At 73.9% G+C, this 57,376-nt stretch carries 49 protein-coding genes (1 of these 49 cut by a window edge); 20 read left to right on the top strand and 29 right to left on the bottom strand.

Annotated elements, in window-relative coordinates:
- The 7 genes from ahcY to ABD363_RS25060 all read right to left on the bottom strand — a co-directional run.
- Positions 1-272, bottom strand: the 5' portion of a protein-coding gene (ahcY, locus tag ABD363_RS25090) for an adenosylhomocysteinase (protein WP_344607395.1). Its footprint begins 1,186 nt before the window's first position; 272 of the gene's 1,458 nt are visible here — the first part of the coding sequence; it begins with the start codon at positions 270-272; its stop codon lies off the left edge, out of view.
- A 417-nt stretch (positions 273-689) separates the two neighbouring features.
- Entirely contained in the window at positions 690-1,670 is a 981-nt protein-coding gene (locus ABD363_RS25085; protein ID WP_344607393.1) for a cation diffusion facilitator family transporter, read from the bottom strand.
- A gap of 122 nt (positions 1,671-1,792) precedes the next feature.
- Entirely contained in the window at positions 1,793-2,944 is a 1,152-nt protein-coding gene (gene manA / locus ABD363_RS25080; RefSeq protein WP_344607391.1) for a mannose-6-phosphate isomerase, class I, read from the bottom strand.
- Positions 2,945-3,107: 163 nt separating this feature from the next.
- A complete protein-coding gene (locus tag ABD363_RS25075) occupies positions 3,108-4,241 on the bottom strand; it encodes an SIS domain-containing protein (protein ID WP_344607389.1) in 1,134 nt (377 codons plus the stop codon).
- A gap of 159 nt (positions 4,242-4,400) precedes the next feature.
- Complete coding sequence (locus ABD363_RS25070) at positions 4,401-4,571, bottom strand: Trm112 family protein (RefSeq protein WP_344607387.1); 171 nt, start codon at positions 4,569-4,571, stop codon at positions 4,401-4,403.
- Positions 4,572-4,741: 170 nt separating this feature from the next.
- Complete coding sequence (locus ABD363_RS25065) at positions 4,742-6,106, bottom strand: phosphomannomutase/phosphoglucomutase (protein ID WP_344607385.1); 1,365 nt, start codon at positions 6,104-6,106, stop codon at positions 4,742-4,744.
- Positions 6,107-6,443: 337 nt separating this feature from the next.
- Positions 6,444-6,866, bottom strand: a complete 423-nt coding sequence (locus tag ABD363_RS25060) for a DUF3499 domain-containing protein (protein ID WP_344607383.1) — start codon at positions 6,864-6,866, stop codon at positions 6,444-6,446.
- A 281-nt stretch (positions 6,867-7,147) separates the two neighbouring features.
- On the opposite strand from ABD363_RS25060, the gene ABD363_RS25055 reads away from it, so the two are divergent.
- On the top strand, positions 7,148-7,597 hold the full coding sequence (locus ABD363_RS25055; RefSeq protein ID WP_344607381.1) for a metallopeptidase family protein: 450 nt from the start codon (positions 7,148-7,150) through the stop codon (positions 7,595-7,597).
- A 77-nt stretch (positions 7,598-7,674) separates the two neighbouring features.
- On the opposite strand, the gene ABD363_RS25050 is transcribed toward ABD363_RS25055, so the two are convergent.
- The 3 genes from ABD363_RS25050 to ABD363_RS25040 form a co-directional block, all read right to left on the bottom strand.
- Positions 7,675-9,159, bottom strand: a complete 1,485-nt coding sequence (locus ABD363_RS25050) for a DUF5719 family protein (protein ID WP_344607379.1) — start codon at positions 9,157-9,159, stop codon at positions 7,675-7,677.
- Positions 9,156-12,905, bottom strand: coding sequence for a glycosyltransferase (locus ABD363_RS25045; RefSeq protein ID WP_344607378.1), 3,750 nt, complete (start codon positions 12,903-12,905; stop codon positions 9,156-9,158). The genes ABD363_RS25050 and ABD363_RS25045 overlap by 4 nt, the downstream gene beginning before the upstream one ends.
- Before the next feature lie 291 nt (positions 12,906-13,196).
- The gene (locus ABD363_RS25040; protein ID WP_006134669.1) at positions 13,197-13,460 is read right to left on the bottom strand and encodes a WhiB family transcriptional regulator; all 264 of its coding nucleotides are present in this window, start codon (positions 13,458-13,460) and stop codon (positions 13,197-13,199) included.
- Between the two features lie 752 nt (positions 13,461-14,212).
- Between ABD363_RS25040 and ABD363_RS25035 the strand changes: the two genes are divergently transcribed.
- The 4 genes from ABD363_RS25035 to ABD363_RS25020 all read left to right on the top strand — a co-directional run bounded on the left by ABD363_RS25035 (position 14,213) and on the right by ABD363_RS25020 (position 18,143).
- Positions 14,213-14,758: a cysteine dioxygenase gene (locus ABD363_RS25035; RefSeq protein ID WP_344607374.1), complete on the top strand. Its 546-nt coding sequence runs from the start codon at positions 14,213-14,215 to the stop codon at positions 14,756-14,758.
- A 91-nt stretch (positions 14,759-14,849) separates the two neighbouring features.
- Entirely contained in the window at positions 14,850-15,809 is a 960-nt protein-coding gene (cofD, locus tag ABD363_RS25030; RefSeq protein ID WP_344607372.1) for a 2-phospho-L-lactate transferase, read from the top strand.
- Complete coding sequence (locus tag ABD363_RS25025) at positions 15,806-17,116, top strand: coenzyme F420-0:L-glutamate ligase (RefSeq protein WP_344607370.1); 1,311 nt, start codon at positions 15,806-15,808, stop codon at positions 17,114-17,116. The genes cofD and ABD363_RS25025 overlap by 4 nt, the downstream gene beginning before the upstream one ends.
- A gap of 43 nt (positions 17,117-17,159) precedes the next feature.
- Complete coding sequence (locus tag ABD363_RS25020; RefSeq protein WP_344607368.1) at positions 17,160-18,143, top strand: DNA-3-methyladenine glycosylase family protein; 984 nt, start codon at positions 17,160-17,162, stop codon at positions 18,141-18,143.
- 136 nt (positions 18,144-18,279) lie between these two features.
- Here the strand turns inward: ABD363_RS25020 and manB are convergent, their stop codons facing one another.
- Positions 18,280-19,362 carry a mannose-1-phosphate guanylyltransferase gene (gene manB, locus ABD363_RS25015; RefSeq protein WP_344607366.1) on the bottom strand — a complete coding sequence of 361 codons (1,083 nt, stop codon included), beginning with the start codon at positions 19,360-19,362 and terminating at the stop codon, positions 18,280-18,282.
- 204 nt (positions 19,363-19,566) lie between these two features.
- Positions 19,567-21,048 (bottom strand): peptidoglycan recognition protein family protein, encoded by a 1,482-nt coding sequence (locus ABD363_RS25010; RefSeq protein ID WP_344607364.1) that lies wholly within the window; start codon positions 21,046-21,048, stop codon positions 19,567-19,569.
- 160 nt (positions 21,049-21,208) lie between these two features.
- Here ABD363_RS25010 and ABD363_RS25005 point away from each other — a divergent pair, with 160 nt between their 5' ends.
- The 5 genes from ABD363_RS25005 (at position 21,209) to ABD363_RS24985 (ending at position 29,082) form a co-directional block, all read left to right on the top strand.
- A complete protein-coding gene (locus tag ABD363_RS25005; RefSeq protein WP_344607362.1) occupies positions 21,209-21,964 on the top strand; it encodes a TIGR03089 family protein in 756 nt (251 codons plus the stop codon).
- 116 nt (positions 21,965-22,080) lie between these two features.
- Positions 22,081-23,421, top strand: a complete 1,341-nt coding sequence (locus tag ABD363_RS25000) for an LCP family protein (RefSeq protein ID WP_344607360.1) — start codon at positions 22,081-22,083, stop codon at positions 23,419-23,421.
- Positions 23,422-23,663: 242 nt separating this feature from the next.
- Positions 23,664-25,418 (top strand): LCP family protein, encoded by a 1,755-nt coding sequence (locus ABD363_RS24995; protein ID WP_344607358.1) that lies wholly within the window; start codon positions 23,664-23,666, stop codon positions 25,416-25,418.
- 210 nt (positions 25,419-25,628) lie between these two features.
- Entirely contained in the window at positions 25,629-27,356 is a 1,728-nt protein-coding gene (locus ABD363_RS24990; RefSeq protein ID WP_344607356.1) for an LCP family protein, read from the top strand.
- A gap of 106 nt (positions 27,357-27,462) precedes the next feature.
- A complete protein-coding gene (locus ABD363_RS24985; RefSeq protein ID WP_425578024.1) occupies positions 27,463-29,082 on the top strand; it encodes an LCP family protein in 1,620 nt (539 codons plus the stop codon).
- Positions 29,083-29,085: 3 nt separating this feature from the next.
- Here ABD363_RS24985 and ABD363_RS24980 read toward each other — a convergent pair whose 3' ends face one another.
- Positions 29,086-30,123: a glycosyltransferase family 2 protein gene (locus ABD363_RS24980; RefSeq protein ID WP_344607354.1), complete on the bottom strand. Its 1,038-nt coding sequence runs from the start codon at positions 30,121-30,123 to the stop codon at positions 29,086-29,088.
- A gap of 126 nt (positions 30,124-30,249) precedes the next feature.
- Between ABD363_RS24980 and ABD363_RS24975 the strand changes: the two genes are divergently transcribed.
- Together ABD363_RS24975 and ABD363_RS24970 are read left to right on the top strand one after the other, a co-directional pair.
- Positions 30,250-31,722: an LCP family protein gene (locus ABD363_RS24975; RefSeq protein WP_486388797.1), complete on the top strand. Its 1,473-nt coding sequence runs from the start codon at positions 30,250-30,252 to the stop codon at positions 31,720-31,722.
- Between the two features lie 130 nt (positions 31,723-31,852).
- Complete coding sequence (locus tag ABD363_RS24970; protein ID WP_344607352.1) at positions 31,853-32,215, top strand: four-helix bundle copper-binding protein; 363 nt, start codon at positions 31,853-31,855, stop codon at positions 32,213-32,215.
- Positions 32,216-32,274: 59 nt separating this feature from the next.
- Here ABD363_RS24970 and ABD363_RS24965 read toward each other — a convergent pair whose 3' ends face one another.
- Positions 32,275-33,570 (bottom strand): LCP family protein, encoded by a 1,296-nt coding sequence (locus ABD363_RS24965; protein WP_344607350.1) that lies wholly within the window; start codon positions 33,568-33,570, stop codon positions 32,275-32,277.
- Positions 33,571-33,688: 118 nt separating this feature from the next.
- On the opposite strand from ABD363_RS24965, the gene ABD363_RS24960 reads away from it, so the two are divergent.
- Entirely contained in the window at positions 33,689-34,255 is a 567-nt protein-coding gene (locus ABD363_RS24960) for an acyl-CoA thioesterase (protein ID WP_344607348.1), read from the top strand.
- 73 nt (positions 34,256-34,328) lie between these two features.
- Here ABD363_RS24960 and ABD363_RS24955 read toward each other — a convergent pair whose 3' ends face one another.
- Entirely contained in the window at positions 34,329-35,486 is a 1,158-nt protein-coding gene (locus ABD363_RS24955) for an acyl-CoA dehydrogenase (protein WP_344607346.1), read from the bottom strand.
- A gap of 190 nt (positions 35,487-35,676) precedes the next feature.
- Here ABD363_RS24955 and ABD363_RS24950 point away from each other — a divergent pair, with 190 nt between their 5' ends.
- The gene (locus ABD363_RS24950; RefSeq protein ID WP_344607344.1) at positions 35,677-37,020 is read left to right on the top strand and encodes a UDP-glucose dehydrogenase family protein; all 1,344 of its coding nucleotides are present in this window, start codon (positions 35,677-35,679) and stop codon (positions 37,018-37,020) included.
- A gap of 221 nt (positions 37,021-37,241) precedes the next feature.
- Here ABD363_RS24950 and ABD363_RS24945 read toward each other — a convergent pair whose 3' ends face one another.
- Complete coding sequence (locus ABD363_RS24945) at positions 37,242-37,757, bottom strand: CGNR zinc finger domain-containing protein (RefSeq protein ID WP_344607342.1); 516 nt, start codon at positions 37,755-37,757, stop codon at positions 37,242-37,244.
- 114 nt (positions 37,758-37,871) lie between these two features.
- Between ABD363_RS24945 and ABD363_RS24940 the strand changes: the two genes are divergently transcribed.
- Positions 37,872-38,231: a VOC family protein gene (locus ABD363_RS24940; RefSeq protein WP_344607340.1), complete on the top strand. Its 360-nt coding sequence runs from the start codon at positions 37,872-37,874 to the stop codon at positions 38,229-38,231.
- 14 nt (positions 38,232-38,245) lie between these two features.
- Positions 38,246-38,638 (top strand): VOC family protein, encoded by a 393-nt coding sequence (locus tag ABD363_RS24935; protein WP_344607338.1) that lies wholly within the window; start codon positions 38,246-38,248, stop codon positions 38,636-38,638.
- A 27-nt stretch (positions 38,639-38,665) separates the two neighbouring features.
- Here ABD363_RS24935 and ABD363_RS24930 read toward each other — a convergent pair whose 3' ends face one another.
- Positions 38,666-39,805 carry a dipeptidase gene (locus tag ABD363_RS24930; protein ID WP_344607336.1) on the bottom strand — a complete coding sequence of 380 codons (1,140 nt, stop codon included), beginning with the start codon at positions 39,803-39,805 and terminating at the stop codon, positions 38,666-38,668.
- A gap of 93 nt (positions 39,806-39,898) precedes the next feature.
- The gene (locus ABD363_RS24925; protein ID WP_344607334.1) at positions 39,899-40,258 is read right to left on the bottom strand and encodes a MerR family transcriptional regulator; all 360 of its coding nucleotides are present in this window, start codon (positions 40,256-40,258) and stop codon (positions 39,899-39,901) included.
- A gap of 53 nt (positions 40,259-40,311) precedes the next feature.
- Here ABD363_RS24925 and ABD363_RS24920 point away from each other — a divergent pair, with 53 nt between their 5' ends.
- On the top strand, positions 40,312-41,454 hold the full coding sequence (locus ABD363_RS24920; protein WP_344607332.1) for an oxidoreductase: 1,143 nt from the start codon (positions 40,312-40,314) through the stop codon (positions 41,452-41,454).
- On the opposite strand, the gene ABD363_RS24915 is transcribed toward ABD363_RS24920, so the two are convergent.
- From ABD363_RS24915 to ABD363_RS24905, 3 genes are all read right to left on the bottom strand, one after another.
- Positions 41,403-42,581 (bottom strand): dipeptidase, encoded by a 1,179-nt coding sequence (locus ABD363_RS24915; RefSeq protein WP_344607330.1) that lies wholly within the window; start codon positions 42,579-42,581, stop codon positions 41,403-41,405. The two genes, ABD363_RS24920 and ABD363_RS24915, sit on opposite strands and share 52 nt — an antisense overlap.
- A 5-nt stretch (positions 42,582-42,586) precedes the next feature.
- A complete protein-coding gene (gene purE, locus ABD363_RS24910; RefSeq protein WP_344607403.1) occupies positions 42,587-43,087 on the bottom strand; it encodes a 5-(carboxyamino)imidazole ribonucleotide mutase in 501 nt (166 codons plus the stop codon).
- Positions 43,088-43,164: 77 nt separating this feature from the next.
- Complete coding sequence (locus ABD363_RS24905; RefSeq protein WP_344607328.1) at positions 43,165-44,304, bottom strand: 5-(carboxyamino)imidazole ribonucleotide synthase; 1,140 nt, start codon at positions 44,302-44,304, stop codon at positions 43,165-43,167.
- Between the two features lie 142 nt (positions 44,305-44,446).
- Between ABD363_RS24905 and ABD363_RS24900 the strand changes: the two genes are divergently transcribed.
- Positions 44,447-44,947, top strand: coding sequence for a GtrA family protein (locus ABD363_RS24900; RefSeq protein ID WP_344607326.1), 501 nt, complete (start codon positions 44,447-44,449; stop codon positions 44,945-44,947).
- Between the two features lie 15 nt (positions 44,948-44,962).
- Here ABD363_RS24900 and ABD363_RS24895 read toward each other — a convergent pair whose 3' ends face one another.
- A complete protein-coding gene (locus ABD363_RS24895; protein ID WP_344607324.1) occupies positions 44,963-46,234 on the bottom strand; it encodes an ATP-binding protein in 1,272 nt (423 codons plus the stop codon).
- 31 nt (positions 46,235-46,265) lie between these two features.
- A complete protein-coding gene (locus tag ABD363_RS24890; RefSeq protein WP_344607322.1) occupies positions 46,266-46,943 on the bottom strand; it encodes a response regulator transcription factor in 678 nt (225 codons plus the stop codon).
- A 501-nt stretch (positions 46,944-47,444) separates the two neighbouring features.
- Here ABD363_RS24890 and ABD363_RS24885 point away from each other — a divergent pair.
- On the top strand, positions 47,445-48,941 hold the full coding sequence (locus ABD363_RS24885; RefSeq protein WP_344607320.1) for an oligopeptide:H+ symporter: 1,497 nt from the start codon (positions 47,445-47,447) through the stop codon (positions 48,939-48,941).
- A 213-nt stretch (positions 48,942-49,154) separates the two neighbouring features.
- On the opposite strand, the gene ABD363_RS24880 is transcribed toward ABD363_RS24885, so the two are convergent.
- A complete protein-coding gene (locus tag ABD363_RS24880) occupies positions 49,155-49,730 on the bottom strand; it encodes an ATP-binding protein (protein ID WP_344607318.1) in 576 nt (191 codons plus the stop codon).
- 244 nt (positions 49,731-49,974) lie between these two features.
- The gene (locus tag ABD363_RS24875; protein ID WP_344607316.1) at positions 49,975-50,352 is read right to left on the bottom strand and encodes an STAS domain-containing protein; all 378 of its coding nucleotides are present in this window, start codon (positions 50,350-50,352) and stop codon (positions 49,975-49,977) included.
- A gap of 239 nt (positions 50,353-50,591) precedes the next feature.
- On the opposite strand from ABD363_RS24875, the gene ABD363_RS24870 reads away from it, so the two are divergent.
- A complete protein-coding gene (locus ABD363_RS24870; protein WP_344607314.1) occupies positions 50,592-51,542 on the top strand; it encodes an RNA polymerase sigma factor SigF in 951 nt (316 codons plus the stop codon).
- A 40-nt stretch (positions 51,543-51,582) separates the two neighbouring features.
- Here ABD363_RS24870 and hutI read toward each other — a convergent pair whose 3' ends face one another.
- Genes hutI through hutU form a run of 4 tightly spaced genes read right to left on the bottom strand, consistent with a single transcriptional unit; the run spans position 51,583 to position 57,177 of the window.
- Positions 51,583-52,908, bottom strand: coding sequence for an imidazolonepropionase (hutI, locus tag ABD363_RS24865; protein WP_344607312.1), 1,326 nt, complete (start codon positions 52,906-52,908; stop codon positions 51,583-51,585).
- Positions 52,905-54,242: a formimidoylglutamate deiminase gene (locus tag ABD363_RS24860; RefSeq protein ID WP_344607310.1), complete on the bottom strand. Its 1,338-nt coding sequence runs from the start codon at positions 54,240-54,242 to the stop codon at positions 52,905-52,907. Before ABD363_RS24860 ends, hutI begins: the two co-directional genes overlap by 4 nt.
- The gene (locus ABD363_RS24855; RefSeq protein WP_344607308.1) at positions 54,239-55,462 is read right to left on the bottom strand and encodes an allantoate amidohydrolase; all 1,224 of its coding nucleotides are present in this window, start codon (positions 55,460-55,462) and stop codon (positions 54,239-54,241) included. Before ABD363_RS24855 ends, ABD363_RS24860 begins: the two co-directional genes overlap by 4 nt.
- Positions 55,459-57,177 (bottom strand): urocanate hydratase, encoded by a 1,719-nt coding sequence (hutU, locus tag ABD363_RS24850; RefSeq protein WP_344607306.1) that lies wholly within the window; start codon positions 57,175-57,177, stop codon positions 55,459-55,461. Before hutU ends, ABD363_RS24855 begins: the two co-directional genes overlap by 4 nt.
- Between the last annotated feature and the right edge of the window lie 199 nt (positions 57,178-57,376).

The raw sequence follows: 57,376 nt of genomic DNA, 5'->3' as shown, positions 1-57,376 counted from the left end.
GCGTGGTCCTGGGTGGAGAAGATGTTGCAGGAGGCCCAGCGGACCTGCGCGCCCAGGGCGACCAGGGTCTCGATGAGCACGGCGGTCTGCACGGTCATGTGCAGGGAGCCGGTGATGCGGGCGCCGGCGAGGGGCTGGGCCTCGGCGTACTCCTTGCGGATCGCCATCAGGCCCGGCATCTCGTGCTCGGCGAGGGTGATCTCCTTGCGGCCGAACTCGGCCAGGGAGAGGTCGGCGACCTTGAAGTCCTGTCGGTTCTCGACAGTCGTCATTACGAGCTGCTCCTCGGATTGGGTCGAGGTGGGTACGGCTGATCTGCGCGGCGGCGGACACAGGGGTGCCCGAGGAGGGCACAGGCATGCCCGCGTACGCGCAGCGCAGTCCGTCGGAGGCCCTCTCTCCCTCGGCCGGCCCGTGCCGGGACCGCCCGACCGCCATCAGCAGCGACGTCTGGCTCCGTCCCAAGCTACACCGGCGGCCCCCGTCGTCCCCAGTCCGCCTCCGCGCACATCAGGCCGATCACGGGGCGTGACCTGGGCCGGAGTCGGGTGGGTGTGGCGGGGATCGCAGATCGCCGCCGGTGCCGGCGGCATCGGGGCCGGTGCGGGCGGCGGTTCCCGTGGTGCGGGGCCGGCGGAAAGCCGACGGGGCCCGCCGGGAGTGCTCGGCGGGCCCCGTGCGGGCGGAGGTCAGTGTCCGGTGGGGTGCGGGGCCGGTCCGCCGGGGGCCGCCTCCGGGTCCGGGCCCTTGGCGGCCTCGGTCTCGCTGTAGATGTCCGGCTCCAGGTAGATGACGCGGGCGATCGGGACGGCCTCGCGGATGCGGGCCTCGGCGGCGTCGATGGCGGAGGCGATCTCGGTGGCCGTGTCGTCGTGCTGGACGGCGATCTTGGCGGCGACCAGGAGTTCCTCGGGGCCGAGGTGGAGCGTGCGCATGTGGATGATCCGGGTGACCGTGTCGCCGTCGACGAGGGCGGTCTCGATCTTCCGGACCTCCTCGGCGCCCGCGGCCTCGCCCAGCAGCAGCGACTTGGTCTCCACCGCCAGGACCAGCGCGATCACGATCAGCAGGACGCCGATGCAGAGGGTGCCGACGCCGTCCCAGACGCTGTCGCCGGTGAGCAGGGCGAGGCCGACGCCGCCGAGGGCGAGGATCAGGCCGATGAGCGCGCCGAGGTCCTCCAGGAGGACGACGGGCAGCTCGGGCGCCTTGGCGTGGCGGACGAACTCCTTCCAGGAGCGCTTGCCGCGCAGGGCGTTGGACTCCTTGATGGCCGTGCGGAAGGAGAACCCCTCGGCGATGATCGCGAAGACGAGGACGCCGACCGGCCAGTACCAGTGCTCCAGCTCGTGCGGGTGCTTGATCTTCTCGTAGCCCTCGTAGAGGGCGAACATGCCGCCGACCGAGAAGAGCACGATGGAGACGAGGAAGGCGTAGATGTAGCGTTCGCGGCCGTAGCCGAAGGGGTGCTGCGGGGTGGCCTGGCGCCGGGCGCGCTTGCCGCCGACCAGCAGCAGGGCCTGGTTGCCGGAGTCGGCGACCGAGTGCACGGACTCGGCGAGCATCGACGACGAGCCGCTGAAGAGGAACGCCACGAACTTCGCTGCCGCGATCGCGAGGTTGGCGGCCAGTGCCGCCACGATCGCCTTGGTACCGCCTGACGCGCTCATGTGTCCGCGTTGTCCCTTCGCCTTCGTACGTACGCTGTCCAGGCCTTTGCCCGTCCTTTGCCGGTGGGCCATTGTCGCAGCCCGGACCGGTGACGGCCCCTCAGACCGCCGTCACCGGGTCGTCAGGCGACGATCGTGGCCCGGAACACCGTACCTACCCCGGATACCCGGACTTTCTCGCCCGCCGGGACGAAGACGGACCGGCCCGGGGTCAGCTCGTGGTCGCCCGCCCGTACCGCACCCGCGGTGCAGAGCAGGATCTGCGGGGTGGTGAGGGTGAGGTCGTGGGCGGGGGCGCCCTCGGGCAGGACGTACCGGGACAGCCGGAACTCGTCGGTCGGGGTCTCGTAGACCTCCTCGCCGTCGGAGGACGCCTCCGGGCGCAGCACGCCGGGGTCGCTCGGCTCGAAGCGGACGACGCGCAGGAGTTCGGGGACGTCGACATGCTTGGGGGTCAGGCCGCAGCGCAGGACGTTGTCGGAGTTGGCCATGATCTCGACGCCGAGGCCGGCCAGGTAGGCGTGCGGGGCGCCGGCGCCGAGGTACAGCGCCTCGCCGGGCTGCAGCCGGACGTGGTTGAGCAGCATCGCGGCGATGACGCCCGGGTCGCCCGGATAGTGGTGGGCGATGCCGGCGTAGGGGGCGTAGGCGCCGCCGAGACGGGTGCAGGCGGCCGCGGCGGCGGCGACCGTGCGGGACATCTCCTCGCGGTCGGCGGTGAGGACCGCGGTGAGGACCTCGCGCAGGGCGGCGTCCTCGGGGCGGGCGTGCAGCAGGTCGACGTACGGCTTGAGGGAGTCGACGCCGAGGCCGTCGAGGAGGCCGGCCGCCCGGAGGGGGTCGCGGAAGCCGCACAGGCCGTCGAACTCGGTGAGGGCGCAGATCAGTTCGGGCTTGTGGTTGGCGTCCTTGTAGTTGCGGTGCGGGGCGTCCACGGGGACGCCGCGGCGCTCCTCGTCCGCGTAGCCGTGCCTCGCCTGGTCCAGGTCGGGGTGGACCTGGAGGGAGAGCGGGGCGCCGGCGGCGAGGATCTTCAGCAGGAAGGGCAGGCGGGGGCCGAACCTCGCCACGGCCTCGGGTCCCAGTTCGCGCTCCGGATCGGCCTCGATGACCTCCAGCAGCGTGCCGCGCCCGGTGCGCGAGGGTGCGCCCGGGTGGGCGCCCATCCACATCTCGGCCTGCGGCTCGCCGGTCGGCTCGACGCCGAGCAGCTCGGGGATGGCGGTGGTGGAACCCCAGGCGTAGGGGCGGATGGTGTTGTCGAGGCGGTCCATGGGGTTCTCTCTGCCGGTCGTGGGGTGCGGTGCTGGACGGGGTGCCGGGTGCGTCGTGCCGTTCCGGGGCCGTGGCGTGCCGGGCTCCCCGCGCGGCGTGCCGGGCTCCCCGCGTGCGGCGCGGGTGCTCGCGCGTACGGGGATCAGGACGCCCTGGGCAAGATCAGGCCCTTGAAGCGACCGCGAGGTAAACGGCGGCGAAATCCGTGATGGCGATCAGTTCCGCGAGGCTCTCCACCTCGCCGCCGGCCTCCGGCTCCAGCTCGCTGATCGGCGTGTCGTGGCCGAGGGCCAGGTCACGGGCGGCCGGGGCGGCGGTGAGGCTGCCGATCGGGCGGTCGCGGAGCAGCACCACGCGCGCGTGCAGGGCGGGCGGCTCCTCCACGCGGTCCCGGAAGAAGTCGTCCGGGTCGGCGCCGGCGGCGAGCGGGCCGGCGAGCAGGGCGCTGTGCGCGGCGAGCGCCTCGGGCAGTTCGGCGACGACGGCCGGGATGCCGGACAGTTCGGCGAGCGCGGACGCGAAGCGGCGGCCCGCCGGGCCGGCCGAGGTGCCCTCCGTCCAGATCAGCGGAAGCGCGTCGGCGAGCTCGGCGGCCAGGGTCTTGGCCGGGTTGCCGTACGTCGCGATGGCGGGCCCGCAGCGCTCGGCGACGAGGTCGAGGCGGTCGGCGACCTTCTCCAGGGCGTCGGGCGGGGCGGTGAGCAGGCCGGTGCGGTCGAGGAGGGCGAGGAACGGCGTGAGCAGGGCCCACAGGACGCCGGGTGCGGACGCGGCGAGGGGTTGTTCGTCCTGCTGCTCGTACGAGGCGGTGGCCATCGGGACGAACAGGCCGTGGGCGCCGCCGACCGCTTCGGCGAGCGGACTGTGGGCGGGGGCGACGGCGACGACGGTGCAGCCGCGGCGGTAGGCCTGCTCGGCGAGCAGGGACAGGCCCGGCTCGGTGCCGTCGGGCGTGGCGATCAGCAGCAGGTCCACCGAGCCGGCCCAGCCGGGGAGTTCCCAGCGCAGGGCGCCCGCGGCCGGGGCGACGCCGGTGGGGGCGAGGCGGATGACGGGGCTGCCGGCGCCGGCGAGGGTGCCGAGCAGGTCGGCGGTGTGGGTGGCGGCGGCGCCGGGGCCGGCGATCAGGACGGCGCGGGGGCGGCCGTCGGGCTTGAGGTCGTTGACGCCGGCCTCGGCGCAGAGCCGGGCGGCGGTGCGGACGCGGGCGCCGGCCTCGGCGGCGCCGCGGAGCAGGCCGCGGTGGTCGGCCTCGGCCAGGCCCTCCGGGGAGTCGAGCAGCGATTCGTCGAGCATGGGCAACAGTCTCCGATCGCCGGGGTCCGTTACGGCGGTGTCCTGCGGCGTGTCCGTCACACCGGGTCCGTCCGTCCCGGGTGTGCCTGTCCGGGTGGGTTCACACCGGCTGTCCGGTGTGCGGGTGCCGGGGTGTGCGCCGGGGTGTGCGCCCGGGGCTCACGCCGGGCGGCGGGCCTCGTCGACGAGGAGGACGGGGATGCCGTCGCGGACGGGGTACGCCAGGCCGCAGTCCTGGCCGGTGCAGATCAGCTCGGTGTCCCGCTCCTCGAGGGAAGCGTGGCAGGCCGGGCAGGCGAGGATCTCCAGGAGGCCGGCTTCGAGCGGCATGAGGGTTCCCTTCGGGCGGGGTGTGCGGCTGGTGCGGATGCGCCTGGTCAGCGTACCGCCGGTGGGGGCGGGACGGCGGTGTCGGGCGGGTGCGCGGCCGGCGGCGGGGGCCGTCCGGCGCGGCCCGCCGGGCCCGCCGCCGCCGTGCGCCCCGGCCGGGCAGCGGCCTGTCATCCCCGGATGATCGCCAGCGCCTCGTCCCTCACCTTGGTCATCGTCGCCTCGTCCCGGGCCTCCGCGTTCAGGCGCAGGAGGGGTTCGGTGTTGGACGGGCGGACGTTGAACCACCAGTCGGCGGACGAGACGGTCAGGCCGTCCAGGTCGTCCAGGGTGACGTCCTCGCGGCCCTCGTACGCGGCGCGGATCGCGGCGAGGCGGGCCGTCTGGTCGTCGACCGTGGAGTTGATCTCGCCCGAGCCGGCGTACCGGTCGTACCGGTCGACGAGGGCGGACAGGGGCTTGTCCTGTCCGCCGAGGGCCGCGAGGACGTGCAGGGCGGCCAGCATGCCCGTGTCGGCGTTCCAGAAGTCGCGGAAGTAGTAGTGCGCGGAGTGCTCGCCGCCGAAGATCGCGCCGGTGCGCGCCATCTCGGCCTTGATGAAGGAGTGGCCCACGCGCGTGCGGACCGGCGTGCCGCCGTTCTCCCGCACCACCTCCGGCACCGACCGGGAGGTGATCAGGTTGTGGATGATCGTGCCCCGGCCGCCGTGCCGGGCGAGTTCGCGGGCGGCCACCAGGGCCGTGATCGCCGACGGGGGGACCGGGTCGCCGTTCTCGTCGACGACGAAGCAGCGGTCGGCGTCGCCGTCGAAGGCGAGGCCGAGGTCGGCGCCCTCCTGCCGGACCCGCTGCCGGAGGTCGACGAGGTTGGCCGGGTCGAGGGGGTTGGCCTCGTGGTTGGGGAAGGTGCCGTCCAGTTCGAAGTACATCGGGACGACGGTCAGGGGCAGGCCGGCGAAGACCGCGGGGACGGTGTGGCCGCCCATGCCGTTGCCCGCGTCGACGACGACCTTCAGGGGGCGGACGGAGGTCAGGTCGACCAGGGAGCGCAGGTGCGCCGCGTAGTCCTCCAGCGTGTCGCGCCGTGTGACCGTCCCCGGCCGGGCCGCCGGCCGCGGGGCGCCCGACTCCGTCCACCGGCGCACCAGGTCGCGGATCTCCGCCAGGCCGGTGTCCTGGCCGACCGGGGCGGCGCCCGCGCGGCACATCTTGATGCCGTTGTACTGCGCCGGGTTGTGCGAGGCCGTGAACATCGCGCCCGGCAGGTCCAGCGCGCCCGAGGCGTAGTAGAGCTGGTCGGTGGAGCACAGGCCGATCTCGGTCACGTCGGCGCCGCGCGCCGCCGCCCCGCGCGCGAAGGCCCGGGACAGGCCCGGGGAGGAGGGCCGCATGTCGTGTCCGGTGACGAGGGCGCTCGCGTCGGTCACCTGGACGAAGGCCGCCCCGAAGAGTTCGGCCAGCGCCTCGTCCCACTGGTCCGGGACCACTCCGCGTACGTCGTACGCCTTCACGATCTGCGACAGATCAGCAGCCACGGCCACCCCTCCTGGAATTCCTGTCGGTCAGCACAAACTACCCGCAGGCGCCGTCGGCCCGCCGGGCGATCACCGACCGGGCGCACGGCCGTGCCGAGTGGGCGCACGGCCGTGGTCTTCGAGGTGGGACGGCTTCCCGGATCTCCCGGGCCGGGCGGTGTCCGGGCGGGCGCCGGCGAGCTTTGGCCGGCGGCGGTCGGGCGCAGCACGGGCGACGGGGCCGGGCTCCGGAGCAGCAGGTCCCCTCGCGGCCCGTCGGGCCGGCGGCCGCGCAGGCGATGGTGGGGTTCCGCGGCGGGATCGTCCCGCCCGGCGCGCCGGGAGGGGAGTGCCGTGCTCAGTTGTCGGGCGACCGCAGCACCCGCAGGTGCCCGCGCCGCGCGACCTCCATCGGATCGGCGCCGCGCGCCCCGCCGCCGGCCCCCGCGGCCCGCTCCTGGGGCCGGGCCGCCTCGCGCACGGCGTTGGCGAGTGCTTCCAGGTCGTCCCCGCTGGGCCGAGCGGGCGCCGAGCCGTCGAGCAGCCGGACGACCTCCCAGCCGCGCGGGGCGGTGAGGCGCTCGGAGTGCTCGGCGCACAGGTCGTAGCAGTGGGGTTCGGCGTAGGTGGCGAGCGGGCCGAGGACCGCGGTCGAGTCGGCGTAGACGTACGTCAGCGTCGCGACGGCGGGACGGCCGCAGGCGGTGCGCGAACAGCGACGTACAGGGCTCACGATGTTGGACGGTACCGCACTCTTGAGCGGGCCGCGACGACTCTCCACCAGGTCACTCCACCGTGTCGTGCTGTGAGAAGCCCCACACGCTCTTCTGAACATACCTCGCTGACCTGCCCGGACAACGCTTTCCGAGCGATCGGCCGTCTTCAGACTCGATCACATTCCGCCGCAAACAGCGCCATTTGCCCTGAGGGCCACGGTCTCGGAGAGATATGGAATCGAGCCCAACCTTGGCTGGAATGGTCATCCTGCGACACGCGGTGCGGACCGGCCGGGGCCGTGCGCGGCCGGGCGAGCGGCCCCGGCGGGGACTACCCTGCACAGTGATGGACAACCCCGTGACGCCCCGTGCCGCCGGCCCCGGGCCCCGCCGCCGTGACCGCCACGGCCGGGGCATGCGCGGCCCGATCGCACCGCCGCAGGTACCTCTCGCCGCGAGCCGCGCCGAGGCGTTCGCGGACCTGGTGCAGGACTCCGTGGAACGCCTGGAGCGGCGGTGGCCGCAACTCGCCGACATCGACTTCCTGGTCCTGGAGGTGCCGCGGCTGGACGGCCCCGGCCGGTCCTGGAACGACGAGGCGGTGCCCCTGGGCGGCACGGTCCCCGCGCGGGACGGCCGTCCCGCGCGGGTGGTCGTCTACCGGCGGCCGGTCGAGATCCGCAGCAAGGGGCGCGACGAGCGGGCGGCCCTGGTGCACGAGGTCGTCGTCGAGCAGGTCGCCGAGCTCCTGGGACTGACGCCGGAGACGGTGGACCCGCGGTACGACGAGGACTGAGCCGCCGCTTCCCCTCCGGCGGCCGGGCGCCCCCGGAGGGGACGGGCGCCGTCCCCGGAGGGAACGGGCGCCCGCGCCTACTCCTGCAGCACCGACAGGTCCTCGTCCGCCACCGGCACCGAGACCGTCCCCCGGTCGTCCGGCAGGGTCTGCACGGTGAACGCCGGTACGCCGTCCCACGTCGCCGTCAGGGTCCGGGAGGCGTACACCGGGCCGCCCGACAGGGGCTCGACGGTCAGCGCGTACGTGCCCTTCAGGCCGCTCGGCACCGGCGGCGCGACGTCCTGGGTCGTGCCGGCCCTGATCGTGTACGTCCTCGAGACCGGCGTGCCGCCCTCGCTCCCGGCCGACGCGGTGACCCGGACCTTCGCGGCACGCCCGGGCGCCGCCAGGGACAGCGTCGAGCCCTTGCCGCTGTTGGCCGCCGCCGTCGCCCGCGTCCCGGCCGGCGCGGTCGCCGGGATGAACGCCGACTCCTGCTCGGCGCCCTCGCCCCGCACGACCCGTACCGCGGCGACCACCGGCACGCTCCGGTCCGTGGGGGTCAGCACCAGCGACCCGGCCTCGCCCCGCGTGACGTCCCCGAGGTCCACGGCGGTCGTCATGCCCGCCTTCACCCGGACCGTCTCGTGCCCGGCCGGGGTGATCAGCCCGGACGGCGAGGCGAGCCGCACCTTCAGGTCGGCGTCGGCGTCGCCGGGCGTGAACACCACCAGCCGTACGGCCGCGGCGTCCTTGGGGACGCCCGGCAGCACGAGGCTGCCGGCCGGGTCCGCGGACGCGGCCAGCCAGTCGCCGCCGGTCTTGTCGTCCAGGGCCTGCACGGCGGCCCCGATCCGCCCGCTGCGGACGCTGACGTGCACGGTGAGGTCGGTCCGCTCCTCGTCGGTGAGCGTGGACAGCAGGACCGCCTCGCCGGCGTGCGGCTGGACCGTGATGCCCTCCCCCACCGTCGACTCCAGGGCGCCGTCCTCGCCGTAGAGCTCGATGTCCACCACGGCGGCCGAGTCGTCGGGGTTGGTCAGGTGCACGTAGTCGGTGCGGCCGGCCGCCGTGGCGGCGCCCGGGAACCAGAACTCCGTGTCGGGCGCGGTGCAGCCGACGCCCTGCAGCCCCCGCCCGGTCCCCGCGGTGACCTCGGTGGTCTGCTGCACGGTCCAGCCGGGGGCGAACCGCCCCTGCGCGGTGCCGATGAGCGCGGGCGTGTCGGCGCCGGAGGTCTCCCCGGTGGCGGGCGTGCCGGGCGCCTTCGGCGTCAGGACGGGCGTGCCGGTCCTCTCGTCGTCGGCCTTCCCGTCCCCGCCGCCGTCCGCCGGCTCCAGCCGGGCCTCGCCCCCGCTCTCCGCGCCCTTCGTGACGGGCGTGAAGGACGTGTACGAGGTCTCGGCGAGGTCGGAGGAGCTGGGCGCGGGGCACAGCAGGCTGGTGCGTTCCACGGGCAGCCGGGCGGCCGGCCGGGCGGTGTCCTCGCCGGGGGCGTCCGGCGGGGACACCGCGGCGAATCCGGTGACGGCGGCGAGCGCGGTCGCGCCGGCGATCAGGGACAGGGTGGTGCGGTTCACTGCTGGCTCCCGTCGGGACGCTCACTGCCCGTGCCGTGGGGGTGGTGCGGCCGCGCCGGGTCGTAGGGCGGCGCTCCCGGCGCCTGGTGGCCCTGGTCGTACGGCCGGCCGTAGGTCTGGTCGTACGGGCCCGCCGGGGACTGGCCGCCGTAGGCGTACGGGTCGTACGGGGCGCCCTGGTAGGGGTCCGCCTGGTACGGGTCGCCCTGGTACTGCTGCCCGTACGCGTCCGCCGGGTACGGCCCGCCGGGGTACTGCCCGTCGCCGTAGGTCTCGCCGGCGTAGGTCTCGCCGGTGTGGCTCTCGCCGCCGTAGGTGCCGTACTCGGCGCCGGTGCGATCCGCCGGGGCCCACTCGTCGTGGGTCTGTCGCGGCGGGACCGTCACGGGTGCCTCCGCCTGCCCGGGGGCCGGCGGCTCCCCGGCGCGGTCCGCCTCCTCGGCCTCGGCCTGGGCGCGCAGGCGGCGGGCGCGGCGGCCCTCGCCGGCCGCGGCCTGGGCGGGGATCACCGGCTCCTCGGGCAGGTCGTCGTCGACGTCGCGGCGGCGGCCGGGCAGGGCGAGCACGACGAGGACGACGGCGAGCAGGCCCTGCGTCCACAGCCACGCGGTGTGGCCGGCCGGGTCGTCGTAGGTGACGTCGAGCTGTCCGCCCGAGGCGGGGAGTTCGAAGCCCTGGGCCCAGCCGTCGACGGTGGTGGGGGTGAGCGGCTTGCCGTCCAGGGTGGCGGTCCAGCCCTCGGCGGCGGCGTCGGCGAGGCGCAGCACGCGCCCCCGGGCACCGGCCGGGACGGTGGTGTGGATCTCGACGGGCCCGGCGGCGACGGGCCGTGCCTCGCCCGAGCCGGCTCCGGACACGATCGTCGCCCGCGCCACCTCCTGGTCGACCCGCCACAGCGCCCCGCCGTCCTGCTGGCTGAGCCGGGTCAGGCCGGGCGTGGCGTCCAGCACCCGGGTGACCTCGCGCGGCGCGCCCCGGTGGACCAGGACGTACCGCACGGCGAAGCCGCCGAGCTGGTCGGCCTGGTCGGCGCCGGAACCGGCGACGAGGTTGGCGACGACCTTGTCCAGCCTGTTGTTCCCGCCGTCGGCCGCGGCGAGTTCGGCGTCGCCCATCCGCGCCCCGGAGCCGCGCACCAGCACGTAGCCGACGCGGGCGGCGGAGTCGCTGTGCAGGACGAGGGTGCGGGCCTGGTCGCGGGTGCCGCTCTCCTCGGCGACGAACGCGGGCACCTGTACGGGGTCGCGCCGCTCCAGCGGGCCGTCGGCGCCCCGGATCATCCAGCCGGCGGCGACGAGCAGCGGGCCCGCGGCCGACGCGAGGGCGATCAGCGCGGCCACCGGCTGCCGCCAGCCGAAGCTCTGCTCGGCGACCCGCGCGCGGGCCCCGTCGGCGCCGAGGGCCGCGGCGGCCAGCAGGGCGATGCCGTAGACGAGGCTCGCGGGCCCGGCCCAGGCGGAGCCGTTGGACAGGACCGCGAAGACGAGGCCCACCAGGGCGACCGCCCAGGCCGTCCGGATGCCCGACTGGCGCTCGGAGCGCAGCAGGGCGGCCAGCGCGGCCAGGACGACGCCGATGAGCATCGGCCCGCCGACCGTGCCGGGGCCGCCGGGGCTCGCGCCGAGCAGGTCGAGGGCGGAGGCGGCCGAGGCGCCGTACTCCAGGCCGGCCTCCTGGAAGAAGCCGAACGGCAGCAGCGTCAGCGACCAGGGGGCGAGCAGCAGCAGCGGCGTGCCCAACTGGGCCAGGAAGCGCAGGCCGTGGGCGGCGAGGTCGCCGCGGCGCACGGCCAGCAGGCCGAGGCCCAGGACCAGCGCGACGGGCCACACGACGGGCGTGAACGCGGTGGTGATCGTCAGCAGCAGCGCGTACGCCCAGGTGGCCCGCCAGCTGCCGCGCGTGCCCGGAGGGCCCGCGAGTCCGCTCGCCGCGACGCCCGCGCGCCCCAGGAGCGGCAGCAGCACGGCCAGCACGGCGGTGCCGATGCGGCCGCCGGCGAGCGCGCCGGTGGCGGCGGGCAGGAAGGCGTAGCCGACGGCCGCCCACGCGCGCAGCAGCCGCGAGGGGACGAGGGGGCGGGAGGCGAAGTAGGCGGTGAGGCCGGCCAGCGGCACCGAGCCGACCAGCAGGACGGTGACGGCGAGTCCGGTGGAGCCGAGCAGCACGGAGGCCAGCAGGGCCACGATCGCGAGGTAGGGCGGCGCGGACGAGGTGCCGCCGGTGCCCACCGCGTGCCAGGAGTCCAGGTACCGCGCCCACAGCTCGCCCGAGTCGGCCGGGGCGGGCAGCAGGGCGCCGCCCGCGAGCGCGCCGCCGCCCAGGAGCTGGCGGCAGGCGACGAGGGAGACGAGCAGCAGCACCAGGAAGAGCACCGGGCCGGGCTTGCGGGCGATGCGCTTGAGCCGGGCGAACTGCTCGACCTCCAGGAAGTCCGCGTCGTCGCCGCCGGGTCCCGACTCGACGGCGCCGCCGTGCCGTCCCGCTCCGGAGGCGGACTCCGGGTCGGAGCGGCCGACGAGGTTGCCGGCGACCTGTTCGACGGTGACGCGGACGGTGGCGCCGGGCGGCGGGAACAGCGCCCGCAGCTCGGCCTTGTCGATCTGCGGGCGGCCCCGGCTGCGCCGCCCGGCCAGGATCCGCTCGGGCCGCAGCAGAACGCCCATCAGGCCGCGGATCTCGTCGACGGCCTGCCCGGGGACCTTGCCGACGAGGTAGGCGACGGTGCGCAGCAGCGTGCCGAGCACCAGCCGCAGCAGCACCCAGGGCAGCGCGGCCGTACGGGCGTTGACGAGCAGGGTGTAGGCCGCGCCCGCCTTGTCGACCTTGTGCGGGGAGGCGGCGGTGCGGCCCACGCAGTCGACGGTGCGGCGCTCGCGGGAGGCCGCCTCGGCGTGGCGTACGACCGCCTCGGGGGCGACCAGGACGCGGTACCCGGCGGCGTGCGCGCGCCAGCACAGGTCGACGTCGTCGCGCATCAGGGGCAGCCGCTGGTCGAACCCGCCGAGCCGGTCGAAGACGTCGCGGCGGACCAGCATGCCGGCGGTGGACACCGCCAGTACGGGCCGGACGTGGTCGTGCTGGCCCTGGTCCTGTTCGCGGCGGTCCAGACCGGTCCAGCGGCGGCCGGAGTTGGCGATGGAGACGCCGACCTCCAGCAGTTGCCGGCGGTCGTACCAGCCGCGCAGCTTGGGGCCGACGACGGCGACGTCGTCGCGGCCGAGTTCGTACTCGTTGTCCACGACCCTCAGCAGCTGGGCGAGGGCGTCGGGTTCGGGGGCGCAGTCGTCGTGCAGCAGCCACAGCCACTGGACCGGCTCCCCGTACGGCAGCTCGGGCAGGTCGTAGGCGTCGTCGCGCCAGGTGCGCGTGACGGGGTCCCAGCCGCTCGGCCGCTTCAGGTAGGGCAGTTCCTCCGGGGTGAGGACGGGCGCCGTGCGGTTGCACTCCTCGACGGCCTGGCCGAACCCGGTGCGCCGGGCCAGGTGCAGCACCCGGTCGGCGCCGAGGGCGTCGGCGACCAGCCGGGCGGAGTCGTCCGCGCTGCCGGTGTCGGCCGCGACGACGTACTGGGCGGGGCGCTCCTGGCCGAGCAGCCCGGCGAGCGCGTCGGGCAGCCAGCGGGCGCCGTCGTGGGAGACGAGGACCGCGGTCACCACATGACGCGGGAACTCGGGCGGGCGGGCCGGGTCGAACCCGGCTGCGGCAGCAGTGTCGTGATGGGCTGCCGGGTGGCTGTGCACGGACATCGAGGTACGGGCCCCGGTTCGATGGACTGCGGTGGACGCCTGTGCCCTGCGGGGGCAGCGGGGCGTCTCGGACGAGCGACCACACTATCGGCAGTCCGATCGGGGTGGCGCGCAGCGCCTCGACGGGGGGCGGCGGCCGGGAACGGGCGGGCACGCCGCGGCCCGCCGCCTGTGGACAACCCACCCGCGACGGGCCGTTCGCGACGTGTCCGGCCGGTCCGCGCGTCCGACGGGTCCACGGGGGATCCGTGCCGCGGCCCGGACGGCGGCCTTCCTCGGCCGGCGGTCCTCTCAGACGGCGGCCTTCTTCAGCCGGCGGCGTTCCCGCTCGGACAGGCCGCCCCAGATGCCGAAGCGCTCGTCGTGGGCGAGGGCGTACTCGAGGCACTCGGAGCGGACCTCGCAGGCGAGGCAGACCTTCTTGGCCTCGCGGGTGGAGCCGCCCTTCTCGGGGAAGAAGGACTCGGGGTCGGTCTGGGCGCACAGCGCGCGCTCCTGCCAGCCGAGTTCCTCGTCCGCGTCGTCGACCAGCAGTTGCTGCACCAGCTCGGTCATGTGCGCCCCTCGTCCGTCTTTCGCGTCCCCGTGATGTAGCCGTTACCGATCCCGGCTGAACGACACGAGTGAAATTACAAGTGTGCTGCTCCGGGCGAGTCAAGCCGGGATCTGCTATTGGGCTCCTTATTCACTCTGCGGAACCAAGGCCATGCAGAAAGTGTTGAAATCGGCATAAACCTTGACACGCAGACCAGGCCGCCGCGAGCCCTGGCCCCGTACAGAGGCTGTACGGGGAAGGACGCCCGGCGGTTCGATCCCGTTCCGACACACGCGCCGAAGCGAACCGGATCACAGTCGGATCACGGGATCGCAACGGAGCTTGCGTGCCCGGATGGACGCCGTGTGTCCCGAGAACCGCCCGAGCAAACCTTTCACCTAAAAGACCAACCGGATGAGGGGAAACACATCCCCCATATCGGGCGTCGAGTTGACAGGGGAGGTGTGAGCCGCTGTCCTAGTGGGCATGCTCGCGAACCCGGCACTCACCCCGACCCGCTCCGCCGGGTCCCACGGTGCTGCCCGCGCTCGCTGTAGCTGTTGCTGTTCCAGCTGTTGAGCCCGCCCGCCCCCGACTCCGTTGGAGCGGGAGGCACCCCCGTGCTCCGGCTGCCCCCGGGTCCACCCGACCCGGCCGCTTCCTCCCACGCCCGGACCAGGGCTTCCCCGTCCCCCGCGACCCGGGCGGACGGTACGCGGCCCCGCCGCCCCCCACGCTTCCGCACTCTTCCGCCGAGGAACCCACCCCACCCATGAACAGCGACAGCGACCTGCAGATCGCCGGCGACATCCTCGAAGTCCCGCACCTCCTCCAGGCACCGCGCGAGCACCCGGCCACCGTCGCCGAGTTCGCCGGCCTGGCCCGCTCCATCGCCGCCGACCGCGCCCAGTGGGAACACCTCGTCCGCTACGACGCCGTGACGCGCTGGTACCACCGGCTGCGCGCCGTCCCCCGGGCGCCCGGCCCCGCCCACGCCGGAAAGGCCCCGGCCGGCTACGAGGTCTGGCTGTTGTCCTGGGTGCCCGGACAGGGCAGCGGACTGCACGACCACGGCCCCTCCTCCGGCGTCCTGACGGTCCTGGAGGGCACGCTGACCGAGCGCACGGAGCGCGGCGAGCGCGCGCTCGGGCCCGGAGCGCAGCGGGTCTTCGCGCCGGGATACGTGCACGAGGTGGTGAACGACGCGCTGGAGCCGGCCGTCAGCCTGCACATCTACTACCCGGGCCTGACGCGGATGCCGATGCACGCCTCCCCGCACTGCGAGGCCCGGATCGCGCCGGGCGCCGTGACCGCCTGACGCGGCGCCGCGCCCGCCCGCCGGGCGCCCCCGCCCGACGACCGGCCACCACCCGTCAACGGGCCGGCCCGGCGGCTGACACACTGGTGCAATGCGCATTGTGGTTCTGGCAGGCGGCATCGGCGGTGCCCGGTTCCTGCGCGGTCTGAAGCGGGCCGTGCCGGACGCGGACATCACGGTCATCGGCAACACCGGGGACGACATCCACCTCTTCGGGCTGAAGGTCTGCCCGGACCTCGACACGGTGATGTACACGCTCGGCGGCGGCATCGACGAGGAGCAGGGCTGGGGCCGGGCCGACGAGACCTTCCACCTCAAGGAGGAGCTCGCGGCGTACGGCGTGGGGCCGGAGTGGTTCGGGCTCGGCGACCGGGACTTCGCCACGCACATCGTCCGCACGCAGATGATCGGCGCCGGCTATCCGCTGAGCGCCGTCACCGAGGCCCTGTGCGACCGCTGGAAGCCGGGGGTCCGCCTCATCCCCATGTCCGACGACCGCGTCGAGACCCATGTCGCCGTCGAACTGGACGGCGAGCGCAAGGCGATCCACTTCCAGGAGTACTGGGTGCGGCTGCGGGCCTCGGTCCCCGCCGAGGCGGTCGTGCCGGTCGGCGCGGAGCAGGCCAAGCCGGCGCCGGGCGTCCTGGAGGCGATCGCCGAGGCGGACGTCGTCCTCTTCCCGCCCTCCAACCCGGTCGTCTCCATCGGCACGATCCTCGCCGTGCCCGGCATCCGCGAGGCGATCGCCGACGCCGACGTGCCCGTCGTCGGCCTCTCCCCCATCGTCGGGGACGCGCCCGTGCGCGGAATGGCCGACAAGGTGCTCGCGGCGGTCGGCGTGGAGGCCACGGCGGCGGCGGTCGCCGAGCACTACGGCTCGGGCCTGCTGGACGGCTGGCTCGTCGACACCGTCGACGCGGCCGCCGTGGCGCGGGTCGAGGCGGCCGGGATCCGCTGCAGGGCGGTGCCGCTGATGATGACCGACGTCGACGCGGCCGCGCGGATGGCCCGCGAGGCGCTGGCGCTGGCCGAGGAGGTGCGGGCGTCTTGAGCGGCGGCGAGGCCCCCGGCTACCGGGTCTGGGCCGTGCCCGGCCTGCCCGAGATCCGGCCCGGCGACGACCTGGCCAAGCTGATCGCGGCGGCCGAGCCCGCCCTGGCCGACGGCGACGTGCTGCTCGTCACCTCGAAGATCGTCTCCAAGGCGGAGGGGCGGATCGTCCGGGCCGCCGACCGGGAGGCCGCGATCGACGCCGAGACCGTGCGGGTCGTGGCCCGCCGCGGCCCCCTGCGCATCGTCGAGAACCGTCAGGGCCTCGTCCTGGCCGCGGCCGGCGTCGACGCCTCCAACACCCCCGCCGGGACGGTGCTGTTGCTGCCCGAGGACCCGGACGCGTCCGCGCGGGCCATCCGGGAGGGGCTGCGGAGCGCCCTCGGCGTCACCGTCGGCGTCGTCGTCACCGACACCTTCGGACGCCCCTGGCGCTCGGGGCTCACGGACGTCGCGATCGGCGCCGCCGGGGTGCGCGTCCTCGACGACCTGCGCGGGGGCACGGACGCGCACGGCAATCCGCTCAGCGCCACCGTCGTCGCCACGGCCGACGAACTCGCCGCCGCCGGCGACCTGGTCAAGGGCAAGGCCGCCGGGCGGCCCGTCGCCGTCGTGCGCGGGCTGGGGCACGTGGTGGCCGAGGAGGACGGGGAGGGGGCACGGGCCATGGTGCGCGGAGCGCGCGACGACATGTTCCGTCTGGGCACCTCCGAGGCGATCCGCCAGGCGGTGACCCGGCGCCGCACCGTGCGGTCGTTCACGGACGAACCCGTCGACCCGGAAGCCGTACGGCGGGCGGTCGCCGCCGCCGTGACGGCGCCGGCCCCGCACCACACCACGCCGTGGCGCTTCGTCCTGCTGGAGTCCGAGGAGTCCCGCACCCGCCTGCTGGACGCGATGCGGGACGCCTGGATCGCCGACCTGCGCCGGGACGGCCGGACCGAGGAGTCCATCGCCCGGCGCGTCCGCCGCGGGGACGTCCTGCGCAACGCGCCCTACCTGGTGGTCCCCTGCCTGGTCATGGACGGCTCCCACACCTACGGCGACGCGCGGCGCGACGGCGCGGAGCGGGAGATGTTCGTGGTGGCCGCCGGGGCCGGGGTGCAGAACTTCCTGGTGGCGCTGGCCGGCGAACGGCTCGGATCGGCGTGGGTGTCGTCGACGATGTTCTGCCGGGACGTCGTCCGGCGGGTGCTGGACCTGCCGGACGACTGGGACCCCATGGGGGCCGTCGCGGTCGGCCACCCCGCCGAGGAGCCCCGGCCGCGCCCGGAGCGGAACGCGGAGGCGTTCATCGAGGTGCGGTGACGCGCCCACCCCCCAAGACACCCCGGCTCCCGAGGACTCCACCGTGGCAGGACGTTTCGCCCCCCGCCCCCCGCACGCGCCCGTGCGCGGCGGGTACGCCGCCGCACCGGCCGGGGCGCCGGCGAAGGTGCGGACGTGGGTGCCGGACGAGCCGCTGGACCTCGGGCTGGTACTCGGGCCGCTCCGGCGCGGCCCGGCCGACCCGACGTTCCGGGCGATGCCGGACGGGTCCGTGTGGCGGGCCAGCCGGACGCCCGCCGGGCCGGGGACGCTGCGGGTGTCCGCACACGGTGCGGAGGTCCGCGGCGAGGCCTGGGGGCCGGGCGCCGAATGGCTCCTGCACCATCTGCCCGAACTGCTCGGCGCCGCCGACGACCCGTCCGCGTTCGCGCCCCGGCACCGGCTGCTGGCGCTGGCCCGGCACCGGCGGCCGGGGCTGCGGCTGACGCGGACCGGGCTGGTGCTGGAGTCGCTGATCCCGTCGGTCCTGGAGCAGAAGGTCACCACGGCCGAGGCGTACCGGGCGTGGCGGCTGCTCGTCCGCCGGTACGGCGACCCGGCGCCGGGTCCGGCGCCCGGACGGATGTACGTGATGCCGGCGCCGCGCACCTGGGCGCTGATCCCCTCCTGGGAGTGGCACCGGGCGGGCGTCGACGACAAGCGGGCGTCCACGATCCTGCGGGCGGTACGGGTCGCCGCGCGGCTGGAGGAGACCGTGCGGATGGAGCCGGCGGCGGCGCAGGCGCGCCTGGAGGCCGTGCCGGGGATCGGTCCGTGGACCTCGGCGGAGACGGTCCAGCGCAGCCACGGCGCACCGGACGCGGTGACGGTCGGGGACCTGCACCTGCCGGGGATCGTGGGATGGGCGCTGGCCGGCGACCGGCACGCCGACGACTCCCTGATGCTGGAACTGCTGGAGCCGTACGCCGGACAGCGGCACCGGGCGGCCCGGCTGATCCTGCTGAGCGGCCGGACACCGCCGAGACGGGCCCCGCGGATGCCGGTGGGGGACATCCGGGGGCTGTGACAGCCCCCGCGGCCACCGGCCGCGGGGCCGCGCGCCGCTTCCCCGCACGCCCGGTCCCGCCGCCGGAGGACCGCGCCCCGCGCACCCGCGGCCGCCCACGACCGGAGGGCCGGGGGCCGCCCCTCGCCCACCGGGCCTACTGGTCCGAGGAGAACCGCACCGCCCCCGCCGGAATCCGCGCGTCGCACCACACCCGGGCGCCCTCGCGCAGTTCGTTGTCCGCGCCGACCACCGCGCCGTCCCCTATCACCGTCCCGGTCAGGACGGCCCGCTCCCCGACCCGGGCCCGCGTGCCGATGAGGGAGTCCGTGATGACGGCGCCGGGCTCGATGACGGCCCCCGGCAGGATCGTGCTGCCGAACACCCGTGCGCCCTCCGCCACGAACGCCCCCTCGCCCACCACCGTCCCGCCCGCCAGCTTGGCGTCGGGCGCGACGGTCGCCGTCGGCAGGATCAGCCGGTCCCCGCAGCGGCCGGGCACCGCCGGGGACGGCGCCCGCCCCAGCACCAGATCCGCCGAGCCCCGGACGAACGCCGCCGGCGTGCCCAGGTCCAGCCAGTACGTCGAGTCGACCATGCCCTGCAGGTGCGCCCCGGCCGCCAGCAGGTCCGGGAACGTCTCCCGCTCCACCGACACCGGCCGCCCCGCCGGGATCGTGTCGATGACCGAGCGGCGGAAGACGTACGCCCCCGCGTTGATCTGGTCGGTGACGATCTCCTCCGGTGTCTGCGGCTTCTCCAGGAACGCCAGCACCCGGCCCGTGTCGTCCGTCGGCACCAGTCCGTACGCCCGCGGGTCCGTCACCCTCGTCAGGTGCAGGGACACGTCCGCGCCCGTCTCCTCGTGCGTCCGCACCAGGGCCCTGATGTCCAGCCCCGTCAAGATGTCCCCGTTGAAGACCAGCACCGGATCGTCCGGACCCGAGTGCAGGCGCGCCGCCACGTTGCGGATCGCGCCGCCCGTCCCCAGCGGCTCCTCCTCCGTCACGTACTCGAGGTGGAGTCCCAGTGACGAGCCGTCGCCGAAGTACGGTTCGAAGACCTCGGCCAGATAGGACGTGGCGAGCACGATGTGCTCCACGCCCGCCGCTCTCGCCCGCGCCAGCTGGTGCGTGAGGAACGGCACCCCCGCCGCCCTGACCATGGGCTTGGGCGTGTGCACCGTGAGCGGGCGCAACCGTGTGCCCTTGCCGCCGACCAGGAGGATCGCTTCTGTCACCTGTCGTCTCTGCTTCCTGCCGGGACCGGCCGAACTGCCTTTCGACCGGCCAGTGTATGCAGACCGTTCCGTGGCGCCCTCGATGGCCGTGCGGTGTCCCGCCCCTGCCCCCCGACGGCGGTGAACGTGCTCTTCGGTGCCGGTACCGGCCCGCCCCCGCCGGGTGCGGCGCCCCCTCCCCCGAGGACGCCGGTCCGGCCGCCCTCAGCGCCCTTGGTGGCGGGCCGCCGCGGAGCGGACCGTACCGAGTTCGCGGTAGAGCCGTCCGCCGGGGCACTCCGTGGCGAAGCCGTCCCGATGACCGGAGATCACGTTCAGTCGTACGTTCATGCCTTTTCGGTAGAGATTGCCACCAGCGGACTTCAGGTATGTCATGCCCCGCGGATTCATCCCGTGGAACCCGAGCTTCCAGGCGGTCAGCCGGGCGACGCTCCGCACCGCGGCGGAGGGCGGCTCGGCGGAGCCGAAACTGCCGAGCACGGCGATGCCCGTGCTGTCGCCGTTGAAGCCGAGGGTGTGCGCGCCCATGACCGGCTGCGCCACGCCCCCGGCCCGGCCCTCGTAGATCTTTCCGCACTTGTCGACGAGGAAGTTGTAGCCGATGTCCCGCCAGCCCATGCTCCTGACGTGGTAGCGGTAGATACTGCGAATGATCGAAGGGGCCTGCTCGCAGCGGTAGTTGTTGCCGGAGGCGGTGTGGTGCACGAACGCCGCCGCGACCTTCTTCGTGTAGCGGAACCCCTTCTCGCGCAGCGTCTCGTCCGCGCCCCAGCCGCGCCGCGTGACGATGCGCGGGCGCGGGCCGATGTACGGCTTCGCCCGCTGCTGCTCCGTCAGCTCGTCGGCGCGCAGCCGGAACAGCTCGGCCTCGGTCTCGGCGCGGCCGAGTTCCGGGATCTCGGTGGCGCCGAGCGACGCGAGGCCGGCGTTGGCGGCGGAGGCGGCGAGGGCCTCGGTCTCCCCGGCGCCGGAAGCGGCCTGCCCGGCGCCGGGAACGCCACCGGTGCCGGATGCGCCGTCGCCGCCGGCCGCCGCGCCGGTGCCCGGCGTGGCGGTGGCGCCGGGGCCGGCCGGGGTGCCGTCCGCGGGCGGGGCGTCCTCGCCGGGGTCGACGAGTTCGAGGCGCAGCCCGCCGGGGAGCGGGTCCGCGGCGGGCGCGGTCCCCGGGCCCGGACCGACCCGGTCCCGGCCGCCCGTACGGTGGCCGCTCCCGGGCCGGACGCGGATCTCCACGCCGTCCGAGTCCCCCACCCACAGCGGGGCCGTGGCGCCGCGCACCCGGCCCGACGCGCGCTCGGCCGTGCCGGGGTCGGCCGCGTGCTCGGCGTTGTGCGTCTCGACGTCCCGCCAGCCGGACCAGGTGCCGGTGCCGGCGGCGCGGGTGCGGACCTGGACGCGGGCGCGCAGTTCGGCGGCGGGGTCGTTCCAGACGACGCCGACGAGCGAGAAGTGCCGTACGGCACGGCGGGGCAGGCCCTGGACGACGGCGCCGGAGGCGCGGTCGCGGGCGAGGGGCTCCAGGGGCAGCGACTGGGTGCTGCCGGGAACGCGCGACGCGGCCGGCCGCCCCGCGGACGCGGCCGCTTTCGCACCGGGCCCCGCTCCCGCGGTCGCGGGCGGGGCGAGGGGGACGGCGAGGGCGGCCGCGCAGGCGACGCCGATCGAGGAGGCAAGGAATCCAGGCATGCCCCTGATCATGGACATACCCATACAAGTCTGTCTATCCGGACATTGACCGGCCGTCGGGCCGGTTCCCCCGAACCGGTGGCCGGTCCGTGGCGAACCGGTGACGGCCCGCGGGCCGGCGAGTGGGTGCGCGGGCCCGCGCCCGCGTACGCTTGCGCGGGTGAACGCCACCGACCGCACCCCCGCCGACCTGCTGGCTTCCGCGCTCGCCGCGGACCCCGGGCGCCCCCTGGTGACCTTCTACGACGACGCCACGGGCGAACGGGTCGAATTGTCCGTGGCCACCTTCGCCAACTGGGTGGCCAAGACCTCGAACCTGCTCCAGGACGAACTCTCCGCCGAGCCCGGGGACCGGGTCGCGCTGCTGCTGCCCGCGCACTGGCAGACGGCGGTGTGGCTGCTGGCGTGCGCGTCGGTGGGCGTGGTCGCGGACATGGCCGGCGATCCGGCGGCGGCCGACGTCGTGGTGAGCGGGCCGGACACGCTGGACGCGGCGCGGGCCTGCTCCGGGGCGCGGATCGCGCTGGCGCTGCGGCCGCTCGGGGGGCGCTTCCCGCAGCCGCCGGAGGGCTTCGCCGACTACGCCGTGGAGGTGCCGGGGCAGGGGGACCGGTTCGTGCCGTACGCGCCGGTCGACCCCGAGGAGCCCGCGCTGATCGTGGCGGGGCGGGAGTTCACCGGCGCGGAGGTCGTCGAGCGGGCGCGCGCGCAGGCGTCGGCGCTCGGCCTGACGGGGCCGGGATCGCGGATCCTGTCCGGGCTGCCGTACGACACGTGGGAGGGGCTGAACGCCGGGCTGTACGGGCCGCTCGCGACCGGCGGCTCGGTGGTGCTGTGCCGGAACCTGGACCGCCTGGACGCGACGGCCCTGGACAAGCGCATCGAGGCGGAACGGGTCACGGCGACGGCACGGTAGCCGCGCCCCGGCCGCGTCCCCCGTCCGGCCCAGCTCCACCCGCCCCCCGCCCGCCGTCCACGGCATCGTCGTAAGGACACGGACGACACGCTCGTACACCACGAGGGGGCCCAGAGGTGACCGAGACCGCGGGAGCGCCCTCCGGAGGACCGGGCGTCCCCGGGCCCCCGGGGCCGGGGGCGTCCGCGGCCGGGGGCGGGCCGGCGCGGCGGCGCCGACAGCGCCTGCGGCGGGGCTCGGCGCTGGCGGTCACCGTCGTCGTCGCCGGCACCGCCGGCGCCGGATGGGCGCTGTACGCGAAGCTGAGCGGCAACATCACCCCGGACGAGGCGGCCGCGGCGGAACTCGCCCGGTACGAGCGGGAACGCCCCACCGCCCTGGTCCGCGACGCGCGGAACATCCTGCTGATCGGTTCGGACGCGCGCTCCGGCGACGGGAACGCCAGCCGCGGGCGGGGCCCGGGCGCCGAGCGGTCCGACGCCACCGTCCTGCTGCACCTGTCCGCGGGCCGGCGCAGCGCCACCGCCGTCTCCGTCCCCCGCGACCTGATGGTGGACGTACCCGGCTGCCGGCGCCGGGACGGCACCCGCGCCGAACCGGTGTTCACGATGTTCAACCACGCCTTCCGCACGGGCGGTTCGGCCTGCACCGTCCGGACGGTCGAGAAGCTCACGGGCATCCGCGTCGACCACTACGTCGTCGTCGACTTCCACGGCTTCAAGGAGCTGGTCGACGCGGTCGGCGGCGTCGAGATGTGCCTGAAGGAGCCGATCGACGACAAGGCCGCCGGACTGAGGCTGCCCGCGGGCCGGGTGCGGCTCGACGGCGAACGGGCCCTCGGCTACGTCCGCGCCCGCAAGTCCCTCGGCAACGGCAGCGACACCGCGCGGATGGAACGGCAGCAGCGGTTCCTCGGGGCGCTGGTCGACACGGTGCGCGACGACGGCGTGCTGCTGAACCCGGTGAAGCTGTACCCCGTGCTCGACGCGGCCACGTCCGCCCTCACCACCGACCCGGCTCTGGCGAGTCTGCGCGGTCTGTACGAACTCGTGCGCGGGCTGCGGGAGATCCCCGCGGAGCGGGTGCAGTTCCTGACCGTTCCGCGGGAGTCGTACGTCCACGACCCCCAACGCGACCAGCTGGTGAAGCCCGAGGCGGAGAAGCTGTTCGAACGACTGCGGCGGGACGAACCGGTGGTGGTCGCGCACCGGCCCCCGGGGGACTCCGCCGGGAAGAGCCGCGCCGGGGCCGGCGACACGGCCGCCGGGCCGCGCGGCAACGCCCCCGGGCAGCCGTACCGGCCCTCCCGCCAGGAGCCCGGCGGCTACGGCGCGTACGTCCGCGGCGACGGAACGTCCGGGAGGAACCCCGGGGGAAAGCCGCCCGGCGGGCCCGCCGCCGCTTCCCCGGCCCCCACGTTCCGCGGGAACACGGCGGCCGAGGACACCTGCGCGTAAAGCAGACTCCAAGGCGGCTCCAAGGCAACAGATTTTTGTTCAGTGAAATGGGCGGATTGCCCAGGTGTAGGGACGTGGAATGCGTCACCGGCGTCGCCCGACACCGAACCGGGCGGTTAGTGTGAGCGGTCCGGTGTGTCTGACCGCGAGGCTCCGCCCTGGAGGTCACGCACTGCTTGATGAGACCCGAGCGCCTTGGAGGGGAAGGCGCCGCGTGGCCCCGACGGAGGACTCGAACAACCGTGGACGCGCAAGGCCGTGGGCGGGCGGAGAACATCGACCCCGCAGACCAGTGGGTACTCAATCCGGACACCGGCGAATACGAACTGCGACTGGCTCCTTCCGCACCGCAGTCGGCCGTCCCCGGTCCGCGCCGGGCGCGCTCGGCGGGCGCGGCGGTGCGCAGCCGCACGACGGCACCCGGCCGGGACGCTCCCGACCGGGAGGACGCGCCGGGTCCGGAGATCCCGTCGCAGCGCAGGCGCCGCGCCGCGCCCGCCGAGCCGCCGCCGGGGCGGCGCGGGCGCCGGCCGGCGAAGAAGTCCAGGACGAAGAAGGCCCTGGTGTGGACCGGCGGGACGCTGGCGCTGGTGCTGGTCGCCGGGGCGGGGGGGACGTACCTCTACATCGAGCACCTCAACGGCAACATCACATCCGTCTCCGACGACGGCGCGAGCACCGGCGGCTTCAGCAAGGACAAGGCGATCAACATCCTGCTGATCGGCACCGACAAGCGCACCGGCGCGGGCAACGAGAGCTACGGCGACAAGGGCAGCGTCGGACACGCCGACACCACGATCCTGCTGCACGTCTCGAAGGACCGGACGAACGCGACCGCGCTCAGCATCCCGCGCGACCTGATCGTCGACATCCCCGACTGCCCGACGACGCGGGAGGACGGATCGACCGAGGTCATCCCCGGCTCGCAGAACGCCCGCTTCAACTCCAGCCTCGGCCAGGACGGCCGTACGCCCAGCTGCACCATGCGGACCGTCACCGAGCTGACCGGGATCACGCCCGACAACTTCATGGTCGCCGACTTCAACGCGGTCAAGACGCTGACCACGGCGGTCGGCGGCGTCGAGGTCTGTCTGGCCAAGGACATCGACGACCCCGACTCGCACCTGAAGCTCTCCAAGGGCACGCACACCATCCAGGGCGAGCAGGCACTGGCGTTCGTCCGCACCCGGCACGCGGTGGGCACCGGCGGCGACCTGAGCCGTATCGGCCTGCAGCAGCAGTTCCTCAGCGCGCTGATGCGCAAGCTGAAGTCCAACGACACGCTGACCAGCCCCTCGAAGATGATCAAACTGGCGGAGGCGGGCACGGAGGCGCTGACCGTCGACTCCCAGCTCAACAGCATCACCAAGCTGAAGGACCTCGGCCTGGAGCTGGGCAAGCTGAACACCAAGAACCTGACGTTCACCACGGTCCCGGTGCAGGACAACCCCGCCGAGACGGTCAAGGCGACGGTCGTCATCGACGAGTCGAAGGCGCCCCAGGTCTTCGACATGATCAAGAACGATGTGTCGTTCACCGAGGTCAAGCAGCAGAAAGCCGCGGCACAGGCCAAGGAGGAGAAAGCCGCCGCCGCCCGGCTCAAGGGCGCCAAGGCCGACCCCTCCGAGGTGCGGGTGCGCATCCTCAACGGCGGCGCGAAGCCCGGCAGCGCCCAGGAGACCCTGAACTGGCTGCAGAACGACGAGGGCATGACCAAATCGGAGAACGGCGGCAACGCCCCCGAGGAACTGAGCAGGACCACGCTCGAGTACGCCCCCGACCAGGCCGACCAGGCACGCCGCCTCGCCGCCGTCATGGGCCTGCCCGGATCGGCGTTGAAGCCCGGCGAGAGCGTGACCAACGCCCAGGGACTGCCGACGATGACGCTGACCCTGGGCAAGGACTTCAAGGGCGCCGGCGTCTCGCTGACCACGCCGACGAAGGTGCCGGAAGGGGTACCGAAGTCCACCGCGGACAAGGTCGAGTGCGCCAAGTGACCCGACGTGTCCGAGGAACCGGGCGGACCGGCCGGCTGCCGGGCCGTGACGGCGTCACCGGCACCACCCGGCGCGCAACCGGCCGGATAGTGTGAGCATTCCAGTGCCCCACGCCGCGGCCCGTCCGGGCGTCACGCGCGTGGTGACCAGTACCCGTGCGTCTTCCGGGGGGAAGGCGTCACGTGGCCCCGACGGAGGATTCGGACGACCGTGGACGCGCAAGGCCGTGGGCGGGGGGACGACGTCGATCCCGCGAACCAGTGGGTACGCAATCCGCAGACCGGCGCATACGAACTGCGACCGCCCCCTTCCGCACCGCGCCCGGCCGTGCCGGGCCCGCGCGACGGCGCCGCCCGCGGCCCGGACGACGCCGCGCACGACCGCACGGCGGCTCCCGGCCGCGGGATCCCGGCCCCGCGCGGCGGGCGCCGCTCCGCCCCCGAGGGACCGCCGCCGGGGCGGCGCAGACGCCGGCCGGCGAAGAAGCCCCGGGCCCGGAAGGCCGTGCTGTGGACCGGCGGCACCCTCGCGCTGGTCCTGGCCGCCACCGGTACGGCCGGCTACGCCTACCTCCAGCACCTGGAGGGCAACGTCTCCACGACGGACGTCGGCAGCGCGGGCAGGAGCGACTTCCGCACGAACGAGGCCTTCGACATCCTGATCATCGGCACCGACAAACGCACCGGCGAGGGCAACGAGGGCTACGGCGACAAGGGCAGCGCCGGACACGCCGACACCACCATCCTGCTGCACGTCGCCAAGGACCGGAGCAACGCGACCGCGCTCAGCATCCCGCGCGACCTGATCGTCGACATCCCCGACTGCCCGACGAAACAGGCCGACGGCTCCACGAGGACGATCCCCGGCCAGCGAAACGTCCGCTTCAACCGGAGCCTCGGCGAGAGCGGCCGGGACCCGGGCTGCACCATGCGCACGGTGCAGGAGGCCACCGGCATCTCCGTCGACCACTTCATGATGGCCGACTTCAACGCGGTCAAGACGCTCACCACCGCGGTCGGCGGCGTCAAGGTCTGCCTGGAGCACGCCGTCGACGACCGGGAGTCCAAGCTCGACCTGCCCGCGGGCGAGTCCACGGTCCAGGGCGAGCGGGCCCTCGCCTTCGTCCGCACCCGGCACAGCTTCGGCAACCAGGGCGACCTGGACCGCATCAGGGTCCAGCAGCAGTTCCTGGCCTCCCTGATGCGGCAGATGTCCTCCGGCGACACCCTCACCAGCCCCACGAAGCTGCTGAAGCTGGCCGAGGCGGCCAGCGAGGCGCTGACCGTGGACACCGCCATCGGCACGGTGGGCACGCTCAAGGACATCGCCCTGGAGCTGAAGAAGGTGCCGACGAAGAACATCACCTTCACCAGGGTCCCGGTGCAGGACAACCCCGCCGAGACGGTCAAGGCGACGGTCGTCGTCGACGAGTCGAAGGCGCCCCAGGTCTTCGACATGATCAAGAACGATGTGTCGTTCACCGAGGTCAAGCAGCAGAAGGACGCGGCGCAGGCCAAGAAGGAGAAAGCCGCCGCCGCCCGGCTCAAGGGCACCAGGGCCGACCCCTCCGAGGTGCGGGTGCGCATCCTCAACGGCGGCGCGAAGCCCGGCAGCGCCCAGGAGACCCTGAACTGGCTGCAGAACGAGCAGGGCGTGACCAAGTCGGAGAACGCCGGCAACGCCCCCGCCCCACTCGCCGAAACCTCGCTGGAATACGCTTCGGACCAGGCCGATCAGGCACGCCGCCTCGCCGCCGTCATGGGCTTGCCCGGATCGGCGATGAAGCCCGGCGAGAGCGTGACCGGCTCCCAGGGACTGCCGACGATGACGCTGACCCTGGGCAAGGACTTCAAGGGCGCCGGCGTCTCGCCGACCACAGCGACGAAGGCGCCGGACGTGGAGAGGTCCACGGCCGACAAGGTCCAGTGCGCCAGTTGACATCCGCAAGGCAACTGACGGGCCTGTCGTGCGTCTAACAAGGCGTGCGGCAGGCCTGTTCCATGGGCAAGGGCGGGGAGGACGGGAAGTGACGACGCGGAGCGATGTGCGGGGGGACGGGACGCTGCAGGACGTACGGCGCCCTCGCGAGCCCGGCGGGGACGACGGCCCGCCGGCGGCGGACGGCCCCGGCGGGGACGGCGAGGCCGACGCCGGCCCGGTCATACGCCGGCCCCGGCGCAGACACCGGGTGCTCCGGTGGTCGGCGGCGACCCTGGCCGTCCTGATCCTCGGCACGGCCGGCGCCGGATACCTCTACTACCGCCACCTCAACAGCAACATCGAGAAGGACGAACTCAACCTCGGCGACAGCAAGGTCGCCGAGCCGACGCCCAACGCCGCCGGCCAGACCCCGCTGAACATCCTGCTCATCGGCTCCGACGCACGGGACACCAAGGAGAACCAGGAACTCGGCGGCGCCCGCGAGACGTTCGGCTCCACCCCGCTCGCGGACGTCCAGATGCTGGTGCACCTGTCCGCCGACCGCAGCAACATGTCGGTCATCAGCATGCCGCGCGACACCCTCGTCGAGATCCCGAAATGCACCGACCCGGACGACGGCAAGGTCTACCCGGCGAGCAACGGGCGGACGATGGTGAACCAGAGCCTCGGCCACGGCGGCCCCGGCTGCACGGTGGCCACCTGGGAGCAGCTCACCGGCATCCACATCGACCACTTCATGATGGTCGACTTCGCGGGCGTGGTGTCCATGGCGGACGCCATCGGCGGCGTCCCGGTGTGCGTGGACGCCAACATCCACTCACGCGACAGCCAGGGCCACGGCTCCGGCCTGAAGCTGACGAAGGGCACGCACGCGGTGAAGGGCGAGCAGGCCCTGCAGTGGCTGCGCACCCGCTACGGCTTCGAGGACGGCAGCGACCTCGCCCGCGCCAAGGCACAGCACATGTACATGACCTCGATGGTCCGGGAGCTGCGCGAGAACGCCACCCTGAGCAACCCCAACAAGCTGCGCAAACTCGCCGAGAAGGCCACCGAGGCGCTCACCGTCGACCCGGGTCTCGACACCGTGACGAAGCTCTACGACCTCAGCGCCGAACTGCGGAAGGTGAAGCCGGAACGCATCACCATGACCACGATGCCCAACCGGTACGTGGGCGCGCGCGTGGAGCCGACCGAGGACGCCGAGAAGCTGTTCCGGCTGGTGCGCGAGGACATCGCGCTGGACGGCAAGGACGCCCAGGACAAGAAGCGGCCCACGGCGACGGCCTCGGCCGAACCGGCCGCCGCCGACGACGAGATCGCGGTCCAGGTACGCAACGGCACCCGCACCGACACCCGGGCCGCGGTCGCCGGGCGCGCGAACACCGTGGCCGAACTGCTGGTGGACGAGGGCTTCACCCGGGCCGTCGCCGACAACGGCACGTCCCTGAGCGAGGACCGGACGGTCGTGCGCTACCCGAGCGCCGACCTGGAGGGCGACGCGCAGGCGGTCGCCAAGGCCCTGGGGATCCCGGCGAGTTCGGTGGAGCGGACGACGAACGTCTCCGGCGTCACCCTCGTCGTGGGCGCGGACTGGCGCGAGGGCACGGCGTACCGCGCCCCCGAGGACGACGAGGACGACAAGACCCCCGCGTCCGCCGACGCGCTCAACGGGGCGGACGAGGAGGCCTGCATGCGCGTGGACCCGGCGTTCACCTGGTCCTGAGGATCAGCGCGCGCCGGCGTCCGCGCGGACCGCCGGCCGCCGCGACGCGATCACCTTGCGGGCCAGCGAACGCGGACTGGTCAGAAAGCCCCAGCCCCACGACATGTGCATGGTGGCGAGGGCCACCGGGATCCGCAGCCGGGCCTTCAGCGGCAGCCCCCGGCCCGCCGGTACCGACCCGGCGACGATCGCCGCGAGATAGCCGCCGGGGACGACGAAGCCCCACGGGGTGAGCACCGCGCCGATCACGGTCCCGGCCGCGATCGCGCACACCGCCGCCGGCGGGGCGAGGTAGCGCAGGTTGATGGAGCCGGCGTGGTAGCGGGCCACCACGTGCCGCCAGCGGCCGTAGTCCTTGTACTGCTTGGCCAGCGCCCGCACCGACGGCCGCGGCCGGTACGACACCTTCAGCTCCGGCGAGAACCAGATCAGCCCGCCCGCCTCACGGATGCGGAAGTTCAGCTCCCAGTCCTGGGCGCGGATGAACTCCTCGTTGTAGCCGCCCTGCTGCTCCAGCGCCTCGCGCCGGAAGACGCCGAGGTAGACCGTCTCCGCCGGACCCGCCTCGCCGCCGGTGTGGAAGGCGGCGTTGCCGACGCCGATCCGCGACGTCATCGCGGCGGCCACCGCGCGCTCCCAGTCGTTCTCGCCCTCGGCGTGCATGATGCCGCCGACGTTCTGCGCGCCGGTCTCCTCCAGCAGCCGCACCGCCGTGGCGATGTAGTTCGGCGAGAGCATCCCGTGGCCGTCGACGCGGACGACGACCGGATGACGGGACGCCCTGATCGCGGCGTTGAGCGCGGCGGGCGTACGGCCGGACGGGTTGGGCACGGTGCGCACGCGCGGGTCTTCCCGTACGAGCTCGGCGGCGATCTCGTCCGTGCGGTCCGTGGAGGGACCGAGGGCGATCACGACCTCCATCTCGCCGGCGTACTCCTGCGCGAGGATCGCTTGGACGGCCCCGCGCAGATGCCGCTCCTCGTTGAGGACGGGCATGATCACGGAAACGGCGGGGAGCCGCACGTCGGAATTGGCGTTCATCGGTGCTCACGTTACCGCGAACGGGGGACACCGGTGCGCGCCGCCGGGGCGGTACTCCGGGCCACAGATCGTATGGGCCTACGGTGCTCCCGGATCCCGCGTACGGCTCTCGTGGAGGTGCCCGCCTTGCCCATGCCGCCGCCCCGCCCCGACGCCACGCCGCGGCGCCGCCCGCGGCCGTCGCGCCGCCCGCCGCGGCCGCCCGCGGGACGGCCGAAGCCCCGGTGGGCCGTGCGGGCGGTGACCGCGCTGTCCGTGGTCGTCCTCGCCTCCGCCGGGATCGGGCACGCGGTGCTCACCAGCCTGGACACGGACATCGCGCGGGTCGACGCCTTCAAGGACATGAAGAACCGGCCGCGCGCCGGGCACGGCATGAACGTCCTGCTGGTCGGCACCGACGGCCGCGACCGGATCGGCGAGCGGGAGCGGCGCCGGTACCGGCTCGGCGGCGCCCCCTGCCGCTGCACCGACACGATCATGATCGTGCACATCTCGGCCGACCGGGAGCGGGCGAGCGTGGTCAGCCTGCCCCGCGACTCCTACGCCGTCACGCCCGCCCACACCGACCCCGCCACGGGCGAGCGGCACGGCGGGCACCCCGTCAAGCTGAACGAGGCGTACGCGGAGGGCGGGCCGCAGCTGACCATCCGCACCGTCGAGCACATGACCCGCGTGAAGATCGACCACTACCTGGAGATCGACTTCGCCAGCTTCATGAAGACGGTGGACGTCCTCGGCGGCGTGCGGATCTGCACCGCCAGGCCGCTGAAGGACGACCACACCGGGCTCGACCTGCCGCCCGGCACCCACCGGCTGACGGGCGGGCAGGCCCTGCAGTACGTCCGGGCCCGGCACCTCGACGCCGCCTCCGACCTCGGCCGGATGCGCCGCCAGCAGCAGTTCCTGGCGGCGCTCGTCGACCGGGCGGCCTCCTCCGGGGTCCTGCTGAACCCGATCAGGTTCCGGGAGGTGACCCGGGCGGTGCTGGGCTCGGTACGGGCCGACGAGGACTTCGGCACGGACGAACTGCTGGCCCTGGGGCGGGCGATGCGGAACCTCTCCCCCTCCTCCTCCGAGTTCACCACGGTGCCGATCGGGCGGATGGAACACGTCGTCGAGGGCATCGGCTCGACGCTGAAGTGGGACCCCGCCGCGGCCGGACGCCTCTTCCGGGCGCTGCGCGAGGACCGGCCGCTGGCCGTGCGCCACGACAGGCCCCGCCCCGCGGCGCCGGCCGTCGAGGTGGCCCCGCAGCTGATCCACGTCCAGGTGGAGAACGGCACGCCGACGGCGGGCCTGGGCCGGCGGGTGGACGCCCAGCTGGCCGCGGCCGGATTCCGCACGACCCGGACGCCGGTGAACGCCGCCGAGCGCGATGTGCGGCGCACCGTCGTGGCGTACGACCCGCGCTGGGACCGCTCGGCGAAGTCGCTGGCCGCGGCGCTGCCCGGCAGCGAGCTGCGCGCGGTGACGGGCCTCGGACCGACCCTGCGGGTGATCGCGGGCGCGGACTTCCGGCAGGTGCGCGCGGTACGGGCCGAGCAGCCGGTCCAGCCCGGGGGCACGGTGGTGCGGGGCGACGAGGTGGTGTGCCGCTAGCCACGGCCGCCCGGCCGCTCCTCGCATGGCGGACTCCCCGCCTCCGTCCCGTGGCGGGGACGGCCGGACGGGCGTACGACGGAAGGAGACGGGGTCGGTCCGCGACCCCGCCACCTTCGAGGAGGACACCATGCAGCAGCCCGCTCCCATGACCGCCATGAGCCAGGAGATGCAGGACTGCGTCGAGGCGTGCATGGCCTGCCACACCATGTGCGAGGAGACCATGAGCTCCTGCCTGCAGATGGGCGGCCAGGCCCAGATGCAGATCATGCGCGCGCTGATGGACTGCAGCGAGACCACCCGGATGTGCGCGGACATGATGATGCGCCGCTCCCCCCTGGCGGCCGACATGTGCGCCCTGTGCGCGAAGGCCTGCGACATGTGCGCCGAGGCGTGTATGTCCCTGCCGGACGACCCGCAGATGATGCGCTGCGCCGAGGCGTGTCGCCGCTGCGCCGAGCTGTGCCGCACGATGGCGGGTGCCCGGATGTGACCCCCGCCTGAGCGCGACGGGGGCGTCCCTCCGGCCGGAGGGACGCCCCCGCCACGTCCTCAGTCGCCGGAGACGGTGACCTTCTCGTCGTTCTTCAGCTGCTCCACCAGCGTCTTCATCTTGGCGGTGTCCCACTGGAGGTTGCCGTTCGCGGCGTTGCCCGCGATCGGCATGTTCATCGACGTGCCGTCGCCGCCGCTGACGCCCTTCATCGCCCAGAACATGTCGGCCAGGTCGAACAGGCCCATGTCCTTGTCGACGACCAGGGAGTCCAGGCCGGCGCCCATCGTCGGGTACAGCCGGAACGGGTTCAGGACCGTGGACGGGGTCGCCACCTGACTGGCGAGGGCCGAGAGGAACTTCTGCTGGTTCTTCGTCCGGTCCAGGTCGGAGCCGGCCAGCGCGTACCGGGTGCGGACGAAGGCGAGGGCCTGCTCGCCGTCGAGGGTCTGCCGGCCCTTCTTGAAGTCGGCGCCGGACTTGGCGTCCTTGATGTCCTGCGGGATGTCCATCTCGACGCCGCCGACCGCGTCCACGATGTTCGCGAAGCCGGCGAAGCCGATCTCCACGTAGTGGTCGATGCGCAGGCCGGTGTTGTACTCGACCGTGCGGACCAGCAGCTCGGGGCCGTCCTCGGCGTACGCCGCGTTCAGCTTCACCTGACGGCCGGTGCCCTGGTAGAGCTTGCCGGAGTCGGAGCCCCGGAAGGAGGGGATCGTGACGTTGGAGTCGCGCGGCAGCGAGATCAGGGTCGAGCCGTTGCCGCCGGTGTGCAGGATCATCATCGAGTCCGTGCGCTTGCCCTCCGCGGACCCGGTGTGCAGCTTCTTCTTCTCCTCGGCGGACATGCCCTCACGGCTGTCGGAGCCGACGATCAGGTAGTTCGTGCCCTCGCCCGCCTCCGGCCGGTCGATGACCTTCGACAGGTCGACCTCGCGGTTGAGCTTGGAGTCGGCCCAGAAGTAGGTGCCGACGGTCGTGACGACCAGCACCGTCGCCGCGGTGATCGCCGTCACCTTGATCCGGCGCCGCCAGTCCGGGGCGGGACGGCCCGCCCGCGGACCCGCGGGGCCGCCGCCCGAGGGCGTGCCGTAGACCTGGCCGGTGTTGTAGCCGCTGTCGTACCCGCCGTGCGCGGGGTCGCCGTAGCCGTCGTGGCCGCGGCCGTCGGCGTACGACGGCTGCCGCGGCACTCCGCCGCCGCGCGGGCCCGCGCCGGGAGGCGCCGCCGGACCCCGGCGGACCTGCCGCATCACGCGCGCGCCCTCGGGCCGTGCGCTCGCGCTGCCGCGTCCGTACCCATTGCCGCGGTCGCCGCGGTTGTCGTCGGACCATCCCTCGGGCCAATCGTTCATGGGCCCAGTGTGCCGGGCGCCGCTGTGCGCCTTACAAGGTTCGGCGGAAAATAGGGGCCGTGCTGTTGCGAAGATGACACAAATCGGCCGGATGCCGACGCGGCATAAGGTGGAGGCCATGACAGACCAGGCCTCAGCCACGGAGTCCGGAACCCCGGAGACTCCGGACATACCGGGCAAGCCGACCTCGGCGTCCCGGACGACCCTCAGCCACATCATGACCCACCACGACACCAATCTGCTGGGCACGGTGCACGGCGGGGTGATCATGAAGCTGGTCGACGACGCGGCGGGCGCCGTGGCCGGACGGCACTCCGGCGGACCCGCCGTCACCGCGTCCATGGACGAGATGGCCTTCCTCGAACCGGTCCGCGTCGGCGACCTGGTCCATGTGAAGGCCCAGGTCAACTGGACCGGCCGGACCTCCATGGAGGTCGGCGTGCGGGTACTGGCCGAACGCTGGAACGAGTCCGCGCCGCCCACCCACGTCGGCTCGGCCTACCTCGTCTTCACGGCCGTCGACGCGGACGGCCGACCGCGCCGGGTACCGCCGGTGCTCCCCGAGACCGAGCAGGACAAACGCCGCTGGCAGGAGGCCCAGATCCGCCGCACCCACCGCCTGGCCCGCCGCCGCGCGATCATGGAGCTGCGCGAGAAACGGGCGGCGGAGGGGTTCGAGGACTGAGGTCCGCGGGCAGTCCGCGGGCACGAAAAGGGCGGCCGGAGGACTCCGGCCGCCCTTCCCGCCCGACCGGCCGTCAGGGCAGGTTGCGGGCCATCACGATGCGCTGGACCTGGTTGGTCCCCTCGTAGATCTGCGTGATCTTGGCGTCGCGCATCATGCGTTCCACCGGGTAGTCGCGGGTGTAGCCGTAGCCGCCGAGGAGCTGGACCGCGTCCGTGGTGACCTCCATGGCCACGTCGGAGGCGAAGCACTTGGCGGCGGCGCCCTGGTAGGTGAGGTCGGCGTCGCCGCGCTCGGAGGCGGCGGCGGCCTGGTAGGTCAGGGCGCGGGCGGCCGAGATCTTCATGGCCATGTCGGCGAGCATGAACTGGATGCCCTGGAAGTCGGCGATCGGCTTGCCGAACTGCTTGCGCTCCCGCACGTAGCCCTTGGCGTAGTCGAGGGCGCCCTGGGCGATGCCGAGGGCCTGGGCGGCGATGGTGATGCGGGTGTGGTCCAGGGTCTTCATCGCCGTGGCGAATCCGGTGCCCTCCGCGCCGATCATGCGGTCGGCGGGGATGCGGACGTTGTCGAGGTAGACCTCGCGGGTCGGGGAGCCCTTGATGCCGAGCTTCTTCTCCGGGGCGCCGAAGGAGACGCCCGGGTCGGACTTCTCCACGACGAAGGCCGAGATGCCCTTGGAGCGCTTGTCGGGGTCGGTGACCGCCATCACCGTGTAGAACTCGGAGACGCCGGCGTTGGTGATCCAGCGCTTGACGCCGTTGAGCACCCAGTGGTCGCCGTCGCGGACCGCCCGGGTCCGCATGCCGGCCGCGTCCGAGCCGGCCTCCGGCTCGGAGAGGCAGTACGAGAACATCGCGTCGCCCTTGGCGAGCGGGCCCAGGTACTTCTTCTTCAGTTCCTCGGAGCCGGAGAGGATCACCGGCAGCGAGCCCAGCTTGTTCACCGCGGGGATCAGGGAGGAGGAGGCGCACGCCCGGGCGACCTCCTCGATCACGATGACGGTGGCCAGCGCGTCCGCGCCCGCGCCGCCGTACTCCTCGGGGACGTGCACGGCGTGCAGGTCGTTCGCGACGAGGGCGTCGAGCGCCTCCTGGGGGAAGCGGGCCTCCTCGTCCACCGCGGCGGCGTGCGGCGCGATCTTCGCCTCGGCCAGCGCGCGGACGGCGTCGCGGAGCATGTCGTGCTCCTCGGACGGGCGGTACAGGTCGAAGTCAGCCGATCCGGCCAAGGTCTCTCACGCTCCAAGGACGACGCAGTGCCTGAGGCTAATTACCGTTAAGTAACCCGAATTTTAGGGGCCCGCCCATCCGAGTGATACGTGAGCTTCGCGACAACCGCGAAAGTGCCCGGTGAAGCCCTTTCCCACGCCCCGGCTATGCTCGGGCACCGCAGCATCGCCGTCCCTCACTGGAGCACCCATGGCCCTCAGGATCACCGTGATCGGCACCGGCTACCTCGGCGCGACACACGCGGCGGCCATGGCCGAGCTCGGGTTCGAGGTCCTGGGGCTCGACGTCGTCCCGGAGAAGATCGACAAGCTCCGGCGGGGCGAGGTCCCGATGTACGAGCCGGGGCTGGAGGAGCTGCTGCGCCGGCACGTCGCCGGGATCGAGGGGTCCAGCGGGCGGCTGCGGTTCACCATGGACTGGGCCGAGGCCGGGGAGTTCGGCGACGTCCACTTCATCTGCGTCAACACCCCGCAGCGGCACGGCGAGTACGCCTGCGACATGAGTTACGTCGACTCCGCGATCGCGTCCCTGGCGCCCCATCTGAAGGGTCCCTGCCTGGTCGTCGGCAAGTCGACCGTGCCGGTCGGCTCCGCCGACCGGCTGGCCGCCTACCTCGCCGCGAACGCGCCGGCCGGCGGGGACGCCGAGCTGGCCTGGAACCCGGAGTTCCTGCGCGAGGGCTTCGCCGTCGAGGACACCCTCCACCCCGACCGGATCGTGGTCGGGGTGCGCAGCGAGCGCGCCGAGAAGCTGCTGCGCGAGGTGTACGCCGGGCCGGTCGCGGAGGGTTCCCCGTTCGTCGTCACGGACTTCCCGACCGCGGAGCTGGTGAAGACGGCCGCGAACTCCTTCCTCGCCACCAAGATCTCCTTCATCAACGCGATGGCCGAGGTGTGCGAGGCGGCGGGCGGCGACGTGGCCAGGCTGGCGGAGGCCATCGGGTACGACGACCGGATCGGCAAGAAGTTCCTGCGGGCCGGGATCGGCTTCGGCGGCGGGTGCCTGCCCAAGGACATCCGGGCGTTCATGGCGCGCGCCGGTGAGCTGGGCGCCGACCAGGCGCTGACCTTCCTGCGCGAGATCGACTCCATCAACATGCGCCAGCGCGGCCAGATGGTGGAGCTGGCCCGGCAGGCGCTGGGCGGCGGGCCGTTCCTCGGCAAGCGGGTCGCCGTGCTGGGCGCCACCTTCAAGCCGGACTCGGACGACGTGCGGGACTCGCCCGCGCTCAACGTGGCCGGACAGATCCACCTGCAGGGCGGGCAGGTCACGGTGTACGACCCCAAGGGCATGGACAACGCCCGCCGCGTCTTCCCCACCCTCGGTTACGCCGGCTCCGCGCTGGAGGCCGTGCGGGGCGCGGACGTCGTGCTGCACCTGACGGAGTGGCGGGAGTTCCGCGAGCTGGACCCGGAGGCGCTCGGCGAGGTCGTGGCGGCCCGGGTGGTCCTGGACGGACGCAACGCCCTGGATCCGGAGCGGTGGCGCAGGGCCGGGTGGACGTACCGGGCGATGGGCCGGCCGAACGCCTGACGGGCGCGGGGAGCGCCCGCGGCCGGGCTCCGGCCGGTCCGGGATCCGGCCGTCGTCCGCCCTGTGGACGGCACCGGCCGGGCCGGGGTTCCGCCGGGCCGGGGTTCCGCCGGGCCGGGGTTCCGCCGGGCCGGGGTCTCGCCGTCCTCCGTCCCGGGGTGGTGCCGGCCGGGCCGGGGCCTCGTCGCCTTCCTCCGCTCCGTGGCGTGGCCGTGTCCGGGTCACGTCCCCTCCGTCCGGTTCGCCCGGTACCGGCGCATCTTCGCGCGGGCCCCGCACACCTGCATCGAGCACCAGCGGCCGCGTCCGGCCGGGCTGCGGTCGTAGTACGCCCAGTGGCAGTCGGCGGCCTCGCAGGCCTTGAGCCGGGTCCAGGTGCCCGCGATCAGCGCCTCGGCGACGGCCGCGGCGACGCGGGGGAGCAGGGGGCGGGCGTCGGCGGGGGCGAGGGCGGCCGAGCCGTCGGCCGGGTCGACGGTCACCACCAGGGGCGCGGCGGCCAGCAGTTCGCCCAGCGGGGTCACCGCGCGGTGCGGCGGGTGGCCGGCGTGGGCGAGCAGGGCCGCGCGCAGGGATTCGCGCAGTTCGCGGGCGGCGGGCAGGCCGTCCTCCGGGAGGCCGAACCGGGCCCTGCCCTCCGCCGTGTCGAGCGAGTCGGCGCCCGTCTCCACGTCCAGCGTGTTCACCAGGGACTGGATCAGGGCCAGGCTCCCGGGCGCGGGCGCTCTCTCACTCATGCTTGCGACGTTACCCCTCATGGGGGAGCATGCAGTAACCGTTACCGGTTACTCGGCCCTATGGGTAACCACAGGGGTCCTTGCGGGCCCGTGGACGACTTCGAGGAGGAAGTCATGGCTGTCGCCGAGCTGGGCGCCGTCGTCCTGGACTGTCCCGATCCGCGCGCGCTGGCCGGGTTCTACGCCCGGGTGCTGGGCGGGACCGTGGAGGGCGAGGGGGACTGGGTCGACCTGAAGCTGCCGGGCGGGCGGACGCTCGCCTTCCAGGCCGCCCCGGGGTACGTACCGCCGCGGTGGCCCTCGCCGGAGCACTCGCAGCAGTTCCACCTGGACCTGGACGTGCCGGACCTGGACGCGGCGGAGAAGGCCGTGCTGGAGCTGGGCGCGAAGCCGCTGGACGCGGAGGACCGCTCGCGCAGCTTCCGGGTTTACGCCGATCCGGCCGGGCACCCGTTCTGCCTCTGTGCCTGCTGACATCAGGAGGTTCCATGGCATCCGTGGCCCGTCTGCGTTCCGTGGTCGTCGACTGTCCCGAGCCGGCGAAGCTGGCCCGCTTCTACGCGCAGGTCGCGGGCGGCACGCCCGAGGAGGAGAGCCCCGACTGGGTGGTGCTGCAGGTCCCCGGCGGGCCGCGGCTGGCCTTCCAGCGGGTGTCCGGGCTGACCCCGCCTCGGTGGCCGCGCTCCGACCGCGACGCGCAGCAGTTCCACCTGGACTTCGACGCCGGGTCCACCTGGGAGGAGGTCGACGCGGCCCACGAGAAGGTGCTGGCGCTCGGCGCGCGCCCGCTGGACCTGGAGGACCGGGAGAAGAAGGACTTCCAGGTGTATGCCGATCCGGCCGGGCACCCGTTCTGCCTGTGCCGGATCGAGCACGGCTGAGGGGCACCGGCCGCGCCCTCGGCGCCGTCAGCCGTCCAGCGCGGTGATCGTCGCGGTCGACGGCTGGCGGCGCTGCTGTGTCGCGCGGGCGGTGAAGTCGCCGCCGCGCAGTACGCGCTGGACGTTGCCCCAGGTGAGCAGGGCCAGGTCGGTCTCCGTCCAGCCGCGGCGGAGCAGTTCGGCGATCAGGCGGGGGTAGCCGGAGATGTCGCCGAGTTCCCGGGGGTGGGCGCCGGGGGCGTCGTAGGTGCCGGACAGGCCCACGCAGGCGGGGCCGGCGATCTCGCGCACGTGGTCGAGGTGGTCGGCGACGTCGCGGACCGTCGGCCCGGTCTGCTCGGTGGTCAGCGGCACCATGCACAGGCCGCCCGCGGCGCCCAGGTCGGCGAGCAGGTCGTCGGGGAGGTTGGCCGGGTGGGGGCGCAGGGCGCGGGCGGCGGAGCGGGTGCACAGCACCGGCGCCCTGGAGACGGCGAGAGTACGGCGGATCGTCTCCGGGTGGGCGCCGGAGAGGTCGGCGAGCACGCCGAGCCGGTTCATCTCGCGCACGGTCTCCTCGCCGAACCGGGTCAGTCCGGTCTCGCCCGCCCAGGACACGCCGGTCAGGGTGAGGACCTGCAGCCCGAGGGTGTGCAGGGAGCGCAGGATGCCGAGGGAGTCGCCGAGGGCGGTGGCCGGGGCGGGGCCGAGCAGGACGGCGACCCGGCCGCAGTTGCGGGCGTCCGCGGTCCGGCCGGCCCCGTGGGCCGGGCGCAGGTGCTCGGGGAGGCCCCGGGCGACCGTCTTGACCAGGTCCATCTGTTCGAGGGTGGTGCCGACGGCCTGGTCGCCGTACCGGCCCTCGGGCAGGTGCAGCGCGCAGAACAGGGCGCCCACGTGCCCCTGGCGGAGCCTCGGCACGTCGGTGTCGACGGCGCTCTCGCCGAGTTCCAGGTCGTACCAGGACAGGTGCCTGAGCGCCCAGGGCAGCCCGTTGTAGCCGTCGGCCACCGGGTGGGCCGCGAGGAGGGCGCGGGCACGGTGCAGCAGTCCCTCGTCGAGGTCGCAGACGGACGGGTACGGCTCCGGCGGGAGGGGCGGGGCGCCGGGCCCGGGGAACGGCTCGGACGGGTCGTCGAGCTCGCCGGCCGCTGGGGCGGGATGCAGGTCGTCCTGGAGGTCTGCCATGGCGGGCTCCGTACGGTCGTCGTGCAGTACGGTCACCGTCGCACGGCGCCTGGGGCCGTTCCTGGTGGGTGGCGCGTTCGGGGGTACGCCGGTTCAGCGGCCCCGGGCCGCGTCGATCACCTCGTCCAGCGTCTCCCGGGAGCGCAGCAGGTCGGCGATCATCCGGTCGATGCGGGCGCGTTCCTCGGCGAGGGCGGAGACGAGCCGGGGGGTGGCGACGGCGGAGGGGCCGCCGTCGGCGTCCCGCATGCACGGCAGCAGCTGTGCGATCTTCGAGCTGCTCAGCCCCGCCGCGAACAGCTCCTGGATCCGGACGACCCGGTCGACCGCGGCCTCGGGATACTCCCGGTGCCCGCCGGGTGTCCGCCCGGACGCCAGCAGGCCCTGCTTCTCGTAGTAGCGCAGCGACCGCTCGCTCACGCCGGTACGCCGGGCCAGTTCGCCGATCCGCACGGTCCCCCCAGGGACTTGAATCTGACATGGGTGTCAACTTCTAGCGTATCGGCATGACGCACACGACAGCGCTCTTCGAGCCTTTCGGCCTCGGCCCGCTGGCCCTCCCCAACCGCCTGGTGATGGCCCCGCTCACCCGCAACCGCGCGGCCGCCGACGGCACTCCCACCCCGCTGATGGCCGCCTACTACGCCCAGCGCGCCACCGCCGGCCTGATCATCGCCGAGGCCTCGACGCCGAACGCGACCGGGCAGACGTACCCGAACATCACCGCGATCCACGCACCGGGCCACGTGGCCGGCTGGCGCCGGGTGACGGACGCCGTGCGGGCGGCGGGCGGCGGGCCGATGTTCCTGCAGCTCCAGCACGGTGGCCGGGTCGGGCATCCGGCCACCAGCGGCCTGACCCCGGTGGCGCCCTCGCCGGTTCCTCTGCCGGAGACGATCTTCACGCCCGAGGGGCACCGGCGGGCCGTCGTCCCGCGGGAGATGACCCTCGACGACATCCGTGCCACCGTCGCCGACTTCGCGGCCGCCGCCCGCAACGCGATCGAGGCGGGCTTCGACGGCGTGGAGGTGCACGCGGCCAACGGCCACCTGCTGCACCAGTTCCTCGCCGGGAACACCAATCTCCGCACGGACGACTACGGCGGGTCGGTGGCCGGGCGGATCCGGTTCGCGGTGGAGGTGGTCGAGGCCGTGGCCGCCGGGATCGGCGCCGGCCGGGTGGGGGTGCGCGTCTCCCCGGGCAACACCGTCAACGGCATCGCGGAGACGGACACGGACGTGCTCCACCCCGCGCTCGTCGAGGCGCTGGCGGGACGGGGACTGGCCTATCTCCACCTGGCGTACGCCGACCCGGACGTGCCCCTCTTCCGGCGGATCCGCGCGGACTGGCCGGGGACCCTCGTCGCCAACCCCGTGCTGCCGGAGATCTCCACCGAGGCGGTGCTCCAAGGGTCCGCGCGCCTGCTGGCCGCCGGGGCCGACCTGATCGCCCTCGGCCGGCCCTTCCTCGCCAACCCCGACCTGGTGGCGCGGCTGCGGCTGGGCGCGCCGCTCAACCCGGTCAGGGACCGGTACCTGATGTACGTGGGCGGGGCGGCCGGCTACACCGACTACCCCGCCCTCGACGAGGCCGGGGCTCAGCCGTCCAGGTCCTCGATGCGGGCGTGGGACGGGGCCCGCGTGGTCTGAAGGTCCCGGGCCACGTCCTCGGCCGCGCCCAGCACCCGTACCGCGTTCTGCCAGGTCAGCTTGGCCAGGTCGGTCTTCGACCAGCCGCGGCGGAGCAGTTCGGCGATGAGGTTGGGGTAGCCGGAGACGTCGTCCAGGCCGTCCGGGGTGAAGGCGGTGCCGTCGTAGTCGCCGCCGATGCCGATGTGGTCGACGCCGGCGGCCTCCCGCATGTGGTCGAGGTGGTCGGCGACCGTGGCGGCCGTGGCGACCGGGCGCGGGTGCCGCTCCTCGAAGGCGCGGTGCACCTTCATCGCCTCGGGGGTGGTGTCCAGGGGGTGGAAGCCGTGCGCGCGCATGTTCGCGTCGGCCTCGGCCGTCCACTCCACGGCCGCCTGGAGCACGAACTTCGGCACGAACGTCACCATCGCCACGCCGCCGTTGGCGGGCAGGCGTTCGAGGACGTCGTCCGGGATGTTGCGCGGATGGTCGCAGACGGCCCGGGCGGAGGAGTGGGAGAAGATCACCGGCGCGGAGGTGGTGTCCAGCGCGTCCCGCATCGTCGTGGCGGCGACGTGGGAGAGGTCGACCAGCATGCCGAGCCGGTTCATCTCCCGTACGACCTCGCGGCCGAAGGCCGACAGCCCGCCGACGCCCGGTTCGTCCGTCGCGGAGTCGGCCCAGGGCACGTTGTCGTTGTGGGTGAGGGTCAGGTAGCGCACGCCGAGCGCGTGCAGCCCGCGCAGCGTGCCGAGGGAGCAGGCGATGGAGTGGCCGCCCTCGGCGCCCATGAGGGAGGCGATGCGGCCCTGTTCCCGCGCGGCCTCCAGGTCGGCGGCCGTCAGCGCGGGCGCCAGGTCCCGCGGGTGGCGGGCCAGCAGCTGCCGCACGCAGTCGATCTGTTCGAGGGTGGCCGCGACCGGGTCGGGCTCGTCGGTGCGCACGTACACCGACCAGAACTGCGCGCCGACCCCGCCCGCGCGCAGCCGCGGGATGTCGGTGTGCAGGTGGGCGCCCTGGTCGACGGCGATGTCGCGGGCGTCGAGGTCGTAGCGGACCTGCTCGCGCAGCGCCCAGGGCAGGTCGTTGTGCCCGTCGACGACGGGGAACTCGGCGAGGAGGGCGCGGGCGTCGTCGTGGGCGGTCACCGGCGTCACTTCCCGAAGCCGAAGCCGCCGCCCGTGCCGTCCACCTTGGCGCGCAGGCGTCTGCCCTTCTCGGTGGCCTGGTCGTTCAGGTCCTGCTGGAACTCGCGCATCCGCTGCAGCAGGTCCTCGTCGTGCGCGGCGAGCATCCGGGCGGCGAGGAGGCCGGCGTTGCGGGCGCCGGCGACGGAGACGGTCGCGACCGGGACGCCGGCCGGCATCTGCACGATCGACAGCAGGCTGTCCATGCCGTCGAGGTACTTCAGCGGCACGGGCACGCCGATCACCGGCAGCGGGGTCACGGAGGCGAGCATGCCGGGCAGGTGGGCGGCGCCCCCGGCCCCGGCGATGATCGCCTTCAGTCCGCGGTCGGCGGCCTGCTCCCCGTAGGCGATCATCTCGCGCGGCATGCGGTGCGCGGAGACGACGTCGACCTCGTAGGCGATCTCGAACTCGTCGAGGGCCTTGGCGGCGGCCTCCATGACGGGCCAGTCGGAGTCCGACCCCATGACGATGCCGACCGAGGGCAGGGGGCGCGCGTCGGCGCTGGTCGCGAAGCGGTGGTCGGGCGACGGGTGGGCCGGGCTCATTCGGTGATCGTGCCTCTCAGGTAGCCGGCAGCGTGACGGGCGCGTTCCAGCACGTCGTCCAGGTCGTCGCCGTAGGTGTTGACGTGGCCGACCTTGCGGCCGGGCTTCACGTCCTTGCCGTACATGTGGATCTTGAGCTGGGGGTCGCGGGCCATGCAGTGCAGGTACGCGGAGTACATGTCCGGGTAGTCGCCGCCGAGGACGTTGACCATCACCGTCCACTTCGCGCGCGGGCGGGGGTCGCCGAGCGGCAGGTCGAGGACGGCCCGGACGTGGTTGGCGAACTGGGAGGTGATCGCGCCGTCCATCGTCCAGTGGCCGGAGTTGTGCGGGCGCATCGCGAGCTCGTTGACGAGGACGCGGCCGTCGCGGGTCTGGAACAGCTCCACGGCGAGGTGGCCGACGACGCCCAGTTCCTTGGCGATGGTCAGGGCCATCTCCTCGGCCCTGAGCGCGAGGTCCTCGTCCAGGTCGGGGGCGGGGGCGATGACCGTGTCGCAGACGCCGTTCACCTGCCGGGACTCGACCACCGGGTAGGCGACGGCCTGGCCGTGCGGGGACCGCACGACGTTGGCGGCCAGCTCGCGCACGAAGTCGACCTTCTCCTCGGCGAGGACCGCGACGCCCGCGCGGAACGGCTCGGCGGCCTCCTCGACCGAGTGCACGACCCACACGCCCTTGCCGTCGTAGCCGCCGCGGACGGTCTTCAGGACGACCGGGAAGCCCTCCCCTTCCGCGGCGAAGGCGGCCACGTCGTCCGGGTCGGAGACGATGCGGTGCCGCGGGCACGGCACGCCGATCGCGGTGAGCTTCGCGCGCATCACGCCCTTGTCCTGGGCGTGCACCAGCGCGTCGGGCCCCGGGCGCACGGGGATGCCGTCCGCCTCCAGGGCCCGCAGGTGCTCGGTGGGCACGTGCTCGTGGTCGAAGGTGATCACGTCGCAGCCGCGCGCGAAGTCACGCAGCGTGTCCAGGTCGCGATAGTCGCCGACGACGACGTCGTTCACCACCTGCGCCGCGGAATCCTGGGGCGTGTCACTGAGGAGCTTGAACCTGATGCCCAGCGGGATGCCCGCCTCGTGTGTCATACGAGCGAGCTGGCCCCCGCCGACCATGCCGACTACCGGGAACGTCACGCTCCTAGGGTATCGGCCGCGCCACGGTGCCCTGTTTCCGGCCTCCGACCGGCCCCCGGAACCCGTCCACAGGAAGATCGCACGGGTGGGTGGTTAGCATGACGGGGTTGACGCAACCTCACGGACGGGGGCCTGCACGGTCATGGGACACGGCTCCTCGGGACTCCGACGGCTCGTTCACGAGGCCGCCAGGTTCGGCGCGGTGGGCGGGGCGGGTCTGCTCGTCAACCTCGGCGTGTTCAACCTGGTCCGGCACCTGACCGACCTGCCGGTGGTGCGGGCCAGCGTCGTCGCGACCGTCGTCGCGATCGTCTTCAACTACGTCGGCTTCCGCTACTTCACCTACCGGGACCGCGACAAGAGCCGCCGCACCAAGGAGATGTCGCTGTTCCTGCTGTTCAGCGCGGCCGGACTGGTGATCGAGAACGGCGTGCTGTACACGGCGACGTACGGCTTCGGCTGGGACGGCCCGCTGCAGAGCAACGTCTTCAAATTCCTCGGCATCGGCATCGCCACGCTGTTCCGGTTCTGGTCGTACCGGACGTGGGTGTTCCGGGCGCTGCCGGGCCGGACCGCGGTGGCCGGCCCGGAGTCCCTGCCGGGGACGACGGCGAGGAAGCCGAAGGCCCGCCAGCGCGCGTGACGGCGCCGGCCGGGCCTACCGGACGGTGGGCTCGCCCGCCGGCGTCTTGCCCGGCGGCGGGGTGCGGGACAGGAACAGGCCGAAGACCGCCGGCTTGGCCTGGAGCAGTTCCAGCCGGCCCCCGTCGGCCTCCGCCAGGTCGCGGGCGACGGCCAGGCCGATGCCCGTGGAGTTGTGCCCGCTGATCGTGCGCTCGAAGATCCGCGCGCCCAGGTCGGCGGGGACGCCCGGGCCCTCGTCGGCCACCTCGACCACCGCCTGGTTGCCCGTCACCCGGGTGCGCAGCGCGACCGTGCCGCCGCCGTGCATCAGGGAGTTCTCGATCAGCGCGGCCAGCACCTGCGCCACCGCGCCCGGCGTGCCCACGGCGTGCAGATGCCGCTTGCCGGAGCACACGATCGCCCGGCCCGCGCTGCGGTAGGCGGGGCGCCACTCCGCGATCTGCTGCTGGATGACCTCGTCCAGGTCGAAGGTGACGGCCGAGCCGTTGCGCGGGTCGCGGGAGTTGGTCAGCAGCCGCTGCACCACGTCCGTGAGCCGCTCCACCTGCGACAGCGCGATCGTCGCCTCCTCCTTCACCGTGTCCGGGTCGTCGGTGAGGGTGATCTCCTCCAGCCGCATGGACAGCGCGGTCAGCGGCGTGCGCAGCTGGTGGGAGGCGTCGGCGGCCAGGCGGCGCTCGGCGGTCAGCATCCGGGCGATGCGCTCGGCGGAGGCGTCCAGCACGTCCGCGACCCGGTCCAGCTCGGGGACGCCGTACCGCTTGTGCCTCGGGCGCGGGTCGCCCGAGCCGAGGCGTTCGGCGGTCTCGGCGAGGTCGGTGAGCGGGGAGGCGAGCCGGTTGGCCTGGCGGACCGCCAGCAGCACCGCGGCCACCACCGCCAGCAGCGCCACCAGCGCGATGATCACCAGGGTCCGGCCGACCTCCCGGGTCACCGCGGACCTCGGCTCCTCGACGACGACCTGCTCGCCCTCCTCGCCGGTGGCCTCGCCGCGGATGACCCCGCCCCGCGGCTTGTCGCCGACCTCGATGGGCCGCTGCCCCGGGATCCGGATCACGGCGTACCGGCCCCGGGCGACCTGGCCGCGCAGGACGTCGGCGTCGACGGTCCCGGCGCCCAGTAGACGGCTGTCCACGATGCTGGCCAGCCGGGCGGCCTCCAGCTCCACGCGTTCCTGGGCACTGCTGCTGATCGTCCGGCTCTCGACGACGACGAGGGAGACGCCGAAGACGGCGATCACGACGAGCACCACGGCGAGCGTGGACTGGATCAGGCGACGGCGCATGTTCTCTCACCCGCGGGGGGCCGGTGGGCGTTCAGTTCTTCTCGAAGCGGAAGCCCACGCCGCGCACGGTGGCGATGTAGCGGGGGTTGGCCGCGTCGTCCCCGAGTTTCTTGCGCAGCCAGGAGATGTGCATGTCGAGGGTCTTCGTCGACGACCACCAGGTGGTGTCCCAGACCTCGCGCATCAGCTGGTCGCGGGTGACGACCCGGCCGGCGTCCCGCACCAGCACCCGCAGCAGGTCGAACTCCTTCGCGGTGAGCTGCAGCTCCTCGTCGCCCATCCACGCCCGGTGCGACTCGACGTCGATGCGCACCCCGTGCGTGGCGGACGGCTGCTGCGGCTCGGCGGCGCCGCGCCGCAGCAGGGCGCGGACGCGGGCGAGCAGCTCGGCGAGCCGGAAGGGTTTGGTGACGTAGTCGTCGGCGCCCGCGTCGAGACCGACGACGGTGTCCACCTCGTCGGCGCGCGCGGTCAGGATGAGGATCGGCACGGTGTGCCCCTCGGCGCGCAGCCGGCGGGCCACCTCCAGGCCGTCCATGCCGGGCAGACCCAGGTCGAGCACGACCAGGTCGACACCGCCCTGGACCCCGGCGTCGAGGGCGGCGGGGCCGTCCTCGCGCACCTCGACCTCGTACCCTTCCCGGCGCAGTGCGCGGGCCAGCGGCTCCGAGATGGACGCATCGTCCTCGGCGAGCAGTACTCGGGTCATGAAGTGATGGTAGTCCGCCCGGGTCGACGGCCGATGCATGATCGCGGAGCCCGGCCCCTCCCCCGCCCCTCCCTTTGTGCGGCAACGATACAAACCGGCGGCCGTAAGGTGACAACCCGATGAGGACCTTGGAAAAGCCGCCTTCGGTTCCCTCCAAGCCTGTGATCCATGTCTCAAGTCCTTCCATGTCCGGCAGTGTCCTGCCGTATGGTGAATGAACGCCTGTAGCACCACGGGGACCTTTGGCGCTGTTCGACGCTGAAGGTCTCTTTTGTGTGCGGGCTGGCCCACGGCCAGCCCTGGAAAGGAACGACCTGTGGCCGGGCCTCGCCGCGCAGTGACGCGCGTAGAGGCGTGGATCCCGGTGGTCGCCGTCCGCCGCTCCGCGATCCGGAGCGGCCGGCCCGTGGGCGTCGGGCGGAGGGCGGGACCCGCCGGTGCCGGCCGCCCCCCACCGGGCGCGCTCCTCGGGTGACGCGTCCCGACCAGCAAGGAACGACCATGGCGTCCAGCCTGACGAAGGACTCGGTCCAACCGGCCACCCCCGGTTCCGGGAAGACCTTCTTCGGCCACCCCCGGGGTCTGGCCACTCTCTTCATGACCGAGATGTGGGAGCGCTTCTCCTACTACGGCATGCGGGCTCTGCTTCCGCTGTACCTCGTCGCCCCGGGCGGACTGCACCTGAACGCCGGCACCGCGACCGCGATCTACTCGGTGTACGTGTCGCTGGTGTACCTGCTCGCCATGCCGGGCGGCTGGTTCGGCGACCGCGTCTGGGGACCGCGCAGGACGGTCGCCGTGGCCGGCGCGGTCATCATGCTCGGTCACCTCACGCTGGCGCTGCCGTCCTCCGGCACGTTCTACGCGGGCCTGGGCCTGGTCGCCATCGGTTCGGGCCTGCTGAAGGCCAACATCTCCACGATGGTCGGCCACCTGTACAAGGGGCCGGACGACCCGCGCCGCGACGGCGGCTTCACCGTCTTCTACATGGGCATCAACCTCGGTGCCTTCGCCGCCCCGCTGATCATCGGCACCATCGGCGAGAGCGTCGACTGGCACCTGGGCTTCGCGCTCGCCGCGCTCGGCATGGCGCTGGGCCTCGCCCAGTTCCTGCTGGGCAGCCGCCACCTGGACCCGCACTCCAGCGTCGTGCCGAAGCCGCTGTCCGCCGCGGAGAAGGCCGCCACGCTGCGCAAGGCCGCGCTCTGGGCGGGCATCGCCGTCGTCGCGTACGCCGTCCTGGGCTTCTCCGGCCACTACACCCTGAACTGGGTCCTGGTCCCGCTGACCCTCCTCGGTGTGATCATCCCGACCCTCGTCCTGGTCCGCATCAAGCGCGACAAGGAGCTGGACCGCGCCGAGCAGTCCAAGATGTCGGCCTACATCTGGTTCTTCGTCGCCGCTGCCGTGTTCTGGATGATCTACGACCAGGGCGGCTCGACCCTGTCGATCTTCGCCGACTCCTCCGCCGAGAACAGCGTCCTCGGCTGGGAGTTCCCGGTCTCCTGGTACCAGTCGGTCAACCCGGTCCTGATCATGGCGCTGGCCCCGGTCTTCGCCTGGTTCTGGCTGGCGCTGAACCGGCGCGGCAAGGAGCCCAGCACGATCGTGAAGTTCGCCTCCGGCCTGGTGCTGGTCGGCGCGTCCTTCTTCCTCTTCCTCGCCCCGCTGTCGATCGCGGACGGCGGCCACAAGGCGGCGGCGCTGTGGCTGGTGGCGATCTACTTCACGCAGACCGTCGGTGAGCTGCTGCTCTCCCCGGTCGGCCTGTCGGTCACCACGAAGATGGCGCCCGCGAAGTACGCCTCGCAGATGATGGGCGTCTGGTTCCTCGCCGTCACCGCCGGTGACGCCACCACCGGCCTGCTCTCCCTCGCCGGCGTCGACCTGAACAAGACGGGCATCGTGGCCCTGGAGGCCACGCTCGCCGTGGTCGCCGGCGTGGCGGTGTGGATGTACCGCAACAAGGTGAAGGAGCTCATGGGGGACGTCCGCTGAGAGCCCGCCGACGGGCTCCCGCGCGACGCCGGGCTTTCACGACGGAGGGCCACCGCATCGGACGGATGCGGTGGCCCTCCGGGCGTTCGGCGGGGCCGGCGGCGACCGGCGGGCACCCGTCGGCCGGGCCGCCGTCCCCGCGGGCCGCGAGGGCGGTGCGGGGGCGCCGGGCACGGAGGTCCGCACCGCGCGCTCCCCGGCCGGGCGGGCCGTCTAGGCCGGCGCTCCGAGTTCCGCCCAGACGGTCTTGCCCGCGACGCCCGGGGTCCGTACGACCCCCCAGTCCAGGCACAGCCGCTGCACGATGAACATCCCGTGGCCGCCGGGGCGCCCCGCGCGGTGCGGGGTGCGGGGGGCCGGCTGGCCCGTGCCCCGGTCGGAGACCTCGATCCGGATCACCTTCTTGTCGCAGGTGATCCACAGTTCGTCCGGCCCCTCGGCGTGCAGGCAGGCGTTCGTGACCAGTTCGGACACGACGAGCAGTACGTCCTCGGCGGCGGCCCGCTGGTCGGCGGTGTCGGCGGGCAGCCAGCCCCACGCGTACAGGGCCTGGCGGGTGAAGTCGCGGGCGAGCGGGACGACGCCGCTCTCGCCGTCGAAGCTCAGTCTGCGGACCTGGCGGCCCGCCGACGACGCGGACGGCCCGGCCTCGCCCCCTGCGGAGGCACCGGCCGCCGCCACGCCCCCCTCGGGAACACCGGCCGCCGCCACGCCCCCCTCGGAGGCACCGGAAGCGCCGCTGGGCTCCGGACCGCGGTCGCCCGGCGGGTAGGGCCGGGTGGTGCTCATCAGCGCTTCACCTCACCGATTCACCAGTTCAGGATGTGGAAGTCGTACACGGTCACTTGCACTCACGCAGTACGGCGGTGCGCCGGTTCTCGGCGTCCCGCCGCCCCGGCGGCCGATGTGTTTCGCATCTCTCCTGCCCGACCCGACCGGCCGAACACCCTTGGATCGGGCCGGAAACGGCGGCGGGCGGAAATCGCCGGCCGCAGCGGGACGGGCACGCTCCGCGGACCTGCGCATCCGCCGCTCAGCCGGAGTCGTCGGCCAGGGCGGCCTCGAGCGTGTCATGGACGGCGAACACCGCGTCCGCCCCGGTGATCTCGAACACCCGCGCGACGACCGGCTGCATCCTCACGAGGTGCACCCCGCCCCCGGCGGCCTCCGCCTTCAGCCGCGCGCCCAGCAGGACGTTCAGCCCCGTGGAGTCGCAGAACTCCAGGCGCGCGCAGTCGATGACGAGCCGGTTGAATCCCTTGGCGAGGCAGTCCTCGAGTGGCTCACGCAACAGATCGGCGGTGTGGTGATCGAGCTCACCCGCCGGAGTCACGACGGCACTAGGGCCCTCTTCCCGCACCTCCACCAGAAGCCGGCCCGACTGTGCGCTGCCGACCGTCCCGCGGTCCATGCCGTCTCTCTCTCCCGACGTCGTGGCTGCTTACTGACGCCCTCGAACACTACGCCTTCCCCACGCGCTCCGACACCCGAACAACTGCACACAAACGGACACAAGTGCACAGAACGCACTTGCGGTGGGTTCGGTGAAGCGGGTAGGGCTAGTAAAGACACGCACCCGACACGGCCGGCTTTGGAGGCGCCGCACACCGCAGTGCACGTACTGGCTTCGGCAGCCGTATGCCGAGAACGATGGAGGACATCATGTCACCCCGGCTCGACGCATCGCGTACCCGCGAAGCGACGTCGACACCCCCTCCGGAGCTCCTGGATCCCCGCGAGCAGCGCGCCCTGCCCGGCGCGGACGGATACGACGACCTCGTCGAACAGCCCGGCGCGCTCACCGGACTTCCGGAGATCCCCCCGTACGACGAGGTGGGTCCGGTCGACGCGCGAGCCCTGTCCAGGACCCTCTTCGAGCGCCTGGAGTCGCTGGAGGAAGGCACCCGCGAGTACTCGTACGTGCGCAACACGCTCGTCGAACTCAACCTCGCCCTCGTCAAGTTCGCCGCCTCCCGCTTCCGCTCGCGCAGCGAGCCGATGGAGGACATCATCCAGGTCGGCACCATCGGCCTGATCAAGGCGATCGACCGCTTCGAGCTCTCCCGCGGCGTGGAGTTCCCCACGTTCGCGATGCCGACCATCATCGGCGAGATCAAGCGCTTCTTCCGCGACACCTCGTGGTCCGTGCGCGTACCGCGCCGGCTGCAGGAGCTCCGGCTGGACCTGGCCAAGGCCGGTGACGAGCTGGCCCAGCAGCTCGACCGGGCCCCGACGGTGGCCGAACTGGCCGAGCGGCTCGGCATCTCCGCCGACGAGGTCGTCGAGGGCATGGCGGCGGCGAACGCGTACACGGCCTCGTCGCTGGACGCGCAGCCGGAGGAGGACGACACCGAGGGCACGCTCGCGGACCGCATCGGCTACGAGGACCACGGGCTCGAAGGCATCGAGTACATCGAGTCGTTGAAGCCGCTGATCGCCGAACTCCCGTCCCGGGACCGGAAGATCCTCTCCCTCCGTTTCGTCGCCGGCATGACCCAGTCGGAGATCGGCGACGAACTCGGCATCTCCCAGATGCACGTGTCGCGGCTGCTGTCGCGGACGCTGGTACGGCTGCGCAAGGGGCTGACGGTCGAGGAGTGACCGGCCCCCGGCCGCCGCCGGGGCCGTGCCGCCCCCGTTCTCAGCAGACCCGGACGCCCCGTCGCCACACCTCGCTCACCAGCGGCACCCCCGGCCGGTAGGCCAGGTGCACGTGGCTCGGGGCGTCGAGCACGAGCAGGTCGGCGTACGCGCCCGGGGTGAGGCGGCCGATGTCGGTGCGGCGCAGGGCCGCCGCGCCGCCCGCCGTGGCCGACCACACCGCCTCGTCCGGGGTCATCCCCATCTCCCGCACCGCGAGCGCGATGCAGAAGGGGACGGAGGAGGTGAAGGACGAGCCCGGGTTGCAGTCCGTGGACAGGGCGACGGTGACGCCCGCGTCGAGGAGGCGGCGGGCGTCGGGCCACTCGGCGCGGGTGGAGAACTCGGCGCCGGGCAGCAGGGTGGCGACGGTACGGCTGCCGGCCAGGGCGTCGACGTCCGCGTCGGTGAGGTGGGTGCAGTGGTCGGCGCTGGCCGCGTCGAGTTCGACGGCGAGCCGGACGCCGGGGCCGTGGGAGAGCTGGTTGGCGTGGATACGCGGGTGCAGGCCCTTCGCCTTCCCCGCGGTGAGGATCGCGCGGGCCTGGTCGCCGTCGAAGGCGCCGCGCTCGCAGAAGACGTCGATCCAGCGGGCGTGGGGGGCGCAGGCGTCGAGCATCTCGCCGGTGACGAGGGCGACGTAGGCGTCCGGGTCGCCGGCGTGCTCCGGGGGGACGACGTGGGCGCCGAGGTAGGTGACCTCGTCGGTGTGGCGGGCGGCGATGCGCAGGGCGCGGGACTCGTCGGCGACGGTCAGGCCGTAGCCCGACTTGGTCTCGAAGGTGGTGGTGCCCTGGCGGAGCGCCTCGGCGAGGTAGCGGGTGAGACCCGCCTCCAGTTCCTCGTCGGTCGCGGCGCGGGTGGCGGCGACCGTCGTGCGGATGCCGCCCGCGCCGTAGGGGCGGCCGGACATGCGGGCGTTGAACTCCTCGGCGCGGTCGCCCGCGAAGAGCAGGTGGGAGTGGGAGTCGACGAAGCCGGGCAGGACCGCCCGGCCGCCCGCGTCGACCCGGTTGTCAGTGGCGGGTGCTTTGCTTCGGTCACCGGTCCACGCGATGCGGTCGCCCTCGATGACGACGGCCGCGTCCCGGACCAGTCCGAGGGGGGTTTCTCCCCCGCTCTCGAACGTGCTCGAGCGGGGGGACCCCCGTCCCAGGGAGGGGTCGTTGGTGACCAGGACGGCGATGTTGGTGATGAGCGTGCTGGCGGTGCTCGCGGAGCTGGCGGGGCTGACGGTCGTCGCGTTGCTCATGGCGTCCTTGCTGGCCTGGTCGGCGGTGGGGTCGGGTCCGGGTGCGGGCCGCGCGGGCGGGCGGCCGGGGGTCATCCGCGCAGGGCTGCGACGGCGTCCGCGAGGGCCTTCGGCACGTCCGGTACGAGGAGGTGGACCCCGTCCCGTACGACGGGCCGGCCCGCCACGACCGTGTGCGACACGTCCGCTGCCGTCGCGGCGAACACGGCCGTCTCGGCCCCGAGCCGCGGAGGCGGCCCTGCCGTCCTGACCGAGTCGAGGGCGATCGTGGTGAAGTCGGCGAGCGCGCCGGGCTCCAGGGCACCGGCGTCGTCCCAGCCGAGGGCCGCGTGGCCGTCGGCCGAGGCCGCCCGCAGGAGGGCGGCCGCCGTCCAGTGGCCTCTCCTGCGGGTGCGCAGGCGCTCGTTCAGCTCCAGGGCGCGGGCCTCCTCCAGCAGGTCGATGACGGCGTGGCTGTCGGAGCCGAGGCAGAGCGGGGAGCCGGCGCGCTGGAGGGCCGTGGCGGGGCCGATGCCGTCGGCGAGATCGCGTTCGGTGGTCGGGCACATGCAGGTGCCGGTGGAGCTGCGGCCGATCAGGGCGATGTCGTCGTCGGTGAGGTGGGTGTGGTGGACGCCGGTGGTGCGCGGCCCGAGCACGCCGTGGTCGGCGAGGAGCCGGGCGGGGGTGCGGCCGTGGGCGGCGAGGCAGGCGTCGTTCTCCGCGGGCTGCTCCGACAGGTGCACGTGGAGCGGGGCCCGCCGCTCCTCGGCCCACCGCGCCACGGTCGCCAGCTGGCCGGCGGGCACGGCCCGTACCGAGTGGATCGCCGCCCCGATCCGCGCGTGGTCCCGGTTCTCGAGGTCCGAGCAGCGTTCCGCCCAGGCCTCGGCCGTCCCGTCGGAGAAGCGCAGCTGGTGGGCGGTGGGCGGCCGGCCGAAGCCGGCGGAGAGGTAGCAGGTGTCGAGGAGGGTGATCCGGATGCCGGCTTCGGCGGCGGCCGCGATCAGGGCCTCGCCCATCGCGTTGGGGTCGGCGTAGCGGGCGCCGCCGGGGGCGTGGTGGACGTAGTGGAACTCGCCGACGGCGGTGATGCCGGCGAGGGCCATCTCGGCGTACACCGCGCGGGCCAGCGCGTGGTAGGTGTCCGGGGTGAGCCGCTGGGCGACGGAGTACATCACCTCGCGCCAGGTCCAGAAGGTGCCGGAGCCGGTCTGGACGGTGGAGCGCAGGGCGCGGTGGAAGGCGTGGCTGTGGGCGTCGGCCAGGCCCGGCAGGGTCAGCCCGCGCAGCACCTCGGCGCCGGGCGGCGGGGCGGTGACGTCCGTGCGCACGGCGGCGACGCGGCCGTCCCGGACGTCGACGGCCACGCCCGGTTCGACGGTCCCGCCGAGCCAGGCGTGCTCCAGCCAGTAGGTCGTCGGGGTCACCGGCAGGCCAGCCCTTCCAGTACGGCGGCGAGGGCGAGGACCCCGGCCACGCAGTCGTCCTCGGCCGCGGACTCGGCCGGGGAGTGCGAGACCCCCGTGGGGTTGCGCACGAACAGCATGGCGGTCGGGATGCTCCCGGCGAGGATCCCGGCGTCGTGTCCGGCGCCCGTGCCGAGGACGGGGACCTTCAGCCCGGGCTGACCGGTCCTGCCCAGGATGCGGGCGAGTTCGTCGCGCAGGGCGTGGTCGAACTCGACGAGGGGGGTGAACGACTCGCGGACGACGTCCAGGCCGACGCCGTGCGCGGCGGCGTGCTCGCGGGCCGCCTCCTCGATGCCGCCGACCACGGCGTCGAGGGTGTCCTGGGCGGGCGCGCGGGAGTCGAGCCAGCCGCGCACCAGGGCGGGGACGGCGTTGACGCCGTTCGGCTCGACGGCGACCTTGCCGAAGGTGGCGACGGCACCGGCGCGTTCGGCCCGGCGGCGGGCGGCGAGCACGGTCCGGGCGTACGGCAGCATGGGGTCGCGCCGGTCGGCGAGCCGGGTGGTGCCGGCGTGGTTGGCCTCGCCCCGGAAGTCGAACCGCCACCGCCCGTGCGGCCAGATGGCGCTCGCGACGCCCACCGGGTCGCCGGACAGGTCCAGCGCCCGGCCCTGCTCGACGTGGAGTTCGACGAAGGCGCCGATGCGGGCCAGCCGTTCCGGGTCGGGGCCGAGGGCGCCGGGGTCGTGTCCGGCGGCCTCCATGGCGCGCGGCAGGGTGATCCCGTCGGCGTCGGTCAGCCGGTGCGCCTGCTCGGCGGTGAGCCGCCCTGCGGTGAGCCGCGAGCCGACGCAGGCGAGGCCGAACCGGGCGCCCTCCTCGTCGCCGAAGTTGACCAGGCCGAGCGGGCGGGTGAACCGCGCTCCCCGGGCGCGCAGTTCGTCCAGGGCGGCGAAGGCGGACACGACGCCGAGCGGCCCGTCGAAGGCGCCGCCGTCCGGTACGGAGTCCAGGTGCGACCCGGTGACGACGGCGTCCCCGGCGGCGGGGTCGCCGAGCCAGGCCCACTGGTTGCCGTTGCGGTCGGTCTCGTAGGCCAGTCCGCGTGCCTCGGCCTGCTCCCGGAACCAGGCCCGGCACTCGGCGTCGGCGCCGGTCCAGGCGAACCGGCGGTACCCGCCGGAGGCGGCGCTGCGGCCGACGGGCAGCAGCTCCGCCCACATGCCGTGGAACGTCACGTGTCGTCACCCTCGCGCATCGGCACCCGCACGCCCCGCTCGGCCGCCACCGACTCCGCGAGGTCGTACCCGGCGTCGACGTGCCGGATGACGCCCATGCCCGGGTCGTTGGTGAGCACCCGGCGGATCTTCTCCCCGGCGAGCGGCGTGCCGTCGGCGACCGTGACCTGCCCGGCGTGGATCGACCGGCCCATGCCGACGCCGCCGCCGTGGTGGACCGACACCCAGGAGGCGCCGGAGGCCACGTTCACCATGGCGTTGAGCAGCGGCCAGTCGGCGATCGCGTCGGAGCCGTCGAGCATGGCCTCGGTCTCGCGGTACGGGGAGGCCACGGAACCGCAGTCGAGGTGGTCGCGGCCGATGACGACGGGCGCGGCCAGCTCGCCGCTCGCCACCATGTCGTTGAACCGCTCGCCGGCCCGGTCGCGTTCGCCGTAGCCGAGCCAGCAGATCCGGGCGGGCAGGCCCTGGAAGCGGACCCGCTCCCCGGCCAGGCGGATCCAGCGGGCCAGGGAATCGTTCTCGGGGAACAGCTCCAGGACGGCCCGGTCCGTCTTCGCGATGTCGGCGGGGTCGCCGGACAGGGCGGCCCAGCGGAAGGGGCCCTTGCCCTCGCAGAACAGGGGCCGGATGTAGGCGGGGACGAAGCCGGGGAAGGCGAACGCCCGGTCGTATCCGGCCAGTCGTGCCTCGCCGCGCAGGGAGTTGCCGTAGTCGAAGACCTCGGCGCCGGCGTCCAGGAAGCCGACCATGGCCTCGACGTGCCGGGCCATGGACTCGCGGGCGCGGGTGGTGAAGCCGGCCGGGTCCTCGGCGGCGGCCTCGGCCATGTCCTCGAAGGCGATGCCGAGCGGGAGATAGCTCAGCGGGTCGTGGGCCGAGGTCTGGTCGGTGACGATGTCGACGGGGGCGCCCAGGGCGAGCAGCCGCGGGACCAGTTCGGCGGCGTTGCCGAGGACGCCGATCGACAGCGGCCGGCGGGCGTCGCGGGCCTCCACGGCCAGCCGCAGCGCGTGGTCCAGGGAGTCGGCCCGCAGGTCCAGGTAGCGGTGCTCGATGCGGCGCTCGATGGCGCGCGGGTCGCAGTCGACGCAGATCGCCACGCCGTCGTTCATCGTCACGGCGAGCGGCTGGGCGCCGCCCATGCCGCCCAGGCCGGCGGTGAGGGTGATCGTCCCGGCGAGCGAGCCGCCGAACCTCTTCGCGGCGACCGCGGCGAACGTCTCGTAGGTGCCCTGGAGGATGCCCTGGGTGCCGATGTAGATCCAGGAGCCGGCGGTCATCTGCCCGTACATGGTCAGGCCGAGGGCCTCCAGGCGGCGGAACTCCTCCCAGGTGGCCCAGTCGCCGACGAGGTGGGAGTTGGCGATGAGCACGCGCGGGGCCCACTCGTGGGTCCGCAGGACGCCGACCGGGCGACCGGACTGGACGAGCATGGTCTCGTCCTGCTTCAGGGTCCGCAGCGTGCGCACCATGGCGTCGAAGGACCGCCAGTCGCGGGCCGCCTTGCCCGTGCCGCCGTAGACGACGAGCTTCTCGGGGTGCTCGGCGACCTCGGGGTCGAGGTTGTTCCGCAGCATCCGCAGGGCGGCCTCCTGCTGCCATCCCAGGGCGCTCAGCCCGGTGCCGCGCGGTGCCCGGACGGGGCCGGGGGGCGGTCCGTAGGGCTCCGTTCCGGGGCGGTGGGGGGAGGCGGGCGGGCGGGGTCCTGACATGGTCTGCCTCCTGGCGGTCGCTCCCGGCGGACGAGGCCGCTGCCACAGCGGATATTCACATCCTTGCTTCGTGAATAGAGCTAGTCAATACGGCCGTGTCCCGGCGCGGGCGCGTCGCGGGTGCCCGGCCGGGCGCGCGGGCGCGGACACCGGCGCGGCGGGAGCGGGCGGGGCCGCCGGGGCCACGACGGCGGCGGCC

Source organism: Streptomyces glaucus (assembly GCF_039533365.1).
Taxonomy (GTDB): Bacteria; Actinomycetota; Actinomycetes; order Streptomycetales; family Streptomycetaceae; genus Streptomyces; species Streptomyces glaucus.
Note: the sequence above shows the minus strand (reverse complement) of the source record. Positions and strands in the feature narration are given on the sequence as shown.

Excerpts from the sequence above, each read along its gene's own strand:
- ABD363_RS25085 (WP_344607393.1), bottom strand. The coding sequence starts at position 1,670 with ATGAGCGCGTCAGGCGGTACCAAGGCGATCGTGGCGGCACTGGCCGCC.
- manA (WP_344607391.1), bottom strand. The coding sequence starts at position 2,944 with ATGGACCGCCTCGACAACACCATCCGCCCCTACGCCTGGGGTTCCACC.
- ABD363_RS25075 (WP_344607389.1), bottom strand. The coding sequence starts at position 4,241 with ATGCTCGACGAATCGCTGCTCGACTCCCCGGAGGGCCTGGCCGAGGCC.
- ABD363_RS25070 (WP_344607387.1), bottom strand. The coding sequence starts at position 4,571 with ATGCCGCTCGAAGCCGGCCTCCTGGAGATCCTCGCCTGCCCGGCCTGC.
- ABD363_RS25055 (WP_344607381.1), top strand. The coding sequence starts at position 7,148 with ATGGACAACCCCGTGACGCCCCGTGCCGCCGGCCCCGGGCCCCGCCGC.
- ABD363_RS25045 (WP_344607378.1), bottom strand. The coding sequence starts at position 12,905 with ATGTCCGTGCACAGCCACCCGGCAGCCCATCACGACACTGCTGCCGCA.
- ABD363_RS25040 (WP_006134669.1), bottom strand. The coding sequence starts at position 13,460 with ATGACCGAGCTGGTGCAGCAACTGCTGGTCGACGACGCGGACGAGGAA.
- ABD363_RS25035 (WP_344607374.1), top strand. The coding sequence starts at position 14,213 with ATGAACAGCGACAGCGACCTGCAGATCGCCGGCGACATCCTCGAAGTC.
- cofD (WP_344607372.1), top strand. The coding sequence starts at position 14,850 with ATGCGCATTGTGGTTCTGGCAGGCGGCATCGGCGGTGCCCGGTTCCTG.
- ABD363_RS25010 (WP_344607364.1), bottom strand. The coding sequence starts at position 21,048 with ATGCCTGGATTCCTTGCCTCCTCGATCGGCGTCGCCTGCGCGGCCGCC.
- ABD363_RS24980 (WP_344607354.1), bottom strand. The coding sequence starts at position 30,123 with ATGAACGCCAATTCCGACGTGCGGCTCCCCGCCGTTTCCGTGATCATG.
- ABD363_RS24970 (WP_344607352.1), top strand. The coding sequence starts at position 31,853 with ATGCAGCAGCCCGCTCCCATGACCGCCATGAGCCAGGAGATGCAGGAC.
- ABD363_RS24965 (WP_344607350.1), bottom strand. The coding sequence starts at position 33,570 with ATGAACGATTGGCCCGAGGGATGGTCCGACGACAACCGCGGCGACCGC.
- ABD363_RS24960 (WP_344607348.1), top strand. The coding sequence starts at position 33,689 with ATGACAGACCAGGCCTCAGCCACGGAGTCCGGAACCCCGGAGACTCCG.
- ABD363_RS24950 (WP_344607344.1), top strand. The coding sequence starts at position 35,677 with ATGGCCCTCAGGATCACCGTGATCGGCACCGGCTACCTCGGCGCGACA.
- ABD363_RS24945 (WP_344607342.1), bottom strand. The coding sequence starts at position 37,757 with ATGAGTGAGAGAGCGCCCGCGCCCGGGAGCCTGGCCCTGATCCAGTCC.
- ABD363_RS24940 (WP_344607340.1), top strand. The coding sequence starts at position 37,872 with ATGGCTGTCGCCGAGCTGGGCGCCGTCGTCCTGGACTGTCCCGATCCG.
- ABD363_RS24935 (WP_344607338.1), top strand. The coding sequence starts at position 38,246 with ATGGCATCCGTGGCCCGTCTGCGTTCCGTGGTCGTCGACTGTCCCGAG.
- ABD363_RS24930 (WP_344607336.1), bottom strand. The coding sequence starts at position 39,805 with ATGGCAGACCTCCAGGACGACCTGCATCCCGCCCCAGCGGCCGGCGAG.
- ABD363_RS24920 (WP_344607332.1), top strand. The coding sequence starts at position 40,312 with ATGACGCACACGACAGCGCTCTTCGAGCCTTTCGGCCTCGGCCCGCTG.
- purE (WP_344607403.1), bottom strand. The coding sequence starts at position 43,087 with ATGGGGTCGGACTCCGACTGGCCCGTCATGGAGGCCGCCGCCAAGGCC.
- ABD363_RS24900 (WP_344607326.1), top strand. The coding sequence starts at position 44,447 with ATGGGACACGGCTCCTCGGGACTCCGACGGCTCGTTCACGAGGCCGCC.
- ABD363_RS24895 (WP_344607324.1), bottom strand. The coding sequence starts at position 46,234 with ATGCGCCGTCGCCTGATCCAGTCCACGCTCGCCGTGGTGCTCGTCGTG.
- ABD363_RS24890 (WP_344607322.1), bottom strand. The coding sequence starts at position 46,943 with ATGACCCGAGTACTGCTCGCCGAGGACGATGCGTCCATCTCGGAGCCG.
- ABD363_RS24885 (WP_344607320.1), top strand. The coding sequence starts at position 47,445 with ATGGCGTCCAGCCTGACGAAGGACTCGGTCCAACCGGCCACCCCCGGT.
- ABD363_RS24880 (WP_344607318.1), bottom strand. The coding sequence starts at position 49,730 with ATGAGCACCACCCGGCCCTACCCGCCGGGCGACCGCGGTCCGGAGCCC.
- ABD363_RS24875 (WP_344607316.1), bottom strand. The coding sequence starts at position 50,352 with ATGGACCGCGGGACGGTCGGCAGCGCACAGTCGGGCCGGCTTCTGGTG.
- ABD363_RS24870 (WP_344607314.1), top strand. The coding sequence starts at position 50,592 with ATGGAGGACATCATGTCACCCCGGCTCGACGCATCGCGTACCCGCGAA.
- hutI (WP_344607312.1), bottom strand. The coding sequence starts at position 52,908 with ATGACCCCCGGCCGCCCGCCCGCGCGGCCCGCACCCGGACCCGACCCC.
- hutU (WP_344607306.1), bottom strand. The coding sequence starts at position 57,177 with ATGTCAGGACCCCGCCCGCCCGCCTCCCCCCACCGCCCCGGAACGGAG.